Below are 46,450 nucleotides of genomic sequence, written 5' to 3' on the forward strand. Positions count from 1 at the left end.
GGGGGCAGAAAACTCCGGGCGCAGCTACGCTGCGCCTTTCAACCACTCGACGATAAACTCAGCGATTGCCTCAGGCTGGTTAATATCCAGGCATTTAACCCCTGTAACAGGCCGATCGCTGGCTACGGCAATGACAAACTTATCCAGCATATCCTCCAGCGGCCTGCCTATATCTTCACGATACAGAATGATCTTACTCACTGATTCGTGTTTAAACCCTTCCACTAAAATCACATCTACCTTGTCACGATCAAATCGGCTGGCCAGATAGTGCAGATCAAGCGGCAATTGCTCCGGTGTTTCTGTCATTAGTGCCCAGCGACGATCGCTGGCGACCAATGTTTGATCGGCGCCTGCTTTACGTAATTCATAACTGTCTTTGCCTGGCGTATCTACATCCATATCATGATGCGTATGTTTAATCAGTCCTACTCGGATTTCCCGCTGTCTCAATAACGGTATTAGCTGCTTAAGCAGGGTAGTTTTACCTGTACCGCTATAGGCAGCAATGCCCAGCAAAGGAGGGTGGGGGTTATTCATGGGGGAATCCTTTTTCCTGCTGCCAGCGCAGGCAGTCTTCTCGCGTATTAAGGTTGTGGAATGCGGCTTGCTGACCAGTGAACGTTACCTGGCGCGCGCCTGCTGCATCCAGAAACAGCATTAGCTTGCGATCCCCTCTAGCCAGATAGCCTGCTAACTGGGGCGCCAGGCTGGTGTGCAACAGTGCCAGCGTTGGATGTGCCCGCTCCCCATCGCTGGCATAGGCGGCCAGTGCCGGGCCTTTTTGCTGCCAGAGCTGTTCGACCAACGTGGTGGGAAAATCGGGCACATCGCAGGGAACAAATACTACCCATTCAGTGGCGGCGTATCTCAGCCCGGCCAATATACCGGCCAGAGGACCGGAAAAATCAGTGGTCAGATCGCCGATCGCCGGCAGGCCGCTTTCCTGATAACGGGCCTGATTGCGGTTGGCGCTGATGGCAATCGAGCCTACCTGCGGTTGTAATCGGGCAAGCACGTGCTGATACAACGGTATTCCGGCAACCTGAACCAAGCCTTTATCTTCCCCACCCATTCGCGTGGCGCGTCCCCCGGCCAGAATAATGCCGGTAATGTCCTCGTGCATATTTTTCATCCTGCATTGTGGCTAACGTCCTGATTGTAGCGCTAAAGCCGGTGCGGCATCAGGATTTACCTTTATTGACAAGCTGCTTCTTTCACTGCGTTGGTAAGCCTGTTACTTTGTGTGCTTATTCATTCTATTGGACGGTATTGCGATGAAAACGCACCGCGTAAACGAGCTGATTGAGCTGTTACACCCGGCCTGGCAGGAAGATCCTGATCTCAACCTGATTCAGTTTTTGCAAAAGTTGGCGCAAGAAGCCGGTTTTCAGGGGGATTTGGCTGAACTGAGTGATGATATTCTTATCTACCATCTGAAAATGCGCGGCAGCGCCAGCACGGAACAGATCCCAGGGCTGAAAAAGGATTACGAAGAAGACTTTAAAACGGCCTTGCTGCGCGCCCGTGGCGTTATAAAGGATTAGCATTTGTGCGGTACGGTGAACCAGTGCTCGTGAAATTTGTCATTAATGCTACTATTTCTCATTCCCGGCACAGTGCTGTCACCCAATGAAACTGAATGTTGTTATGAACAACTCCGCTTTTAATTTTCAAACCCTGTCGCCCGACCTGATTATGGACGCGCTGGAAGGGGTTGGCCTGCGTGTAGATTCCGGGCTAACGGCGCTGAACAGCTATGAAAACCGCGTCTACCAGTTTATGGACGAAGATCGTAAGCGCTACGTGGTGAAGTTTTACCGGCCCGAACGTTGGAGTGCGGCGCAAATTATTGAAGAACACCAGTTCGCCGGGGATCTTGCTCAGGCGGAGATCCCTGCAGTTGCGCCACTGGCCCTGCAGGGCAATACGCTACATACGCACAGCGGTTTCTTTTTTACCGTATTTCCCAGCGTTGGCGGGCGGCAGTATGAGATAGACAACCTCGATCAACTGGAGTGGGTTGGCCGTTTCCTGGGGCGTATTCATCAGGTGGGCAGTGAAAGCCTGTTTGTGGAGCGTCCTACAATGGGGATTGAAGAATATCTCACCGCGCCGCGTGAAGTGCTGGCTGGCTGCGAACTGTTGCCCAATGCACAGCGCGACAGCTTCCTGACTGCGACGGACGCTCTGATTGAGGCGATAAAACACCATTGGCATCTGGACTGGCAGCCGCGGCGTTTGCACGGTGACTGCCACCCGGGCAATATCCTGTGGCGTGATGGCCCACTGTTTGTTGATCTTGACGATGCGCGCAATGGGCCGGCGGTACAGGATCTGTGGATGCTGTTGCACGGTGAGCGCCGTGATCGCCTGATGCAGCTGGATGTTTTGCTGGAGGCTTACTCAGAGTTTGCCGAGTTTGATCAGAGTGAGTTGGCGTTGATCGAACCTTTGCGTGCCATGCGAATGGTGTACTACCTGGCATGGGTAGCTCGCCGTTGGCAGGATCCCGCATTTCCTAAAAGTTTTCCGTGGATGGCGGAGTCTGATTTCTGGTTATCTCAGACCGCGGCATTCACTGAACAGGTTAAGCTGTTGCAGGAACCTCCTCTGCAGCTGATGCCAATGTATTGAAGCTTTAACACAATGGAGAGTTTAGTCTTATGAAGAAAATATGGTTGGCGCTCGTTGGCATGGTAATGGCATTCAGTGCCTCGGCTGCGCAGTTTAGCGATGGTTCTCAGTATGTAACCCTGGACAAACCGGTGACCGGTGAACCTCAGGTGCTGGAGTTCTTTTCCTTCTATTGCCCGCACTGCTATCAGTTCGAGCAGGTTTACCACGTTTCCGAGAACGTGAAAAAAGCGCTGCCTGCAGGCACCAAAATGACCAAATACCACGTTGAGTTTCTGGGGCCGCTGGGTAAACAGCTGACTCAGGCCTGGGCGGTTGCGATGGCGCTGGGTGTGGAAGATAAAGTGAGCCCACTGATGTTTGAAGCCGTACAAAAAACTCAGACCGTGCAAACCCCTGATGATATCCGTAACGTGTTTGTCAAAGCCGGCGTGAGTGCGGAAGACTATGATGCGGCCTGGAACAGCTTTGTGGTGAAATCCCTGGTGGTTCAACAGGAGAAAGCTGCGGAAGATCTGCAGCTGCGCGGTGTTCCGGCAGTATTTGTGAACGGTAAGTTTATGGTTAAAAATGATGGCCTGGACACCAGCTCGATGGATGCCTACGTGAAGCAATTCGCCGACGTGGTTAAATTCCTCAGCCAGCAGAAATAACTGAGATTGAAAGTGAAGAACGCCGGCTGAGCCGGCGTTTTTTTTAACTGTATTGCCGCTTTAACTTATCCAACAGCCTGTCTTTTTCCTGCCATAGCGTATTCAGCCACAGTTGGAAACGCCGTTTAAAGAGCTTGTCGTTAAAGTAATCGCCATGCAGGGTTTCATCGATCGGCAGCAGCTCGATTCTCACCACAATGCGCTTTAATCGGCCGCACAGCATATCCCTAAAAGGCCGTTCGCTATTCTCCGGATAAAGCAGGGTGACATTTAACACTTTATCGAACTGCCTGCCTAATGCACTGAGCGTAAAAGCAATACCGGCGGCCTTTGGGGCCAGTAAATTGCGATAGGGGGAGCGGGTTTTAATTTTCTTGGCTTCAGTAAAGCGGGAACCCTCCACAAAATTGACGATAGTGGTCGGACGTTTTCGGAATTTCTCGCAGGAGCGGCGTGTGGCTTCGATATCCCTGCCGCGTTTTTCCGGGTGCTTGAGCAAATAGGCGCGCGAATAGCGTTTCATAAATGGCATATCCAGTGCCCAACAGGCGAGGCCGACAAAAGGCACCCAGGCTAACTGTTGCTTGAGAAAGTATTTATTCATGGGAATATGGTTACGGAGCAGCACGCACAGCACGACAATATCCGACCAGCTTTCGTGATTGCTGATAAGCAGATACCAGTTTTTACGGTCCAGCCCTTCCAGCCCCTCAATATCCCAACGTAGCTGCCAGTTAATGCGCAATAACAGCGACAATCCCTGACACCAGCACCACATCATAAAATCGGCAAAGGCGGAGGTCTGTCGCCAGATGACAGGATAGGGGATCAATAGCTTAACGATACCGGCCAATGTGATGGGGATCGAACACAGCATGGTCACCAAAATGGCGAGCAGTGCCGAAAATATAAAAATAACAGGGGATAGCAGTCTAAGCATGATTATGGGCTGATGGTCGGTGGGAACAGCGTTACATGCCGATATGCATGAACAAAAAAATATTTTAACAGAAATTATGGGGGGAAAGCGCTCACTAACAGCAACAGTTGTTATAGATGAATAAATAATCATTTGCTGCGTTTTCGTGCAACTTGCTCATCTTGTGCTAGGGTAATTGAGTTGCCAAATTTGATTAATAGTGCGATTAAAATCGAGCGCAAGTTATATCCACAAATTGTGTAAAAGTCGATAAATACCCTTCTTCAAAATAACACCATTTAACACGGTGATTTCAATAGGAATTTTATTTTCAATTATAACGATAAATGCATTGTTATAATCTGTTGTCTTTTCTATGCACAAAGTTATCCACAGGTAGGATCTTGCGGATCGCTTCGCATAATCACATCATTTTCATCCGTAATGCACGCTAAGGTTCGTCTCAGGCGGCCAGCTATGGCATGCTTACTGCTATGTCCGATCACGATAAAGAAACGCTATGGCCCAGATTGCAGAAAACCCATTAATCCTGGTTGACGGTTCCTCTTACCTCTACCGTGCTTATCACGCCTTCCCTCCGCTGACCAATTCCGCGGGCGAACCGACCGGAGCAATGTACGGCGTACTGAATATGCTGCGCAGCCTGCTGTTGCAGTATCAGCCAAGCCATGTTGCGGTGGTGTTTGATGCCAAAGGAAAAACCTTCCGCGATGAGCTGTTCGCAGAGTACAAATCACATCGGCCACCGATGCCGGACGATCTGCGCGCTCAAATCGAGCCACTGCACAAAATGGTCAAGGCCATGGGCCTTCCGCTTTTGGTCACGCCTGGCGTAGAAGCGGATGACGTTATCGGCACGCTGGCTCTGGAAGCCGAAAAGGCCGGCCATGCGGTGTTGATCAGCACGGGCGATAAAGATATGGCGCAGTTGGTCACACCGAACGTGACGCTGATCAACACCATGAATAACACCATTCTTGGTCCGCAAGAAGTGTGCGATAAGTACGGCATTCCGCCGGCGCTGATTATCGACTTCCTGGCGCTGATGGGCGACTCCTCGGATAACATCCCAGGTGTGCCAGGTGTGGGTGAGAAAACCGCGCAGGCGCTGTTACAGGGGCTTGGTGGGCTGGATGCACTCTATGCCAACCTGGACAACATCGCCACGCTCAGCTTCCGTGGCGCCAAGACCATGGCAGCCAAGTTGGAACAGAACAAAGAGGTGGCGTACCTCTCCTATAAGCTGGCGACGATTAAAACCGATGTCGAGCTGGATCTTTCCTGCGCAGAACTCGAAGTCTCTCCGCTGGACGTTGACGCACTGCAACAGTTGTTCAAACAGTACGAATTCAAACGTTGGCTGGCGGATGTTGAAGCCGGCATCTGGCTGGAAGGCAAAAAAGGCACCGGCGCGAAAGCGGTCAGTGCGTCGAAACCTGCCGGCGTAGTGGCAGACACCCCAAAAGTGGCTGCGGAAGCGACGCTGTCGCAAGAAGGCTACGTCACCATATTGGATGAGAAGACCTTCGCTGATTGGCTCAAAAAGCTGAAAAACGCCGAAGTATTTGCCTTCGATACCGAAACCGACGGTCTGGATACCCTAACCGCCAACCTGATCGGCCTGTCCTTTGCCGTTGCGCCGGGCGAAGCCGCTTATTTGCCGGTGGCGCATGACTATCTCGATGCGCCGGCGCAGTTGGATCGCGCTTATGTGCTGGAAACGCTGAAACCGTTGCTGGAAGACGAGAAGGCGCTGAAGGTTGGTCAGAACCTGAAGTTTGATATGGGTTTGTTGGCGCGTTACGACATCACCCTGCGCGGCATTGCCTTCGACACCATGCTGGAATCTTATGTGTTGGACAGCGTGGGCGGTCGCCACGACATGGACAGTTTGTCCGATCGCTATCTCGGCCATAAAACCGTTACCTTTGAAGAGATCGCCGGTAAGGGCAAAAAGCAGCTCACCTTCAACCAGATTGCGCTGGAGCAGGCGGCGCCTTACGCGGCCGAAGATGCCGATGTCACGCTGCAGTTGCATTTGGCGATGTGGCCGCAGTTGAAAGAAAGCGCCGAGCTGTTGACGGTGTTCAATGAGATTGAAATGCCGCTGGTGCCGGTACTGTCGCATATCGAGCGCACCGGGGTGCTGATTGACCAAAGTATTTTGGCCACCCACTCGATCGAGTTGACCAAGCGTCTGGCCGAACTGGAAATTCAGGCGCACGAACTGGCGGAAGAGCCGTTCAATCTGGCGTCGACCAAACAACTGCAGGCGATCCTGTACGAAAAGCAAAAGCTGCCGGTCCTGAAGAAAACCCCTGGTGGCGCACCATCGACCAACGAAGAAGTGTTGGCCGAGCTGGCGCTGGATTATCCGTTGCCGAAGGTGATTCTGGAATACCGTGGGTTGGCGAAGCTGAAAACCACCTACACCGATAAGCTGCCGTTGATGATTAACCCGTTTAGCGGGCGGGTGCACACTTCCTACCATCAGGCGGTGACGGCCACCGGACGCCTCTCCTCCAGCGATCCTAACCTGCAGAATATTCCGGTGCGTAACGACGAAGGACGCCGCATCCGGCAGGCATTTATTGCCCCTGAAGGCTACCGCATCGTCGCGGCCGACTATTCGCAGATTGAACTGCGCATCATGGCCCACCTGTCGCAGGATGAGGGGCTGCTGAAGGCATTTGCCGAGGGTAAAGACATCCACCGCGCTACGGCAGCCGAAGTGTTTGGCGTGCCGTTGGACAAGGTGACCGGCGAACAGCGCCGCAGCGCCAAAGCGATCAACTTTGGCCTGATTTACGGCATGAGCGCATTCGGCCTGGCGCGTCAGTTGGGGATCCCGCGCGGCGAAGCGCAGCGCTATATGGATCTTTATTTCGAGCGTTATCCGGGCGTGCTGGAGTATATGGAGCGCACACGCCAACAGGCTGCCGAACAGGGTTATGTCAGTACATTGGATGGTCGTCGCCTGTATCTGCCGGACGTCAGTTCCAGTAATGGTATGCGTCGCAAGGCCGCCGAACGTGCGGCGATCAACGCTCCGATGCAGGGGACGGCAGCCGATATCATCAAGCGCGCGATGATTGAGGTGGATGCCTGGTTGCAAGGTCAGGATGAGCCATTGGTGCGCATGATCATGCAGGTGCACGATGAACTGGTGTTCGAGATACATGAGTCAGTGATTGAAGCGTCCAGCCAACGCATCCGCGAGTTGATGGAAAACAGCATGACGTTGGCGGTACCGCTGAAAGTGGACGTCGGCGTGGGCGCCAACTGGGATGAAGCCCATTGATAATGCGGCCGCTTACCCGTTAATCATCATCGCTGATGAGCTAACTGGTGATAACCTAAGCACTTTTCGTAATTTAGCTACAAGATACGGCGATTGTTTCCCCAACCTCGCCGTTATTACGCGCTAAGTTGTGTAAGTAAACTACAAAAAATTCTTTTGCACTGCGAAAAAATCATGTAGAGTTACAGGCGTAGGGTACAGAGGTAAGATGTTCTATCTTTCAGACCTTTTACTTCACGTAATCGGATTTGGCTGAATATTTAGCCGCCCCAGTCAGTATTGACTGGGGCGTTTTTTATTGTAAAAACAACGCCAAACCATAGTTTTTTCTTATTCATCCCCCCGTTTTTCTGCCTGACGATCTTCTGTTATTGCCCGCTAACTCTGCCGTTGCCAATAAGTCATCATAAGAATTTATGATGGTTTTTTGTCAAAACTGTAATTAGATAACGAAAACGCCAAAGGCTTTGAAAATTGGGCATAAAAAAACCGATGTGTTTCCACATCGGCTATCTCGGCACCTGCGGCAGATTACTCGCCGGCGGCGTCGTCTTCCGGCAGAACTTCCGGCGGGATCTCGTTAAACCAGGTATTCAGCTTCTGGCTCAGCTTGTCGACACCGATTTTTTTCGGTGAGGAGAAGGCTTCTACCTGGATATCGCCCATAAATGGCACTACCGCTTCACGCACCATATTGAGCTGCGCTTTACGCGCGCCGGAGGCCAGTTTGTCCGCTTTGGTCAGCAGAACCAGCACCGGCGTGCCGACATCCACCGCCCATTGAATCATCTGCTGGTCGAGATCTTTCAGAGGGTGGCGGATATCCATCAGCACCACCAGGCCTTTCAGGCAGTTGCGCATCTGCAGGTATTCACCCAGCGCCCGCTGCCACTTGCGTTTCATCTCTTCGGGAACTTCGGCGTAGCCATAACCCGGAAGGTCGACCAGGCGAATGCCTTCTTCCACTTCAAACAGGTTGATGAGCTGGGTACGGCCCGGCGTTTTACTGGTACGTGCCAGGCTTTTCTGATTGGTCAGGGTATTTAACGCGCTGGATTTACCGGCATTGGAACGACCGGCGAACGCAACTTCAATACCTTCATCCCCCGGCAGATGGCGAATATCGGGCGCACTGGTGACGAAATGGGTCACATGATAATTGTAATTCTTGCTGGTCAAAATTTTTCGTCTCCGCGAGGATGGCTAACTGGTTGGCGATTATAACTGCATCAGCGGCAAAAATGGTGTGTTTCTCTGTTTTTAAGCGCCGGGCCAGCAGGGCGTGGCAGTCACGCCGCATTGAGCGTGTGAGACATTTGCCATTCGAATAGTGGGCAATGTCGCTTTATTCGAAAGTGATTTTTGTTCTTTTTATTAAAAAACAAAAAGTTAACATTTTTTTGTGTTATTGAGGGTTGGCATTCCACGGCAGATACCTTGAGCGTCACCTTTGATCGCGTAAAGTAGATCGCAGCACAAGGCTGTGCAGGAGTAAGGAACATCCGGGAAGGGTGACAAACCTCAGGGAGCGCACGGGAAGTGCAATGAGTGACAGGATGACCCCAGCAGGAACGCCTTGTTTGCACCTGAATGTGTGAACAGCATAAGGATGGTGAAGTTATTGCAATCTGGATGCCCGCAGGAAGCGCGCTCAGGGAGAGCGGATGCGAACGGATTGCGCCATGGACGATTTCCCTTTCAGGATGAAGGACGTAGTAGCAGGGAATGCGTTTATAGCAGAGGGAAAAACCAGGATGTTGAGTGTGCGCACGGAGCGCGTGGCAGGAATATCCTTCGAAAGAGGGTGAGAAATAGGCGGCAGGTTTAACCTGCCGCCTTTTTTCTTTGTCCGCTTTCTGCTAGATTCCGCCGCAATCGTATAGCATCTCTATACTGAATCTACATACCTAAGAGCGTACGCTATGAACCAACCATCAAAAGCACCTCGCGCCCCACGCAGCAGCGCGGCGACGTCGAAATCGAAAAAGAAAAGCCGTGTGGAGCTCGATCAGGAAGCCCGTGAGCGCAAGCGCCTGAAAAAACGCCGTGGTCTCGCTTCCGGTTCTCGCACTCAGGTTGAGTCCGCTAATCAGAAAAACAAGGCCGAAGCGCAGGTCAAAGATCCGCGTATTGGCAGCAAAGTACCGGTAGCGCTGGTGGCTGAAGCTAAACCAAAAGCCAAACCGCAGCCTAAGCCGAAGGCCGCAGCCAAACCGCGCCTGTCGCCGGAAGAAGAGCTGGCGAAGTTGGAAAATGACGAGCGTTTGGATGCATTGCTGGATCGTATCGACGACGGTGCGACGCTGAACGCAGAAGACCAGGCTTACGTTGACCAGACGCTGGATCGCATCGATGCGCTGATGGAGCAATTGGGCATTGAGCTGGGCGACGACGAAGACGATGAAAAAGAAGAAAAGCAGGAAGACATCCTGAAACTGCTGAAAAGCGGTAACCCGAAAGACGTATTTTAACGTGCCATGTGGCCGATCCTGGCAATAGCCCTACTCTTGATGTGTTATCTGCTGTGGTTATTCGGTAAACTATGGCGGCTGTCTAAACGCAAAACGCGTTTTCGCAGCGCTTCCGCGGCCAGACAGCGTAGACAACTGCCCATTTCCCGGCCCGGTAGGAAAAAATATCGGAAGGAGTGAGCATGTCAGAGCAGGCAATCGTCTGGGATCTGGCCCTGATCCAGAAATATAACTATTCAGGGCCGCGTTACACCTCATACCCCACGGCGCTGGAGTTTAACCAGGGCTACGACGAAGCGGCGTTTCAAAGCGCCGCGGCGCGTTATCCTGAACGTCCGTTGTCACTGTACGTACATATTCCGTTCTGCCATAAACTCTGTTATTTCTGCGGCTGCAACAAGCTGGTGACGCGTCAGACCCACAAGGCTGATGAGTACCTGGCGGTACTGGCGCGTGAAATCGCCGAGCGCGCTCCGCTGTTTGCCGGGCGCAAGGTTGGCCAGATGCACTGGGGCGGTGGTACGCCTACCTACCTAAGTAAGTCGCAAATCAGCAGACTGACGGCGATGCTGCGGCAACACTTTGATTTCTTGCCGGATGCGGAAATGTCGATCGAGGTTGATCCGCGTGAAATTGAACTGGATGTACTCGATCATTTACGCAGCGAAGGTTTCAACCGCCTGAGCATGGGGGTGCAGGACTTCAATAAAGAGGTTCAGCGGCTGGTTAATCGTGAGCAGGATGAAGAATTTATCTTTGCCCTGATCGCCCGCGCCAAGGCACTGGGATTTAACTCCACCAATATCGATCTTATTTACGGGCTGCCAAAACAGACGCCGGAGAGTTTTGCTTTCACCCTGGAGCGGGTGGCGGAGCTAAGCCCGGATCGCCTCAGCGTGTTCAACTATGCGCATTTGCCGAGCCTGTTCGCCGCACAGCGCAAGATCAAGGATGCCGACTTGCCGAGTGCGCAGCAGAAACTGGATATCCTGCAGCAGACCATCGCTTCTCTGACTGAGGCCGGTTACCAATTTATCGGCATGGATCACTTTGCTCGCCCGGAGGATGAGCTGGCGGTAGCCCAGCGCGAAGGCAAGCTGCACCGCAATTTCCAGGGTTATACCACTCAGGGCGACAGCGATCTGCTGGGGTTGGGTGTTTCCGCCATCAGCATGTTAGGTGACAGCTATGCGCAGAACCAGAAAGAGCTGAAGGCCTATTACAGCAACGTTGAGGCGCAGGGCAATGCGCTGTGGCGTGGCTTGGCGATGACGGAAGACGATTGCCTGCGGCGTGAAGTTATCAAAACGCTGATCTGCAACTTCAAATTGGGCTATCGCGCGATAGAACAGCAGTACGCTATCGACTTCGCCGCTTACTTTGCCGAAGACCTGCAGTTGTTGGCGCCGTTTGAACGTGATGGACTGGTGGAGCGTGATGAGCGGGGAATTCGCGTAACCCCGCGCGGCCGTTTGCTGATCCGCAATATTTGCATGTGCTTTGATCTCTATCTGCGTCAGCAGGCGCGCACTCAGCAGTTCTCGCGGGTGATTTGATGCATAAAAAAACGGCCGCTGATGCGGCCGCTTTTTCAACTGAAGAAATTAATCAGTGCTGCGCACAGCACCGCAGCAACGGCTGCCTGCGGCGTGTGGCTGGCGGAAGAGCCAAGCTCTGCGCCTTGGGAAATAAATACGATGAATGAGTCCAACATCCTGAGCCTCCAGAGTGTGCGACCCGATCATACTGCGACCATGCAGGCTGTAAAGCCTGAAATAGCCGTTTTTTTGTGCGCTTGATTGTATTTTTTATAATCAATGACGCAAGCTATTCCATTCCCAACTCTTTCAATTTCCGCGTTAAGGTATTGCGGCCCCAGCCAAGCAGCCGGGCGGCTTCTTGCTTATGTCCCTGGGTGTGGCGCAGCGCGGTCGTGAGCAGCGTACGCTCCATCTCCGGTTGTGCTTCCGACAACAGGTTTTGATGACCGGAACGCAGGGCGCGATCGGCCCACTGCGCCAGCAGCGTAGCCCAGCTGTCCGGCAGGCTGTGGCCGGCGGTTTCCGGTACGGAGGTTTCAAACAGCTCGCTCGGCAGATCCTGAATTAACACTTCCTGTCCGGCGGCCATCACGGTTAACCAGCGACAGGTATTTTCCAACTGACGCACATTCCCTGGCCATGGCAGGCGGGTCAGCGCGGTTTCGGTTTCCGGATGCAGATTCTTCGCTTCAACGCCAAGCTCTTTTGCCGCTACCTGCAGGAAGTAGCGTGCCAGGCGTGGGATATCCTCGCGGCGCTCGCGCAGCGGCGGCAGGTGCACGCGGATCACGTTCAGGCGGTGGAACAAGTCCTCGCGGAATTTGCCTTCCTGTACCCGCAGCTCCAGGTTTTGGTGCGTGGCGGCGATGATACGCACGTCCACCTTCACCGGCGCATAACCGCCGACCCGGTAGAATTGACCGTCTGCCAGCACGCGCAGCAAGCGCGTCTGCACGTCCAGCGGCATATCGCCGATTTCGTCCAGGAACAGCGTGCCGCCGTCTGCCTGTTCAAAACGCCCCTGACGGATCTGATTGGCGCCGGTGAACGCGCCTTTCTCGTGGCCGAACAGTTCGGATTCGATCAGGTCTTTGGGGATTGCCGCCATGTTCAGCGCGATAAAAGGCGATTTGGCGCGCGGGCTGTGGCGATGCAAGGCATGGGCCACCAACTCTTTGCCAGTCCCCGATTCGCCGTTGATCAGCACGCTGATCGACGAGCGCGACAGGCGGCCGATGATGCGAAACACATCCTGCATCGCCGGCGCTTCGCCGATGATGTCCGCCGCCGGATCGTTGGCCGGCTGGCTACGCGCCGGCTGCTGTTGTTCCTGATAATGGCTGATGGCGCGTTCGACCAGCGCCACCGCTTCGTCGATATCAAACGGCTTGGGCAGGTAATCGAACGCCCCTTGCTGATAGGCGCTGACGGCGGCGTCCAGATCCGAGTGCGCGGTCATTATGATGACCGGCAGCATAGGATGGCGCTGTTTGATCTGCTTGAGTAACGCTAAACCATCCATACCCGGCATGCGGATGTCAGACAGCAACACGTCGGGAGTTTGCGTGGCCAATGCTTCCAGCACTGCATTGCCACTGTCGAAGGTGGCGCAGCTCACACCCGCTCCAGTGAGCGCGCGTTCAAGCACCCAGCGGATGGAGCTATCGTCATCGACGATCCAGACTATCCCTCGTTGCATAGAAAACCTCACTGGCGAATAGGCAGGTAAACCGAGAATTCGGTATGTCCTGGCCAACTGTTAAATTCAATTTTTCCGCAATGCTGATCGATAAGATTACGGGCGATGGATAAACCCAGGCCGGTGCCGCCTTCGCGGCCGCTGACCATCGGGTAGAACAGGGTGTCCTGCAACTGCGCCGGTACGCCGGGGCCGTCATCTTCGATATCGATACGTGCCGCCAATCGGTAGCGAGTGCCGTGCAGAGTGATCTGGAACGCGGTGCGGGTGCGCAGTGTAATAGTGCCACCTTCAGCGCCCAGAGCCTGCAGGGCATTGCGGGTAATGTTCAGCAGCACCTGTTCTATCTGATCCGGATCGTGCGCCATTTCCGGCAGGCTGGGGTCATAGTCGCGCACCAGCGTCACGTTGTCCGGTTTCTCCAGCGACACCAGTTGGCATACCCGTTCCGCCACCTGATGAATGCTCTGGGTAATGTGCTGGCCGGGCCGCTGAGGCCCCAGCAGGCGATCGACCAGGTTGCGCAGGCGATCGGCCTGTTCAATGATCACTTTGGTGTATTCGGTCAGCGCCGGATCGGGGAGTGCCTTGGCCAGCAACTGTGCAGCGCCGCGCAGGCCGCCAAGCGGATTTTTGATTTCATGCGCCAGGCCGCGGACCAGATCGCGGGCCGCCACCTGCTGGGCGTGTTGCAATTGTTCCTGGCTCAGACGGCGTTGGTTATCCATTGGCGCCAGCTCGACCAGGATATAGCCTTCAGGCAGCGCCTGAGCGGTCAGGGAGAGGATATGCGCACGGCCGTCAACCACCAGGGTCACTTCACTATCGGTAAAGCCCTGGCCAGCTCGTAGGCTCTCGCGCATCAGATCGACATTCAGCGAGAAATAGCCGAGCAGCTCGGGTAACGGTGTACCGAAAAGTTTACGGGAACTTTGCGCCAGCAGTTGTTGTGCTGCCGGATTGGCGTAATGAACCGCCAGATCATCATCCAACAGCAGGATGCTGTTGATGAGAGAATTGAGGATCTGCCCAGCATCGGGCAGCTTGCCAGTTGCCATACAGCAGACTCCTGCACCTTTTTAGTGCATCTATGCTACTCCATCCGTGATGCGAGCGGTATGGAATAGTGTTGCAGAAAATACGGTGGAGAAAAAAACCCATCCGAAGATGGGCTGAAAGTTTCCACGGCAACAAAAAAACGACAAATAAAATTTGGTGCGCCATCCGCAGATGGCGCGGTAAAGGCTTAAACGCTGTAGTACAGTTCGAACTCAACCGGGTGTGGCGTCATGCGAACGCGGTCCATTTCTTCTTTACGCAGGTCGATGTAAGCGTCGATTGCGTCGTCGGTGAATACGCCGCCACGGGTCAGGAACTCGCGGTCTTCGCTCAGTGCAGCCAGCGCTTCGTCCAGAGAGCCTGCAACTTTTGGAATTTCAGCTTCTTCTTCCGGTGGCAGGTCATACAGGTTTTTGTCCATGGCATCGCCAGGGTGGATTTTGTTAATCACGCCATCCAGGCCTGCCATCAGCAGAGCCGCGAAGCACAGGTATGGGTTAGCCGCTGGATCCGGGAAACGGGCTTCGATACGGCGCGCTTTCGGGCTGGCAACCACTGGGATACGGATGGAAGCGGAACGGTTACGGGCTGAGTAAGCCAGCATGACCGGCGCTTCGTAGCCTGGGACCAGACGCTTGTAAGAGTTGGTGGTCGGGTTGGCCAGGGCATTGATCGCTTTAGCGTGCTTGATGATACCGCCGATGTAGAACAGGGCAGTTTCAGACAGGCCGCCGTATTTGTCGCCAGCGAACAGGTTAGTGCCGTTCTTGGACAGTGACATGTGGCAGTGCATACCTGAGCCGTTATCACCGTACATAGGTTTCGGCATGAAGGTCGCGGTTTTGCCAAATGCGTGAGCCACGTTGTGAACCACGTATTTGTAGATTTGGATTTCGTCGGCTTTCTTGGTCATGGTGTTGAAGCGGGTTGCCACTTCGTTCTGACCTGCGGTTGCCACTTCGTGGTGGTGCGCTTCGACCACCAGACCCATTTCTTCCATGGTCAGGCACATGGTAGAACGGATGTCCTGTGAAGAGTCGACCGGAGGAACCGGGAAGTAACCGCCTTTTACTGCCGGACGGTGGCCTTTGTTGCCGCCATCGTATTTGGTGCCGGAGTTCCATGCGCCTTCGATATCGTCGATAGCCACGTGGGAACCACGGATGCTGCTGCCGAAACGAATATCGTCGAACAGGAAGAACTCAGGCTCTGGCCCGAACAGCACGGTATCCGCGATGCCGGAAGAGCGCAGGAAGTCTTCTGCACGCTTGGAGATGGAACGCGGGTCACGGTCGTAGCCCTGCATGGTGCCTGGCTCGAGAATGTCGCAGCGAATAATCAGGGTGGATTCTTCGAAGAACGGATCCAGCACCGCAGTGCTGGCGTCTGGCATCAGCACCATGTCAGATTCGTTGATGCCTTTCCAGCCGCCGATCGAGGAGCCGTCAAACATTTTACCTTCTTCGAAGAAGTCGGCATTCACCTGATGAGCAGGGATGGTGACGTGTTGCTCTTTACCCTTGGTGTCAGTGAAACGCAGGTCTACGAATTTCACTTCATGCTCATTCAGCATCGTCAAAACGTGTTCAGCGGACATACTTAACTCTCCCGGATTTATTATTGTCGTCGTCGTGGAACGAATCTGTGGAACTGGCTGTTTTTGCCTTGAATAGACTAAAGCGAAAACTGTGCCAACTTTGCAAAAGCGCTTTAATCGCCTTCCTGCGCGGGTTTTGCACAGAATCAGTATGCACCATCAGTGACGCATTGCACCTATATGGTGCAAATAACGCAGTGTGGGGCACTGTAATGGTGCAAAAGTGCACCAGCTGCTGCTTTTTGCACCGTGAAAGGGATCACAAACTGACCTGTACACAGTTGTTTATAAGAGACTGTTGTGATCTTGTTTAGTACCTCGCTTAATACGTGTACAATAGCGCGCTATTTCTAATGCCTGAGGCAAAGCTGTGATCGAAAATTTGCGTAACATCGCCATTATTGCCCACGTTGACCATGGTAAAACCACCCTGGTTGATAAGCTGCTGCAACAATCCGGTACTTTCGGAGAGCGTGTAGAAGCCACCGAACGCGTAATGGACTCCAACGATTTGGAGAAAGAGCGTGGGATTACCATCCTCGCAAAAAACACCGCCATTAATTGGAAAGACTACCGCATCAACATCGTGGATACCCCAGGACACGCCGACTTCGGCGGCGAGGTTGAGCGTGTGATGTCAATGGTTGACTCGGTGCTGCTGGTTGTGGATGCAATGGATGGCCCAATGCCGCAAACCCGCTTCGTGACCAAAAAAGCCTTCGCTAATGGTCTGAAGCCGATCGTGGTAATCAACAAGGTTGACCGTCCGGGCGCACGTCCTGACTGGGTTGTCGATCAGGTCTTCGACCTGTTCGTTAACCTCGACGCGACCGATGAGCAACTCGACTTCCCAATCATCTATGCTTCTGCATTGATGGGTATCGCGGGCACCGACCACAACGAGATGGCGGAAGACATGACCCCGCTGTATCAGGCGATCGTAGACCACGTGTCTGCGCCGCAGGTTGAGCTCGAAGCGCCGTTCCAGATGCAGATCTCTCAGCTGGACTACAACAACTACGTTGGCGTTATCGGTATCGGCCGTATCAAGCGCGGTAAGGTTAAACCTAACCAGCAGATCACTATCATTGATAGCGAAGGCAAAACCCGTAACGGTAAAGTCGCTAAGGTTCTGACCCACATGGGCCTGGAACGTATCGAAGCTGCCGTGGCTGAAGCTGGCGACATCATCGCTATCACCGGTCTGGGCGAGTTGAACATCTCTGACACCATCTGCGACACCAACGCCGTTGAAGCGCTGCCGGCGCTGTCTGTTGATGAACCGACCGTAACCATGTACTTCAACGTCAACACCTCTCCGTTCTGTGGTAAAGAAGGCAAGTACGTGACTTCACGTCAGATCCTCGACCGTCTGAACAAAGAGCTGGTGCACAACGTGGCACTGCGCGTTGAAGAAACCGAAGATGCTGACGCATTCCGCGTATCGGGCCGTGGTGAACTTCACCTGTCGGTTCTGATCGAAAACATGCGTCGTGAAGGTTTCGAGCTGGCGGTTTCCCGTCCTAAAGTTATCAACCGTAAAATCGATGGCCGCATGCAAGAGCCATTCGAGAACGTGACGCTGGATATCGAAGAACAGCACCAGGGTTCAGTCATGCAAGCCATGGGTGAGCGCAAAGGTGACGTTAAGGACATGATCCCAGACGGCAAAGGTCGTATTCGCCTGGATTACCTGATCCCTGCGCGTGGCCTGATCGGCTTCCGTACCGAGTTCATGACCATGACTTCCGGTACCGGTCTGCTGTACTCCACCTTCAGCCACTACGACGATGTACGCCAGGGCGAAATCGGCCAGCGTCAGAACGGCGTGCTGATCTCCAACGGCCAGGGTAAAGCGGTAGCGTTCGCCCTGTTCGGCCTGCAAGATCGCGGCAAGCTGTTCCTGGGCCACGGTGCGGAAGTGTATGAAGGCCAGATCATCGGTATTCACTCACGTTCCAACGACCTGACCGTAAACTGCCTGACCGGTAAGAAGCTGACCAACATGCGTGCTTCCGGTACTGACGAAGCCACTACTCTGGTTCCGGCTATCAAGATGTCTCTGGAGCAAGCTCTGGAATTCATCGATGATGACGAACTGGTAGAAGTAACGCCAACGTCCGTACGTATTCGTAAACGTCACCTGACGGAAAACGATCGTAAGCGTGCAAGCCGCGGTCCTAAAGACGCTTAATCGCTGACTTAGTCTGCAATGCTTAGGGCGCGTTCTGCGCCCTGAGTTTTTTCCTCTGCCTTTCCCCATTTCTGCCGTGCGCTATGCGCTTTTCCGTCGGCTCTCTGTTCAGCCCCCCCTTTTCCCGCTACAGTGAAATCTCACCGGCCCATCAGGAGAGGACTATGTTGTATATCTTTGATTTAGGTAATGTGATTGTCGATATCGATTTCAAACGTGTACTGGGTGTATGGAGCAATTTGAGTGGCACGCCGCTGGCGGTATTGTCCGAGCGTTTCACCCTGGGTGAGTTGTTCCAGCAGCATGAGCGCGGTGAAATCAGCGACGAAGATTTTGCCGAACGGCTAAGTGATGAAATGGGTATCGCCCTCAGTTTTGAGCAGTTCGCTACCGGCTGGCAGGCGGTGTTTGTCGCCCTGCGTCCGGAGGTGATCGATATCATGAAGCGCCTGCGCAGCGAAGGTCACCGGGTGGTGGTGTTGTCGAACACCAATCGTCTGCACTGCAACTATTGGCCGCAGCATTATCCGGAAGTGGCCGAGGCCGCCGATCATCTGTATCTGTCTCAGGACATCGGCATGCGCAAACCGGACGCCAACATCTATCTGCACGTACTCAACGCCGAAAATACGCCGCCGGAAGCCGCAGTGTTCTTCGACGATCATCCGGATAACGTCGCCGCCGCACAGGCGCTGGGAATCAAAACGGTGCACGTGACCGACCGTAACGTGGTGCCGGCTTATTTTGCCCAATGACCGCGAAGGGTTAAGCTTAAGGCGTACAAACTGACATCAAGGAGTGACCATGTCGTTTTTCCGCCGTAAAAAGTTGTCTTCTGCGATCAAACCCAGCGTCACCTTCGGGCGGCTGCTGTTCCAACGCGTCGATAACGATGGCCTGACCATGCTGGCGGGCCATCTGGCCTATGTTTCCCTGCTGTCGCTGGTGCCGCTGATTACCGTGGTGTTCGCGCTGTTTGCCGCGTTCCCGATGTTTTCCGACATCAGCGTCCAGTTGAAAAGTTTTATCTTCTCTAATTTCATGCCTGCCGCCGGCAACGTGATCCAAAGTTATCTGGAGCAGTTTGTCGCCAACTCCAACAAAATGACCGCCGTCGGTACCTGCGGGCTGATTGTCACCGCGCTGCTGCTGATCTCCTCGGTGGACAGCGTGCTGAATACTATCTGGCGCAGCAAGAACAAACGGCCAATCGTATTCTCGTTTGCGGTGTATTGGATGGTGCTGACTCTGGGGCCGTTGTTGGTAGGTGCCAGCATGGCTATCAGCTCCTATCTGCTGTCGCTCAATTGGCTGGCGCAGACCGGTGTTAACAGCCTGGTGGATCAGGTACTGCGAATTTTCCCGTTAATTCTGTCGTGGGTATCGTTCTGGCTGTTGTATTGCATCGTGCCAACGGTGCGTGTGCCACCCAAAGATGCGCTGATCGGCGCGCTGGTGGCCGGGGTATTGTTTGAGCTCGGCAAGAAGGGCTTTGCGCTGTATATCACCATGTTCCCGTCTTATCAGCTGATATACGGCGTGCTGGCGGTGATCCCGATTTTATTCCTGTGGGTCTACTGGAGCTGGTGTATCGTGTTACTCGGCGCTGAAATCACCGTTACCCTCGGAGAATACCGTGACTACCGCCGGCAAAAGACGGAGCAACAGGATCAGACACAAGAAGGGCAGTTATGATTGCGTTAATACAACGGGTGTTAAACGCCAGCGTCACGGTCAAGGGAGAGACGGTAGGCAAGATTGGCCCCGGTTTGTTAGTGTTATTGGGCGTGGAGCAGGACGATAACGAGCAAAAAGCCGTGCGCCTGTGTGAACGCGTGCTGGGGTATCGCATCTTTGGCGACGAGAACGACAAGATGAATCTCAATGTCCAGCAGGCGGGAGGCAGTCTGTTGGTGGTTTCGCAGTTCACGCTGGTGGCCGATACCCAAAAAGGCATGCGCCCGAGTTTCTCACGTGGTGCAGTACCGCAGGAGGCCGATCGGTTGTATCAATATTTTGTTGGTCAGTGCCGCGAACGCGGTGTAGAAACACAGACCGGGGAGTTCGCCGCCGACATGCAAGTGGCGCTGGTGAACGACGGGCCGGTGACGTTTTGGCTTCAAGTCTAAGTATTTTGAGAGAGAAGGCGTCTATGTATCACCTACGAGTACCCGTAACAGAACAAGAGCTGAAGGATTATTACCAGTTTCGTTGGGAAATGCTGCGCAAGCCATTGCACCAACCGGTGGGTTCGGAAAAGGATGCCTACGACGCCATGGCGCACCATCAGATGGTGGTGGATGAGGGCGGTAAAATTGTCGCTATCGGGCGGCTGTATATCAATGCCGACAACGAGGCGGCGATCCGCTTTATGGCGGTAGACCCTACGGTACAGGACAAAGGCCTCGGCACGCTGGTGGCGATGACGCTGGAATCCGTGGCACGTCAGGAAGGGGTAAAGCGGGTGGTGTGTAGCGCCCGTGAGGATGCGGTGGAGTTCTTTGCCAAGCTGGGTTTCGTCAATCAGGGCGAGATCACCGCGCCGCAAACTACCCCGATCCGCCACTTCCTGATGATTAAGCCGGTGGCCACGCTGGACGATATTCTGCATCGCCCCGATTGGTGCGGCCAGCTGCAGCAGGCCTGGTACGATCATATCCCGCTCAGCGAGAAAATGGGGGTGCGCATCAGCCAGTATACCGGCCAGCGTTTCGTCACCACCATGCCGGAGATTGGCAATCAGAACCCGCATCATACGCTGTTTGCCGGCAGCCTGTTCTCTCTGGCCACGCTGACCGCCTGGGGGCTTATCTGGCTGCTGCTGCGTGAGCGCCATCTGGGCGGCACCATTATTCTGGCAGATGCGCATATCCGCTACAGCAAACCTATCACCGGCAGACCGCGCGCGGTGGCGGATCTCAGCTCGCTGAGCGGCGATCTGGCACGTCTGGCGCGGGGCCGCCGCGCACGGGTGCAAGCGGAGGTGCATCTGTTCGGTGACGACGATAAAGGCGCGATATTTGAAGGCACTTATATGGTGCTGCCGGCCGAGTCGGACGCGCCCCTGGAGCAGGGCGGCTCTGAGGCGATAGAAAGCTGAGTTATCGGCCCTCTTCCCTGGGAAGAGGGCGTGAAAGCCTAGGGTAACTGTTGGTCGACCGTACGGCCATCGCCGGCGGTGGCCTGCAGTTCGCCCTTAAGTGAAGATTTAAACGGGCCATCGCTGTTCAGCAACCCTTTCAACTGCAACTGCAGATTTCCGTCACCTTCCAGCGGAACCGACTGCCATCCCCATTGCTGCAAAGTATTCACCGGCACCGAGCGGCCGTTCAACGACAGCGTAAAGGGTTTGCCCGGCAGTTGTTCGACCGTGGCTTTGGCTTCCAGTAATCCTTTTGGCATAAAGGCGCTTAGGTCGGTGACGTTGATCTGCCCGTCGTTAGCGTTTAGCGCCAGCGATGGGCGTCTAACGTCAATCTTGTTGAAGGTGGCTTCGCTGCCGTTCAGGTTCAGCGTGCCGGACCAAATGCCCCACTGGTGGTCACGCGCCAACAGCAGATTACCGCCGTAGCCGTCCAGCGCGGTGATCTGGAACGGGAAGTCCGGATTAATATCGATGATCAGGTTGCGATTGGTGGTCAGCTTGTTGACGTAAACCTCCGCCAGCCAGTGCGGCAGCGGTTTCAGCCACAGTGCGCGCCAATCTGAAGGTAAAGTGTATTCCAGTGCGGCGACGGCCACTTCGTCCAGTTGCAGGCGATTGTTGGCGCGCAGCCAGTTGCCGGAGGTGCGCAACAATCCGCCTTCCCAGCGGCTGGTGAACTGCTGAATGGCGATACCGGCCGGTGAAAGCCGCATATTCATGATCGGGTCGATCAGGTGGAAACCCCCGTTGATCAGATCGCTGGCGTTGAAGTTCAGCGAACCGTCCTCGCTGCGCCAGTCGCCCTGCTGGACGGTGATGTTCTGCAGCGACAGATCGAGATCGTTGAACGCCCACTCCTTGCCTTCCAGTCGCGCGTCGATCAGATCAAAACGTTTGAGAGTGACCGGTGGCAGGGCGGTAAAGCGTTGCCAGAATTCGGCCAGCGTCAGCGGAGTTTGCATGCGCACACCGCTCAGCCGCAGGCGTTCCACCTGCCAACTGCCGTCGGCGGCGCGGCTGGCAACCCCGGTCAGGTCACCCTGAGCCAGATCGGCACCGAAGTTGTTGAGCTTCAGCTGGTTCTGTTTAAGTTCACCCTGTACCAGCACCTGCGAAGCCGGGATACCGTTCAGCGTCATCGAGCCGGCGCTGAACTGGAACTGATTGTTTTCTCCCAGCGGATGGCCGGCTTTGGGTTGCCAGGGCGTAATGCCGGCATTGACCTGCTGCGCATTGAGCTGCCAGGTTTCATCGCTGGACTGCAGCGCCATATTGCTTAACTGCAACACATCGGCCTGCACCGGCAGTGTCGCGGCTTGCGGCTGAACGGTAAGCGTGCCGTCGCGCAGCGTTACGCTGTGAAAATAGCGCGGTTCAGTGATTTGGCGCAGGCTCAGGCCGAGATCTACCCGTTTGGCGACCAACGCCTGCGGCTGGTTATTTTTGGCCAGTTGGACGTCTTCCAGGCTGATTTGGCCCGGCTGATTCCATGAGTGCGAGATTTTTGCCACCGACAGGCGATATTCGCTGTTGTCGCTGATCCAACGGCTAAGCCAGCCCGCCGCCCAGCCGGTTTGCCCCACGACGTATAACAGCACAATGGCAAGCACTACCAGCAGCAGCAACGTCAGCAACAGTTTTCCGATAAATTTCATCGTCTACATCCGCGTCGGTCAAAAAAGATACCCTGTTTATGCCGCAATTGGCCGGGCATCTCAAGTGCAATGGTCTGATAGGCAATAAAAAACGGCCGCAAGCGGCCGTTTGAGGTTGATGACAACGTTGCCTTTGAGCCCGAGATACCCGGGCCTATGGCACCGAGGGGCGCTCCGGCGGCAAGCCGCTACGACCCCTTCGGCACGCTCTCCCTAATAACAGGCTTTGTCAGCAGTCTGAAACGGCCGCAAGCGGCCGTTTGTGGCAGGCAGCGCGGCGGATTATGGCTTCTCGTGTTCGTGCGGGAACACCAGGTTGAGCACGATGGCGGTGATGCCGCCGGCGGCAATGCCTGAGGAGAGCAGGGTTTTCAGCCAATCCGGTGCGAACTGCAGGATCAGCGGTTGCTGAGAAACGCCCATACCGACGGCCAGCGACAGCGCCATGATCATGATCGCGCGGCGGTTCAGCCTTTCGCGTGACACGATACGCACGCCGGAGGCGGCGATGGTGCCGAACATCACCAGGGTAGCGCCGCCAAGCACCGGCTCAGGAATATGTTGCACGAAATTGGCCACTGCCGGGAACAAGCCCAGCGCGATCAGCATCAGCGCCACCACAAAACCGACGTAACGGCTGGCAACTCCGGTCAGTTGGATCACGCCGTTGTTCTGACCAAAACAGGAGTTGGGGAAGGTGTTGAACACCGCCGACAGCATCGAGTTCAGGCCGTTGGCCAGCACGCCGCCCTTCAGGCGCTTCATATACAGCGGGCCGCTGACCGGCTGTTCCGACACGTCTGAGGTAGCGGTGATGTCGCCGATGGTTTCCAGCGAGGTGACCATAAAGATCAGCATCAGCGGCAGCAGCAGGCTCCAGTCAAAGCCCAGGCCGTAATACAGCGGGATCGGCAGGGTGACTGTCGCCGTTTGCGGAGCCGGTTGGCTTGCAGGCAGCATGTCCATCGCCCAGGCCAGCAGGTAGCCGACCGCCATGGCGATCACCAGCGAGGCGACGCGCAGGTACGGGTTGCGCTGACGGTTAAGCAGAATAATCACCGCCAATACCGCGCCGGCCAGCAGCAGATTTTTCGGTGCGCCGAAGCTGCCTCCGCTCATCGCGGCATAACCGCCGCCGATGGAGGTCAGCCCAACCTGAATCAGCGACAACCCGATAATCATCACCACAATGCCGGAGACCAGCGGGGTGATGATGCGTCGCGCCAGGTGCAGCACGCGGGAGAGCAAGATCTCGGTGCAGGAAGCGACCATCAGCGTGCCGAATAGCGCGGCCATCATGGTGGGGACGTCGGCACCGCCGTTCTTCAGCGCCAGCCCGCCCATAATCAGTGGCGAAACAAAGTTGAAACTGGTGCCCTGAATCGACAGCAGGCCGGAACCGATGGGTCCCCAGGTTTTAATTTGCAGAATGGAGGCCAGACCGGAGGCAAACAGCGACATGCTGATAATGTGCTGAGTATCCTGTGCCGGCAGACCGAGCGCCTGACAGATCAACAGAGCCGGGGTGATGACCGCCACGAACATCGCCAGCAGATGCTGACCGGCGGCAAACAGCGTTTGCGGCAGCGGCGGCCGGTCTTCCAGGCGATAAATCAGTTCGCTGGTGTGGGGCGTTACGGCGGCTTTTTGCACGGCATCAAGCTCGGTGGATGGCATGGTCATGATGTGACATTTCCAGAAACGGCAAAGCAGGCATTTTAATGATCCACCCCGCAAAAGCAAACGGTTGCGCCCTAATGTTACGTCGGGGTTATCAATGCTTATGTCGTATTTTTGTTCATTTTTTCTTGTCTTCTCAGCATTTTTTACTTCTAATCCCACCCTCATCAAGTTTTAAAAACTAAGCGGTTTTCTATAACTTATTATTTCTTATTGGATCTTTTCCGTTACAGGGAGTACCCGGATGTTTCATCTTGATACTTATGGCACGTTAGTCGCGGCAACGCTGGTTTTGCTCCTTGGGGGCAAATGCGTCACAAGCATTCCGCTGTTGCGAAAATACACTATTCCCGCACCTGTCGCCGGTGGTTTGCTGGTGGCGCTCTTGTTGTTAGCCCTGAAAAAGTTCGCTAACTGGGAAATCAGCTTCGATATGTCGCTGAAAGACCCGTTGATGCTGGCCTTCTTCGCCACCATCGGCCTGAATGCCAACCTGGCGCGGCTGCGCGCGGGTGGCAGAGCGCTAATGGTGTTCCTGTTTGTGGTGCTGGGCCTGCTGCTGGTGCAGAACGCCATTGGCATCGGCATGGCGAAAATACTGGGTCTGGATCCGCTGATGGGTCTGATCGCCGGTTCAATTACGCTATCCGGCGGTCATGGTACCGGCGCAGCCTGGAGCAAGCTGTTTATCGAGCGCTATGGGTTTGAAAACGCGACCGAAGTGGCGATGGCCTGTGCGACTTTCGGCCTGGTGCTGGGCGGCCTGATCGGTGGTCCGGTGGCGCGTTACCTGGTGAAACACTCCTCTACGCCGGAGGGCACACCGGAAGATAGCGTGCAACCGAGCGGTTTTGAAAAGCCGGAAAGCGGTCGACTGATCACGTCCTTGGTGATGATAGAAACTATCGCGATGATCGCCATCTGCTTGAGCCTGGGGCAGTTTATTGCCGGCCTGTTGAATGGCACGGTGTTTGAATTGCCAAACTTTGTTTGCGTGCTGTTTGTTGGCGTGATCCTCAGCAATACGCTGGCGTTCAGCGGTTTTTACACCGTGTTCGAACGGGCGGTGTCGGTGCTGGGGAACGTCAGCCTGTCACTGTTTCTGGCCATGGCGCTGATGAGCCTGCGCCTGTGGGAGCTGGCGTCGCTGGCGCTGCCGATGCTGGCCATTCTGGCTGTGCAGACACTGGTGATGGCGCTCTACGCGATTTTCGTCACTTACCGGGTGATGGGCAAAAACTACGATGCGGCGGTACTGGCTGCGGGTCACTGTGGTTTTGGCATGGGCGCTACGCCAACGGCGATCGCCAATATGCAGGCGATTACCGATCGCTTCGGTCCCTCGCATCTGGCGTTTCTGGTGGTGCCGATGGTGGGTGCGTTCTTTATCGATATCGCCAACGCGATCGTGATTAAGCTGTATCTGCTGTTGCCGGTGTTCCCGGCGGTGGGCTGAATAACGTTCGAGAGGTAAAGCAAGGGCGCCATTGGCGCCTTTGTCTATGGCTGAGGGTCAGGCGTTGGAGTAGCGCGCTTTCTCCGGTAGCCAGCGTTCAATCAGGGCGCGGGCATGTTCCGGGTACTGCTGATGAATATGACGGGCGACGCGTTGCACTTCCGGTATCATTGCCTGGTCGCGCAGCAAGTCGGCCACCTTGAACTCCGCGCTGCCGGTCTGGCGCGTCCCAAGCAGCTCGCCTGGGCCACGAATTTCCAGATCGCGCTGGGCAATCACGAAGCCATCGTTACTGTCGCGCAGTACCTGCAGACGTTTCTGCGCAGTTTTACTCAGCGGGGTTTTGTACAACAGCACGCAATGCGATGCCACAGCGCCACGGCCAACGCGGCCGCGCAACTGATGCAGTTGCGCCAATCCAAGCCGCTCCGGGTTTTCGATGATCATCAGGCTGGCGTTCGGTACGTCGACGCCCACTTCGATCACTGTGGTTGCCACCAACAGCTGTAACTCACCCTGTTTAAAGGCCTGCATTACCGCCTGCTTTTCCTGTGCTTTCATGCGGCCGTGAACCAGAGCGACTTTCAGTTCGGGCAGCGCAGTCTTCAACTCTTCCCAGGTGGCTTCTGCCGCCTGCGCTTCCAGCAACTCCGACTCTTCGATCAGCGTACAGACCCAGTACGCCTGCCGGCCTTCTTCCATACAGGCGCTTTTTACCCGCTGGATAATATCGGCGCGCCGGGTGTCAGGAATGGCGACGGTGGTGACCGGCGTCCTGCCTGGCGGCAGTTCGTCGATCACCGAGGTATCGAGATCGGCATAGGCGGTCATTGCCAGCGTGCGTGGGATTGGCGTGGCGGTCATGATCAACTGGTGGGCATGGAAGCCTTGCTCCTCGCCCTTTTCCCACAGAGCCAGCCGTTGGTGCACGCCAAACCGGTGCTGTTCGTCGATGATCACCAGCGCCAGGCCGGAAAACTGTACCTGTTCCTGGAAGATGGCGTGCGTACCGACCACCATCGACACTTTTCCGCTGGCGATCGCTTCCTGCTGAGCAATGCGTGCCTTGCCTTTTTGCTTGCCGGCCAGCCAGCCGACTTCAAGCCCCAGCGGTTCAAACCACTGGCGGAAGTTATTGGCGTGTTGTTCGGCCAGCAGTTCGGTGGGCGCCATCAATGCCACCTGTTTGCCGTGGGCGATGGCGCGTAGCGCCGCCAGCGCTGCTACCAGCGTTTTGCCTGAGCCGACATCACCTTGTACCAACCGCATCATCGGGAAGCCTTTTTGCATATCGGCTTCGATATCGGCCACCACGCGCTCTTGCGCGCCGGTCGGCGAGAACGGCAATTCGGCGAGAAATTGTTGTTTCAGACGGTCATCCGGCATCAGCGGCAGCGCCTGATAACTCTGCGCGCCGGCGCGTACCGCCAGCATGCTGAGGTTATGCGCCAGCAGCTCTTCCAGGATCAGGCGTTTTTGCGCCGGATGCTTGCCCTGTTCCAAATCTTCCAGCTGGATATCCGGCGGCGGGCGGTGCAGGGTGTGCAGTGCCTGCGGCAGGCTCATCAGCCCGCCACTGAGTTCCGGTGGCAGCAGTTCGGCGATGGCGCAGGTGTCCAGCAGCTCCAGCGCCTGATCGGTCAGCTTGCGCAGTGTGGCCTGCCTGATGCCTTCGGTGGTCGGATAAACCGGCGTCAGTGATTCTTGCAGCTCAACCTCGCTGCTTTCCCCCTGAATGCGGTATTCCGGGTGGATGATTTCTGCGCCGAGGTTACCGCGTTTGATCTCACCGTAAGCGGTCACGCGTCGGCCTGCGGCCAGGCTGTTTTTCATCGCTGCGTTGAAGTTAAAGAAACGCATGGTGAGCAAGCCGGTACCGTCGCTGATTTGGCAGGTCAGCATACGCCGATGGCCAAAACTGATATCGCTACGCAGCACTTCGCCTTCCACCGTGGCAAAAATGCCCGGCAGCAGATCGTTGATCGGATAGAGACGGGTGCGGTCTTCATAACGCAGCGGGAGGTGCAGCAGCAGGTCCTGAATGGTTTCCAGGCCAATTTTGGCCAGCTTGCCCGCCTGGCTGGCTCCAACCCCGGAAAGCGTGGTGAGAGGGACGGCGTCCAGCAGGCGGCCTTTCATCGGCGTACCGTTGCCTGCATGGTTGCCCACCATTCGGCGTCGGCGACCACCTGGCCCTGTTGGTCAATCTGCGGACGCGGCAGCCCTTTGCGCTTGGCGACGTTGGCCAGCACCGGGTAACCGCCCTCGAACAGCAGGCGTTGTTGTTCTTCTTCGTCCAGCGCGCTGTGGGTGCGCAGGTACATACCGGCGTTGTGGCGTTGGCGCTGCGCTTCGTACAAGATCAAGGCGGAGGCGACCGACACGTTGAGGGATTGCACCATGCCGATCATCGGAATGATGATGTCCTGGTCGGCCAAGGCCAGCGCTTCTTCGGTGATACCGGTTTTTTCCTGGCCCAGCAGCACGCAGGTTGGGCGGGTGTAATCCACCTCGCGGAAATCAACCGCGCGGGCGGAAAGGTGGGTCGCCAGAATCTGCATACCTTGATCTTTCAGGTGGGTCACTGCGTCAGAGATGGTGCGGTGGGTTTTTACGTTGACCCAGCTGTTGCTGCCGGCAGCGGAGGAAACCAGGGTGCGCATGCGTGAGGTCGGCCACACGGCATGCACCTGGTGCACGCCGACGGCGTCGGCGGTGCGGATAATGGCGGAGACGTTATGCGGTTTGTGTACCTGTTCCAGGCAGACCGTCAGATCCGGCTGCCGGGTTGCCAGCATTTCACAAATCCGCGCATAGCGTTCAGGGCTCATAGGCGCTAATTTCGGTTACGGTTAACTTTAATCACATCCGGCATGATACGGATTTTACGCATAATATTTGCCAGATGGATGCGATCGCGGGTGGTCAGGCGAATAAAGGCGCTATAAACCCGGCCGTCTTTCTCTTCGGTATTCAGGCTCTGAATATTGGACTCGGCCGCGTTGATGGCCGCCGTCAGGTTGGCCAGCGCGCCCTGATGGTTAAACATGTCCACTTTGATCTCGGCGATGAACTCCTGCTCGATGTCCTTATCCCACTCTACCGCCATGAATTTCTCAGGCTCTTTCTGGTAGCCGCGGATATTTCGGCAGGATTCATGGTGGATCACCAGCCCTTTGCCCGGGCTGACGTGGGCAATGATCGGGTCGCCCGGAATAGGTCGGCAGCACTTGGCGAAGGTGATCAGCACGCCGTCTGCGCCCTTGATCGCCAGGTTACGAACCCCGGAGGAGGTGCCCAGGTTGGATTGGTCACCCTGCAGGTTTTTCGCCACCACCACGCTCATGGCGTTGCCGAGGCCGATTTCAGCCAGCAGATCGTCCAGGGTCGCCAGTTTCATGCGATCCAGCTCGTGCTGGATATTTTCCGGTGGAATTTCTGCCAGTTTGCGGCTACCGCCCAACGCATGGTTCAGCAAGCGGCGGCCGAGGCCGACCGAGTCATCGCGCTTGAGGTTTTTCAGCATCTGGCGGATTTTGGCGCGCGCTTTCGAGCTGACGACAAAGTTCAGCCAGGCGGCGTTTGGTCGGGCACCCGGTGCGGTGATGATTTCCACCGTCTGACCGCTGCTCAGCGACTGCGACAGCGGATAGGGCTGTCGATCGACGCGGGCGCCAACGCAGGCATGACCGATATCGGTATGCACTGCATAGGCGAAGTCGACCGGCGTTGCGCCCGCAGGCAGTTCAACGATGCGGCCTTCCGGGGTGAAAACGTAAATCTCATCCGGGAACAGATCGGATTTCACGCTCTCGATAAATTCAAATGAACTGCCGGCGCTTTGCTGCAACTCCAGCAAGCTTTGCATCCAGCGCTGGGCGCGGATTTGTGCGGTGGTGCCGGTTTCGCCCTGTTCTTTTTCTTTATAAGCCCAGTGCGCGGCCACCCCCATTTCTGCCATCTGATCCATATCTTCGGTACGGATCTGCACTTCAACCGGCACGCCGTGAGGGCCGATCAGGGATGTGTGCAGCGATTGGTAGCCGTTGGCCTTGGGAATGGCGATATAGTCTTTGACCCTGCCCGGGCGCGGTTTATACAGGCTGTGGGCCTGGCCCAGCACGCGGTAACAGGTATCGACTTCCTTCACGATCACCCGAAACGCGTAGATGTCCATAATCGAATGGAACCGCTGTTCTTTCAGGTGCATCTTGAGGTAGATGGAATACAGATGCTTTTCTCGCCCACTGACGCGGCAAGGAATGCCGGCTTCGTTCAATCGGCCTTCGATCTCGGAGAGAATCTTTTGGATCATCTCCTTACGGTTACCGCGAGCGGCTTTCACCACTTCTTTGATTACACGGTAGCGGTTCGGGTACAACGCCTCAAAACCCAGCTCTTCCAGCTCGGTCTTCAGGTGGTGAATACCCAGGCGATGGGCCAAGGGGCTGTAGATTTCCAGGGTTTCACGCGCGATACGCCGACGTTTGTCAGGACGCAGCGAACCCAGGGTACGCATATTGTGCGTGCGGTCGGCCAGCTTGATCAGCACGACGCGGATATCCTGCACCATCGCCATGATCATTTTGCGGAAGTTTTCCGCCTGGGCTTCTTTCTTATCCTGGAACTTCAGCTTGTCGAGCTTGGATACGCCTTCAACCAGTTCAGCGACGCTCTTGCCGAACAGTTGTTCCATATCCTGGTAGGTGGCCGGGGTGTCTTCGATGACGTCATGCAGCAGCGCTGCCATCAGCGTCTCATGATCGAGACGCATTTCCGCCAGAATGCAGGCCACGGCGACCGGGTGAGTAATGTAGGGCTCACCGCTGGAGCGTGTCTGTCCCTCGTGAGCATCACGTGCAACGAGGTATGCCTGTTTGAGGCGCTTAATCTGCTCCTCAGGCAGGTAACGTTGAATCAGCAGATTCAGGCTTTCAAACAGGTACAAGGCAGACTCGCAGTCTAATTAACGACGACCTTCAGCAATTGCGGTAACCGCTTGAATTTCTGCGGCTTCCTGCTCTTGCTGCTCCTGACGATCACGAACATCGAGGATCTGGCTGGTGATCAGGCCTTCTTCGATTTCGCGCAGAGCGATAACGGTGTACTTGTCGTTTTCTTCCGGAACAAGTGCATCTTTACCGCCAGTCTGGATTTGACGTGCCCGACGAGCAGCGACCAACACCAGGTCAAAACGGTTACCAATTTTCTCTACAGCGTCTTGAACAGTTACGCGTGCCATATTTGTGCTACTCCACAGGTGACGAAAAGACTGGGCATAATACTGAAACTGTCTTCAGTCTGCCAATAGTTTGCTGATTAAAGCGTCATGCCGCAGTAATTGCCGGCCTAAACGCAGGCGCTCGGCGCGAATAATGGTTTTCAGATCGGACAGGGCCAGATCGAAATCATCGTTCACGATTAAATAATCATACTCCGCGTAGTGCGTCATCTCCGCTACGGCTTGCGCCATGCGTTTGGCGATCACGTCTTCGGAGTCTTGCCCGCGGCCACGCAAGCGACGGCCAAGTTCATCTTTCGACGGCGGCAAAATAAAGATGCTGCGCGCCTGCGGCATTTTAGCGCGGATCTGCTGCGCACCCTGCCAATCGATATCCAGGAAGACGTCTACGCCGGTCGACAGCACCTGCTCAATGGCGGCGCGTGAGGTCCCGTAATAGTTGCCGAACACTTCGGCATGCTCAAGAAACGCATCCTGCTCAATCATCCGGCGGAATTCATCTTTTGAGACGAAGAAATAATGTTCGCCGTGATGTTCACCCGGGCGGCTGTCGCGCGTGGTGTGCGAAACCGAAACCTGCGTGTCGTACAGCGGTTGCGTCTTTAACAAAGCCTGAATCAGACTTGATTTCCCTGCGCCACTGGGGGCAGAGACAATAAAAAGCGTGCCTTGAGCCATGATGATGTTCGTTGATAGCGGTTGATGTGCCAATAACAGCGGATGTGTATTTTCTCCGCACAGTATACACGGCTAACGCGCCGGGTGCAGCGTTAGCTCGCATTTTGCCCGCCGCTTTGTGCTGAAAAAACCGCTAAACGGCGGATTTGCGCAGCGGATCGGTAAATTTCCGCGATTTCATGTAACGCAGTCACCCTTTCTCGAGCCGCTAGGCAGTTCGGAAAACTGCCCGTTGCCGAGGCGCCGCTACCCGGTTTTACTGCCGGTTATCAGGGAGGTGCGCTATGCGAAAATGTGGAATACGGGTCGGGATGACGCTGTTGGTCGGGGTAATGTTCTGCGGTGCGCTGCGGGCAGAAAGTTGTCCGGCGTGGCGACCGGAGCGGCTGCAACTGGAGATAACCACGTTAAAAAACCAGCTTGAACGCTGGGATGTGGCTTATTACCAACAGGGCGACAGTTTGATTGAGGATGAGGTCTACGACAGCCTGCGGCAAAAGCTGCAGTTGTGGCACCGTTGCGCCGGGCTGGAAAGGGTCGAGGAGCCCAGCCCGCTTTTACCGGCGGGCAAGACGCCTCACCCGGTGGCGCACACCGGGCTGCATAAATTGGCGGATCCTGCAGCCGTGGGCCAATGGTTGCGAGGCCGCAGCGATGTCTGGGTTCAGCCAAAGGTGGACGGCGTCGCTATTACTTTGGTGTATCGCGATGGGGAACTGGCGGCAGCGGTCAGCCGGGGAAACGGGCTACAGGGGGAAAACTGGCTGGAAAAGGTGCGGGCTATTCCGGCGATACCGGCGGCGGTGAAGGGCGCGCCGGCGACGTTGATTCTGCAGGGCGAACTCTTTCTGATGGTGAACGGTCATCAGCAAAAGATTCATGGCGGCATCAATGCCCGATCCACGGTAGCCGGTGCGCTGATGAAAAACCGGCTTTCGCCGGTCTTGCAACAGATAGGTCTGTTTGTCTGGGCATGGCCGGATGGCCCGCAGGAAATGACTCAGCGTTTGCAGCAGCTTGCCGCAATGGGATTCCCTCTCGCGTTGGCTTATTCACAGCCCGTGAGTTCACTGGACGACGTGCGGCAATGGCGTGAGCGTTGGTATCGCGAAGCATTGCCCTTCGTCACGGATGGCGTGGTGATTCATCAGGCGCGCTCACCGCAAGGGCGCTACTGGCAGGCAAAGCCCGGCGATTGGGCGGTTGCCTGGAAGTATCCGCCGGTGCAGCAGGTCGCCAGGGTCAATGATGTCGAGTTCAGTGTAGGCCGTACCGGAAAGATTGCCGCGGTGCTGAAACTTGATCCTATCAGGATGGATGATAAGTGGGTCGCGCGGGTTAACCTGGGATCGCTGTCCCGCTGGCGGCAGTGGGCGGTTGTGCCAGGTGACCAGGTGGCTATTAGCCTGATGGGGCACGGGATCCCGCGTCTGGATAAAGTGGCCTGGCGGACCACAGAAAGAATCGAGCCCAGTGCGCCGGCTGCCGATCGCTACCATGCTTTGAGTTGTTTTACCTGGCTGCCGGAGTGTCGCCAGCAGTTTCTGGCGCGGCTGGTGTGGTTGGGTGGTCCACAGGGACTCGGCCTGCACGGCGTCAGTGAATCCACCTGGCAGGTGCTGATTGATCAGGGGCTGGTGCGGCACTTGCTGGATTGGCTGGTTTTGACGCCGGAGCAACTGATGTCAGCGCCCGGCATCGGTGATAAACGCGGACGAAGCATCCACCGGCAATTTCAGCAGGCGCGACAGCAACCGTTTGCTCGCTGGCTGATAGCCTTAGGCGTGCCGCTGAGCCTGCAACAAACGCCGGCGTTGAAAAGCTGGCATCAGATACGGCAACTCCCCGTAGGAGAGTGGCGAAAAATGACCGGGATAGGCGCGAAAAAGGCCGAGCAAATCATCGGTTTTTTGCAGCATCCGCCATTTCTGACGCTGGTCAGCACGCTGGAGGCACAGGAAATAACAGGTTTTGTCGGAACCCGGTGAAGTGCTGTTACTCCGTCGATCTCTCGACAAGTGAGTTTGCGTCTGTGGTCTGTGGATGCGTGATCGGCGGGGGTGAGGCATGACGCAGGAAAATAAAAACGATGCCTGCGGAAATCGCCGTCATTAACGCCAGAATATACAGCAGGTTATGAAATGCGGCTTCGTAGCTCTGTTTCAAGGCCGCAGTATCGACATTCAGCAGTGCCGCCGCTTGTTGCAGGTCGCCCATTGCCAGCCGATGGGCGCCGGCGGCCGCATTGGCCAGCGGAGAGCCCGGTAGATGCTGTTCAACCAGGGTGGCCAGCAACGCACCCACCACGGCGAGTGCGATACCTTCGCCCGCCACGCGGACGGTGCTAAAAATGCCGGTAGCCATGCCTGCGCGATCCTTCGGCACCACGCTGACTGCCAGGCCGTCCATTAATCCCCAGGGCAAGCTGATGCCGCAGCCAATGGTCAACAGCGGCAGAATCAATAGCACGAAGGGCTTCCCCGGCGCATATTGCGCCAGCCATAGCAGGCCGAAGGCGCAGATCAGTAAACCCAGGCTGGAAATGATACCGGCGGAAAACCGGTGCGCCAACATGCCTGCCAGCACAGGCAATACCAGCATTGGCGCCGAGAGTGCGAACATAACGATACCCGCCTCCAGGGTGCCGTAACCTTCGATGCCAATAAAGCGCAGCGGGAGTAAAACCAGCAGCACCACGTAGGAATAGGCCGGGGCGGCCGCCAGAAACTGTACGCCGACAAAGCGCGGATAGCGGAATAAAGACAGATCAAGCATCGGCCTGCGCACGTGATTCTCGATCGCGACAAAGGCAATCATGAAAAGCAGCGCGCCGCTGAACAGAGCGATGACTTCACGGCTGCCCCAACCGCTGTCGGGGGCTTGCAGTACGGCATAAGTCAATAATGTCAGAGCCAGCGTAAAGGTGGCCGCGCCGGGCCAGTCGAGTTTGGCCGCTGCGGGATCGCGCGACTCATGCATATAGCGTATACCGGCGAACAGGGCGATGGCGCTGAACAGCGACACGCTGATAAAAATCGCGCGCCAATCAAAATGCTGTACCAAAAAACCGGCCAGCAGCGGGCCAAATGCCAGGCCGATGCCAAAGGTGGTTCCCAACAGGCTGAAGGCTTTGGCGCGTTCTGCGCCATCGAATACCTGAGCCAGGCCGGCGGTTCCTCCGGCAAACGCCGCTGCGGCGGCAACACCCTGTAGCGCACGTATTAAATCAAAGGCGATGATGTCCTGCACCATCAGCATAACCATCGAGCTTAGGGTAAGCACCGCCAGGCCGCTGATGAACACGCGTTTGCGGCCAAAGCGATCGGCGAGCGCGCCGGCAATCATCAGGCTGCAGCCAAAGGTCAGCATAAAGGCGTTGGTGACCCAACTGAGGGCGACTACGCTGCCGCCAAGGCTGGCGGCGATAGCGGGTAAAGAGACTGCCGGGCCGGTAAAGTTAATCGGCATAATCAACCCCGCCAGGCAGACGGAGAACAGGATAATCCAGCGTTGCGGATCGGGAGCGGGGTCTGGAAGACGGTAAGGATGGTTCATGATGAGCTCCAGCGGCAGTATTGTCGGTTGGGATGGATGATAAAGTGGATTTAATTGGCTAAAAATGGGGCTATATTCCACTCTTTAAGGACAATAACGCTCTAATTGGAGATCCTATGGACAGCCTCAGTGGCCTATTGGCCTTTGTGCGCGCTGCCGAGCTACGCAGTTTTGTCGCCGCAGGTGAGCGGCTGGGCGTGTCCGCCTCTGCCGTCGGAAAAAGCGTGGCCAGGCTTGAGGAGTCGTTGGGCGTCAGGCTGTTTAACCGCAGCACCCGGCGTATCAATCTCACCGATGAGGGGACATTGTTTTTTGAACGCTGCCAACGCATCGTCAGCGAAATTGAAAATGCCGAAGCCGAAATGGCGAGGATCTCCGACGCGCCGCGCGGCAAGCTGCGCGTGAGTATGCCGGCTATCGGCTATCGAATGTTGGTCCCTCTGCTTGCTGATTTCAGCGCGCTTTATCCCGAGGTTGAGCTGGACGTGGACTTCAATGACCGGATGGTGGATCTGATCGCCGAGGGAATCGACGTGGCGGTTCGCAGCGGTGAGTTGGCGGATTCCCGGCTGATGGCCCGGCGGCTGGGGCCGTTCCGGTTGATACTGGCGGGTGCGCCTGAGTATTTACAGCGTCGGGGCGTGCCGCAGGGGCCGGAAGATTTGCTCGAGCATGCCTGCCTGCGCTACCGCTACCCGGGGGGTCAGCAACTGCAGGAGTGGAGGTTGTTTTCTGATGGAGAGCCGGTTTCCCAACGAATCCCGGTGACGCTGAGCTGCAACAGCATTGAAGCCCTGATCCACGCCACCCAGGAAGGATTGGGCATCGCTTACCTGCCGGATTTTACGCTATGTTCGGCCATTAACGCCGGGCAACTGGTGGCGGTGTTGGATCAACATACGCAGGAGCAGGGATTTTTCTCAGCTCTGTGGCCGTCAAGCCGGCATATGCTGCCCAAGGTGAGGGTCTTTGTAGACTACCTGGCGCAGCATATGTTGCCTCTGAGATGAGCCGTATTAATGGTCTGGATGCTGGTAGTTGAATACCGGTAGCCCCAGGCGAAAGCGCAGGGCGATCAAGCGGGCGCTCAGGCCGGCGACCAGCGTGATGATGACGACCAGGTTATGCGGCAGGCTGAAGTGTTGCAGGCCGATGTACAGCCAGGCGGCGGCGAAGGAAATACCGGCATAGATTTCCTTCTGGAAAACCAGAGGGATGCGGTTGCAAAGCATATCGCGCAGCACGCCACCGAACACGCCGGTGATGACAGCCGCAATGGCGGCGATGATAGGGCCGTGGCCCATATCCAGAGCGACCTGCGCCCCGATGATTGAAAATACAATCAGGCCAACGGCGTCCAGCACCAGGAACAGGCGACGCAAGTGGCGCATCAGCGGCGCTACCCAGGTAGTGACAATCGCGGCAATGGCGACAATCACGATATATTCAGGATGCTTGACCCACCCCAACGGAAAGTGCCCGAGCAGCATATCGCGCACCGAGCCACCGCCAATAGCTGTGGCCGAAGCGATAATAATCACGCCAAACATATCCATCTGGCGGCGGCCGGCAGCCAGCGCGCCGGTCATGGCTTCGGCGGTGATGCCGATAATATAAAGAATGCTCAGTAACATAAGGTATTCACAGGGTGGGCGGGAGTGAGTGTAAGGCCGAAAGGGTAATCGCCGACGGTGCATATCGCTACTGAGTTTTTCTAACCAATGCCTATTCGGATTACTTTAATTAATCTGGCAGTGGTTTATCTGACTTGTTGTTGGCCTTTTTTAACCTTTCAATGACCATACAGGTATTAGATATTTCGTGTTAGTTTCTAGAGCTGACTATGCTTTTTGCATTCTATCTTTACGCTGCGCATCGGCGGTGTATTTCAGGCTGATGACGGGTGTGCCCACCGAGGAATATGAATATAAAATGAAAAATACTCCCATGCTGGCGGCGGCCTTGGTTACCGCCCTGTTGTTGAGCGGCTGTGTTGCAACGGCCCAAAATGCCACGCAGCAAAAGCCGAGGGTTTGCGGCACCGGCGATCCGATGGTCCAAACCACGCTTTATTTCGGTTTGAACCGCCCAACCGGACCGGTGATTACCGCAGCAGAGTGGCAGGGTTTTGTCGATCGGCAGGTGACGCCGCGCTTTAAAGACGGCCTGTCGGTGTTTGATGCCAAAGGGCAGTGGCTGGGCAATGATGGCAAGCTGGCGCGCGAGAACAGCAAGGCATTGATGCTGATTCATGCGCCGGGCAAGGACAGTGAAACCGACATCGAGGCGCTGCGCAGCAGCTATAAGCAGCAGTTTGCGCAGGATTCGGTGATGCGCGTTGATGCGCCGGTGTGCGTCGCGTTCTGAGGTGATCCCGGCCGGGGCCGGGATATTGCTTACAGCACCAACCCTGCGATGGCTGCCGAGAGCAGGCTGACCAGCGTTGAACCATAGACCAGCTTCAGGCCAAAGCGGGATACCACGTTGCCTTGTCGTTCATTCAGCCCTTTGATCGCCCCGGCGACGATGCCGATAGAGGCAAAGTTGGCAAAGGAGACCAGGAACACGGACAGAATACCCAGGCCGCGCGGCGACAGTTCCGCCGCAATTTTCTTCAACTCGATCATCGCCACGAATTCATTGGCCACCAACTTGGTCGCCATGATGCTGCCGGCCCGCAACGCATCCTGCGCCGGGATGCCGATCAACCAGGCCAGCGGATAAAACACGTAGCCCAGAATTTGCTGGAAGCTGATGCCGAACACGGCGGAGAACAGAGCATTTACCGCAGAGATCAGCGCAATAAAACCAATCAGCATCGCGGCGATAATCATCGCAATCTTGAAGCCCGCCAGAATGTATTCGCCCAGCATTTCAAAGAAGCTCTGATCTTCATGCAGTTTGTTCAGTTTCAGCTCAGGCTCATCGTCCAGTTGATAAGGGTTGATGATCGACAGAATGATAAAGGTGCTGAACATATTGAGGATCAGCGCCGCAACCACGTATTGCGCATCGATCATCGACATGTAGGCGCCAACGATGGACATGGAGACCGTCGACATGGCGGTTGCGGCCATGGTGTACATGCGGCGCGGCGAAATATCGCCGATGATTCCCTTATAGGCGATGAAGTTTTCCGACTGACCGAGTACCAGCGTGCTGACGGCGTTGAAAGACTCCAGCTTGCCCATGCCGTTAACCTTGGACAGCAGGGTGCCGACCAGGCGGATAATCAGCGGCAGAATACGAAAGTGCTGCAAAATACCGATTAGCGCGGAAATAAAGATAATCGGGCACAAAACGCCCAGGAAAATGAACGCCAGCCCGTCCTTGCTCATGCCACCGAAAACAAAGTCGGAGCCTTGCGCTGCGTAGGTCAGCAGCGTTTCAAAGAAGCCGGCGACGTGCCTGATTACGCTGAGGCCACTTTCTGAATGCAGGAAGAAATAGGCGAGTGCACCTTCAATGACCAACAGCTGAATAATATAGCGCAGGCGGATTCTCTTGCGATCGTTGCTGACCAGCAACGCCAGGGCGATGATCACCACCAGGGCGAAAATAAATTGCAGAATTTGCGGCATAAAGGGTCCGTACGGCTTGCGGGCATGAAAAAAACACATTTAGCCACAGCTTAGCCCGCCTTTCATTACCTTACGTGATAATTAGAACAAAATACTTCGGGCGGCTGGTATGGGTTATGGATTGTCATTCTCTGGGTGATCGTCGCAGTTTTTCGTAAAAGCCTCGCTTTTACGGCGAAGATGCCTGTAAACCCATCGCCGATGGAGCGGGCCGGCTGGAATCTGTCCCGCATAATCTGAACGTCATCCCGCTTAACTATTGATTTTTTCCGCGCTGAGAGAGAAAAAGAGTTCACTATTTCGCCGCAAAAGACGGCCTACTTTCTCAGGATGAGGATGCGGATATGAAGACACAGGCAATGTTGCGGGCGTTGGCAAATGGCATTAACCCCGAGACGGGGGAGTTGCTGGGTACGGCGTCAATGACCGGCTCGCCGGAGGCGATTCGGCTACTGTTTGCATTGGCCGAGGAGTTTCAGGTTGAGCCGGAGCGCCAGAAGAAAGTAAAGCTGTCACCGGAAGAGCGGCAGCAGAAAAATATTGCCGAGGGACGGCCGGCGAAATCGCATTTCCCTTGGGCAGAGGAGGAAAAACAGCGGCTGCAGGAGAGCTATGCAGAGGGCGGAACGCTTGAGGCATTGAGCAGCGAATTTGAACGCACCACTTGGGCCATCGCCGTTCAACTGCAAAAAATGGGGCTAATTACCGAACAGCAGGCGGCCAGGTATATATAGGGTTAGTTCATAAAAAAACCCGCATAGCGCGGGTTTTGGTTAGTGAAGAAAATATCACTCGATGTTCTGGATCTGCTCGCGCATTTGCTCGATCAGCACTTTCAGTTCGATAGCGGAAGTGGTGACTTCGGCATTAATCGACTTGGAGGCCAGCGTGTTCGATTCGCGGTTAAACTCCTGCATCATAAAGTCGAGGCGGCGGCCCACGGCTTCTTTCTTCTTCAGGATGTTATGCGTTTCTTTTACGTGGGCTTCCAGACGGTCCAGCTCTTCGGCAACGTCAATACGTTGCGCCATCAACACCAGCTCCTGTTCCAGGCGAGTGTTTTCCAACTGCACCTGAGCTTCTTCCAGCTTGCTGACCAGGCGCTCACGCTGCCATTGCAGGATGTTTGGCATCTGGGCGCGCACTTTGATCACTTCGGCGCTGACGCCGTCGAGGCGCTGTTCGATCAGGGCTTTCAGCGCGGTGCCTTCGCTTTCGCGAGCGGTGATGAAATCATCCAATGCGCTGTCCAGAGCCTGCATCAGCTGTGCGCTGATGGCGTCCAGATCCTGCTCCTGAGCAGACATCACGCCCGGCCAACGCAAGACGTCGATAGGATCGATTTCCCCTTCGTCGCTCTGCATTTTTACCCAGTTGGCGGCTTCAACCAGCTGTTTAGCCAGTTTTTCGTTCAGGATCAGCGAGCTTTGCGCGCTCGGGTCCAGCTCGAAGCGCAGGTTGCATTCCACTTTGCCACGGGTCAGACGGCCACGGATACGTTCGCGGATCACCGGCTCCAGGCTGCGGAATTGTTCCGGTAAACGGATGTAGGTTTCTAGATAGCGTTGGTTAACGGAACGCAGCTCCCAAGCTGCGCTGCCCCATTCACCCTTGATTTCACTCCGTGCGTAGGCGGTCATGCTGCGGATCATTGATGCGTACCCGTAATAGGAAAAGATGGAACGATTATAACGTTGGACCTCCGGGCAGGATAGGCATTACGTCACGAAGCCCGTATAATGCGCAGCCAATCGTAGATTAGAAGCCGGAGAGAACCCATGCGTCCTGCAGGCAGAGCACCACAACAAGTTCGCCCACTGACATTGACCCGTCACTATACCAAACACGCTGAAGGTTCAGTGCTGGTTGAGTTTGGCGATACCAAAGTTTTGTGCACCGCCACGGTAGAAGAGGGCGTTCCGCGCTTCTTGAAAGGTCAGGGCCAGGGTTGGATCACCGCCGAATACGGCATGCTGCCGCGCTCCACCCACAGCCGTAACGCTCGCGAGGCCGCAAAAGGCAAGCAGGGCGGCCGTACGCTGGAAATTCAGCGCCTGATCGCCCGTTCGCTGCGTGCGGCGGTCGATCTGAAAAAACTGGGTGAGTTCACCATTACCCTGGATTGCGACGTACTGCAGGCTGATGGCGGCACCCGTACCGCCTCCATTTCCGGTGCCTGCGTTGCGCTGGCTGATGCGCTTAATGCATTGGTTGCTGCGGGCAAACTGAAGGCCAACCCAATGAAAGGGCTGGTGGCTGCAGTGTCTGTCGGTATCGTCAAGGGCGAAGCGCTGTGCGATCTGGAGTACGTCGAAGACTCTGCGGCAGAAACCGATATGAACGTGGTGATGATGGAAGACGGCCGCATGATCGAGGTGCAGGGCACCGCCGAGGGCGAACCCTTCAGCCACGACGAGCTGTTGGCGCTATTGGCGCTGGCTCGAGGGGGCATCGAAACCATCTTCCAGGCGCAGAAAGCGGCGCTGGCAGAGTAATTTTTAAGGCGACTGAAGAGTCGCCTTTTTTACGCCCGACTATCGGGTGGCAGTAATAACAGATCTAACAGACCCAGACGAGGAGAAGCAGTAATGAAAGCCTATCAGCGCCAGTTTATCGAGTTCGCGCTTAACAAGCAGGTATTGAAATTCGGTGAGTTCACTCTGAAATCCGGCCGTACCAGCCCGTATTTCTTTAATGCCGGCCTGTTTAATACCGGGCGTGATCTCGCGTTGTTAGGACGCTTCTACGCCGAAGCGCTGATGGACTCCGGCATCGATTTTGATCTGCTGTTTGGCCCGGCATACAAAGGTATCCCGATCGCCACCACCACGGCGGTAGCGCTGGCGGAACACCATGAACGCGACGTACCTTACTGCTTTAACCGTAAAGAAGCCAAAACCCACGGCGAAGGCGGCACTTTGGTGGGCAGCCCGCTGCAGGGCCGAGTGATGCTGGTGGACGATGTGATCACCGCCGGCACCGCAATCCGTGAGTCGATGGAAATCATCGGTGCCAGCGGTGCGACGTTGGCTGGGGTGTTGATCTCCCTGGACCGTCAGGAACGCGGGCGTGCGGAGATTTCGGCTATTCAGGAAGTCGAGCGCGACTATCACTGTAAGGTGATTTCCATTGTGACGCTGAAAGATCTGATTGCTTATCTGGAAGAGAAACCGGAAATGGCGGCGAGTCTGGCGGCGGTGCGCGCCTATCGTGAACAGTACGGAGTTTAACGCGCTATTCACGTTGTCAGGCGCGCCAAAACGCGCCTGACAACGGTTTATTGCAGCTGTGCCGCCAGCAGCGGCCAGCGGCCGTCGAAGTCTTGCGTAGGACGGTAACGGAACTCGGAGCGCACGTAGCGTGACAGCATACCTTCGCAGAATGCCAGCAGTTGGCTGGCCAGCAGTGTTTCATCCACGACAAAGCCTTTGCCTTCCCGCAGTTTGCGCTCTTTCAGTACCTGCCGCAGCTGCGCCTCTATACGTTCAAACAGCTGGCTGATCCTTCCCTGCAAGCGGTCCTGCTCAAACATCAGCGCATGGCCGGTCATGATGCGCGTCAGGCCAGGGTTACGTTCGGCAAACCCCAAGATCAGCAACAGGATCAGGCGCAGGCGGTTAAAGGTTTCTTTTTCGTCCTGCAGGATCAGGTTGATGCGCGTTATCAGGCTGTCTTCAATAAATTCGATCAGACTGTCGAACATCCGTGTTTTGCTGGGAAAATGCCGATACAACGCAGCTTCGGAGACACCGACGTTAGCGGCCAGTTTCGCAGTGGTGATACGCTGGCTGCCGTCGCTGGATTCCAGCATTTGGGCTAACGCCTGCAGTATTTCCTCGCGCCTGTTCCTTTTGGTATTTTCTTTTTCTGCCATGTCTGATTAGACCCTTGCTAAAACTGCTTAGACTTTCGGAAACCCGCGCACCGGCCATTGCAGAGAGATCTCTGTGCGGCTTATGTGATAGCTTTTTTACGATGCTGGGGTCAGCGGCCTTAACGACCTGTGTTCTCCGCGCGACCTGGTGTGCGCTGTAATCGTTGCCGGACAAACCTTGCCATAGAAATGTCCTTCTCTCTGGGCGGCAAGGTTTCGGACGACATTTCCCTGCCGACCATCAAGTCTTGGGCTGCGCTTAGTGGCGACCCGAGTGGCCAAAGCCACCTGCGCCACGTTCGCTGCTGTCGAACTCTTCTACCAGATTGAACTCAGCTTGCACAACAGGCACAAAGACCATTTGCGCGATACGTTCGCCGGGTTCAATGGTGAAGGATTTTTGGCCGCGGTTCCAGACGGAAACCATCAACTGACCCTGGTAGTCGGAGTCGATCAGGCCAACCAGGTTGCCCAATACCACGCCGTGCTTATGGCCCAAACCTGAGCGTGGCAAGATCACCGCCGCCAGATCGGTATCGGCAATGTGAATAGCCAGACCGGTAGGCAGCAGCGTGGTTTCACCTGGAGCCAGTTCAACCGCGCTGTCCAGACAGGCACGCAGATCGAGGCCGGCTGAACCTGGGGTGGCGTAGGTCGGTAAAGGGAAATCCTGTCCGATACGCGGGTCGAGGATTTTAACGTCGATTTTTTTCATCATAACGGCTGACTATCTCGTCTATTAAACGTTGGCCAAGGAGTGCCTTATCGCTCAGCGCCAGGCGCTTTTCTCCATTCTGCCAAAAAAGGTGCAAGGCATTGGTGTCACTGTTAAACCCATGCTCTGCAAGCGATACATCATTAGCGCAAATTAAATCCAGTTTCTTACGCGCCAGTTTTTGTCGCGCGTATTCTTCCACATTCTGGGTTTCGGCGGCAAACCCCACGACAAAGGGGCGATTTTTAGTCATTGCGGCGACGCCGGCAACGATGTCGGGGTTTTTTACCATTTTGAGGATGATTTCATCACCCTGTTTTTTTATTTTTTCACCGGCGATCTGCCCGGCACGGTAATCGGCTACGGCAGCACAGGAAATGAAAATGTCCTGCTGGGCGGCGCGCTGCTGCACTGCGTGTTCCATTTCCAGCGCACTGATGACGTCTACCCGGGTTACCCACGGCGGCGTCGGCTGGTTGACCGGCCCGGCAATCAAGGTGACCTGCGCACCGCGTGCGGCGGCGGCTTGGGCGATAGAGAAGCCCATTTTACCGGAACTGTGATTGCTGATGAAACGCACCGGGTCCAGCGCTTCACGCGTTGGGCCGGCGGTGATCATAATCTTTAAATGTTGCAAATCTTGTGAAGCGGAGAAATAACCGTTCGCCAGATCGACGATGTTCAAGGGATCGAGCATGCGGCCAGGGCCAACATCACCACAAGCCTGGCTGCCGCTGTCCGGGCCCCACAGCAACATGCCGCGTGCCTGCAGCGTTTGCAGATTGGCCTGGGTGGCTGCGGCGCGATACATCTGCTGGTTCATGGCGGGCGCTGCGGTTATCGGCGCGTCGGTCGCCAGGCAAAGGGTCGTCAGCAGATCGTTGGCCATGCCGGCGGCGACGCGTGCCAGCAGATCGGCGGTAGCGGGGGCCAGGATCACTAAATCCGCCCATTTGCCGAGCTCTATGTGACCCATCGCGGCTTCGGCTGCGGGATCCAGCAGATCGTCGGAGACAGGGTAGCCGGAAACCGCCTGCAGCGTCAGCGGCGTGATGAACGCTTTCGCCGCGCCGGTCATTACCACTCGCACTTCCGCGCCTCTGTCACGCAGGCGGCGCACCAGTTCTGGGCATTTGTACGCAGCGATACCGCCACTGATGCCAAGCACAATATGTTTGCCGGAAAGTCCCGTCATCATGATTGTCCGATTGAAAACCGAAAGATGCGCCATTTTAGCATAACCGCCAGACAGGTGAGCGATTCCGCTGTCTCTGCAGCTTGTTACATTGCGCTTTGCGCAGTACTTCGCAATGTTATCAAACACCTGTCGTTCCCCTTTGTTCCGCATGGCATGCTTGGACGCTTTCGGGGGGTGATGATGAGCAGTCAGGTAATGACCTTGTGGCCGGGAGCGCTTGCGCCCCGGGAAAAGTTACTGCGGTACGGCGCGGCGGCGCTGTCCGATGCGGAGTTGCTGGCGATTTTTCTGCGTACCGGCTTTCCCGGCCTGCATGTCATGCAACTGGCGGAGCAGTTGTTGGGGCAGTTTGGCTCGCTGTATCATCTGATGTCGGCAGACCATCAGGTTTTCTGCAGCCACAAAGGATTGGGTAATTCGAGCTATGCGCAGCTTCAGGCGATTTCAGAATTGGCGTTTCGCTTCTTTTCCGGCCATCTGGCGCAGGAAAACGCCATGCTCAATCCCAAAATAACGCAGCATTATCTGCAAAGCTTACTGGCTCACCGTGAGCGGGAGGTGTTTTTGGTATTGTTTTTAGACAATCAGCACCGCGTTATTCGCCATCAGGAGATGTTTGCTGGTACCATCAGCAGCGTCGTCGTGCACCCGAGAGAAATTGTGCGTGAAGCGTTGAAGGCTAATGCGGCCGCCATTATTCTGGCGCATAATCATCCTTCGGGTAAGGCTGAACCCAGTCACGCTGACCGTTTGATAACAGAGCATGTGGTTAATGCCTGCCTGTTATTGGAGATCCGAGTGCTCGATCATTTGGTGATAGGTCGGGGTGAATGCGTCTCTTTTGCCGAGCGCGGATGGCTTTAAGCGATTTTTTCGCGATCCTTCGGGGATCTTTAGCTGTTCGGGACTTGAGCACTTACGCCTCAGAGCGTATACTACGCCACCTTTGAGAATCTTGGGTTTGGCGTAAGAGCCTATCTCAGCAGGTTTCTAACCTGATGTGTGGTTTCTGACCTGATGACGGGAGTCTCCTCAGTATGGAGTTTGCTGAGATGGGCTCTAAAAGCCTGACGAGGCGGCCATACCCTATACGAAGCTCGAGCTGATTTGATTTTTGGAGAATAGACATGTCCCGAGTCTGCCAAGTTACTGGCAAGCGCCCGGTGAGCGGTAACAACCGTTCCCACGCAATGAACGCGACCAAACGCCGTTTTCTGCCGAACCTGCACTCACACCGTTTTTGGGTTGAGGCTGAGAAGCGCTTTGTAACGCTGCGTGTATCTGCTAAAGGTATGCGTGTTATCGATAAGAAGGGTATTGAGACGGTCTTGGCCGATCTGCGTACCCGTGGTGAGAAGTATTAAGGAACTGCATCATGGCTAAAGGTGTTCGCGAGAAGATCAAGCTGGTTTCTTCTGCTGGTACTGGTCACTTCTATACCACCACGAAGAACAAGCGTACTAAGCCGGAAAAATTGGAACTGAAGAAATTCGATCCAGTTGTCCGTCAACACGTACTGTACAAAGAAGCTAAAATTAAATAATTTTAGTGGATTAATAAAAACCCAGCTTAGGCTGGG

General features: G+C 55.6%; 44 protein-coding genes. 22 read left to right on the forward strand and 22 right to left on the reverse strand.

Annotation, left to right across the window (positions count from 1 at the left end; translation table 11 throughout):
* Positions 1 to 24: 24 nt before the first annotated feature.
* Together mobB and mobA are read right to left on the reverse strand one after the other, a co-directional pair.
* Positions 25 to 540, reverse strand: coding sequence for a molybdopterin-guanine dinucleotide biosynthesis protein MobB (gene mobB, locus SPL01S_RS22295; RefSeq protein WP_063202903.1), 516 nt, complete (start codon positions 538 to 540; stop codon positions 25 to 27).
* Positions 533 to 1,126, reverse strand: a complete 594-nt coding sequence (gene mobA / locus SPL01S_RS22300) for a molybdenum cofactor guanylyltransferase MobA (RefSeq protein ID WP_062869086.1) — start codon at positions 1,124 to 1,126, stop codon at positions 533 to 535. Before mobA ends, mobB begins: the two co-directional genes overlap by 8 nt.
* A gap of 151 nt (positions 1,127 to 1,277) precedes the next feature.
* Here mobA and SPL01S_RS22305 point away from each other — a divergent pair, with 151 nt between their 5' ends.
* From SPL01S_RS22305 to dsbA, 3 genes are all read left to right on the forward strand, one after another.
* On the forward strand, positions 1,278 to 1,547 hold the full coding sequence (locus tag SPL01S_RS22305; protein WP_063202905.1) for a YihD family protein: 270 nt from the start codon (positions 1,278 to 1,280) through the stop codon (positions 1,545 to 1,547).
* Between the two features lie 103 nt (positions 1,548 to 1,650).
* A complete protein-coding gene (locus tag SPL01S_RS22310; RefSeq protein ID WP_063202907.1) occupies positions 1,651 to 2,637 on the forward strand; it encodes a serine/threonine protein kinase in 987 nt (328 codons plus the stop codon).
* A gap of 29 nt (positions 2,638 to 2,666) precedes the next feature.
* Positions 2,667 to 3,290, forward strand: a complete 624-nt coding sequence (dsbA, locus tag SPL01S_RS22315) for a thiol:disulfide interchange protein DsbA (RefSeq protein ID WP_004953465.1) — start codon at positions 2,667 to 2,669, stop codon at positions 3,288 to 3,290.
* Positions 3,291 to 3,333: 43 nt separating this feature from the next.
* Here dsbA and yihG read toward each other — a convergent pair whose 3' ends face one another.
* Positions 3,334 to 4,230, reverse strand: a complete 897-nt coding sequence (gene yihG / locus SPL01S_RS22320; protein WP_006328973.1) for a 1-acylglycerol-3-phosphate O-acyltransferase, YihG family — start codon at positions 4,228 to 4,230, stop codon at positions 3,334 to 3,336.
* 499 nt (positions 4,231 to 4,729) lie between these two features.
* Here yihG and polA point away from each other — a divergent pair, with 499 nt between their 5' ends.
* Both polA and spfP read left to right on the forward strand, forming a co-directional pair.
* The gene (gene polA / locus SPL01S_RS22325) at positions 4,730 to 7,531 is read left to right on the forward strand and encodes a DNA polymerase I (protein ID WP_063202909.1); all 2,802 of its coding nucleotides are present in this window, start codon (positions 4,730 to 4,732) and stop codon (positions 7,529 to 7,531) included.
* A gap of 208 nt (positions 7,532 to 7,739) precedes the next feature.
* The gene (spfP, locus tag SPL01S_RS25885) at positions 7,740 to 7,787 is read left to right on the forward strand and encodes a small protein SpfP (protein WP_071892919.1); all 48 of its coding nucleotides are present in this window, start codon (positions 7,740 to 7,742) and stop codon (positions 7,785 to 7,787) included.
* Positions 7,788 to 8,062: 275 nt separating this feature from the next.
* On the opposite strand, the gene yihA is transcribed toward spfP, so the two are convergent.
* On the reverse strand, positions 8,063 to 8,710 hold the full coding sequence (gene yihA / locus SPL01S_RS22330) for a ribosome biogenesis GTP-binding protein YihA/YsxC (RefSeq protein ID WP_004953443.1): 648 nt from the start codon (positions 8,708 to 8,710) through the stop codon (positions 8,063 to 8,065).
* Positions 8,711 to 9,453: 743 nt separating this feature from the next.
* Between yihA and yihI the strand changes: the two genes are divergently transcribed.
* Positions 9,454 to 10,002 (forward strand): Der GTPase-activating protein YihI, encoded by a 549-nt coding sequence (gene yihI, locus SPL01S_RS22340; RefSeq protein ID WP_020440002.1) that lies wholly within the window; start codon positions 9,454 to 9,456, stop codon positions 10,000 to 10,002.
* A gap of 182 nt (positions 10,003 to 10,184) precedes the next feature.
* A complete protein-coding gene (gene hemN / locus SPL01S_RS22345) occupies positions 10,185 to 11,558 on the forward strand; it encodes an oxygen-independent coproporphyrinogen III oxidase (RefSeq protein ID WP_063202911.1) in 1,374 nt (457 codons plus the stop codon).
* Between the two features lie 35 nt (positions 11,559 to 11,593).
* On the opposite strand, the gene SPL01S_RS25360 is transcribed toward hemN, so the two are convergent.
* The 4 genes from SPL01S_RS25360 to glnA form a co-directional block, all read right to left on the reverse strand.
* Entirely contained in the window at positions 11,594 to 11,716 is a 123-nt protein-coding gene (locus SPL01S_RS25360; protein ID WP_006320185.1) for a YshB family small membrane protein, read from the reverse strand.
* A 113-nt stretch (positions 11,717 to 11,829) separates the two neighbouring features.
* Positions 11,830 to 13,242 (reverse strand): nitrogen regulation protein NR(I), encoded by a 1,413-nt coding sequence (gene glnG, locus SPL01S_RS22350; RefSeq protein WP_062869081.1) that lies wholly within the window; start codon positions 13,240 to 13,242, stop codon positions 11,830 to 11,832.
* 8 nt (positions 13,243 to 13,250) lie between these two features.
* Entirely contained in the window at positions 13,251 to 14,300 is a 1,050-nt protein-coding gene (glnL, locus tag SPL01S_RS22355) for a nitrogen regulation protein NR(II) (RefSeq protein ID WP_004953431.1), read from the reverse strand.
* Between the two features lie 188 nt (positions 14,301 to 14,488).
* Positions 14,489 to 15,898, reverse strand: a complete 1,410-nt coding sequence (gene glnA / locus SPL01S_RS22360) for a glutamate--ammonia ligase (RefSeq protein ID WP_013815047.1) — start codon at positions 15,896 to 15,898, stop codon at positions 14,489 to 14,491.
* Positions 15,899 to 16,268: 370 nt separating this feature from the next.
* Between glnA and typA the strand changes: the two genes are divergently transcribed.
* The 5 genes from typA to fabY all read left to right on the forward strand — a co-directional run bounded on the left by typA (position 16,269) and on the right by fabY (position 21,192).
* Positions 16,269 to 18,092 (forward strand): ribosome-dependent GTPase TypA, encoded by a 1,824-nt coding sequence (gene typA, locus SPL01S_RS22365; protein WP_006328953.1) that lies wholly within the window; start codon positions 16,269 to 16,271, stop codon positions 18,090 to 18,092.
* Between the two features lie 164 nt (positions 18,093 to 18,256).
* A complete protein-coding gene (yihX, locus tag SPL01S_RS22370; RefSeq protein WP_004953418.1) occupies positions 18,257 to 18,847 on the forward strand; it encodes a glucose-1-phosphatase in 591 nt (196 codons plus the stop codon).
* A gap of 49 nt (positions 18,848 to 18,896) precedes the next feature.
* Complete coding sequence (locus tag SPL01S_RS22375) at positions 18,897 to 19,787, forward strand: virulence factor BrkB family protein (protein ID WP_063202913.1); 891 nt, start codon at positions 18,897 to 18,899, stop codon at positions 19,785 to 19,787.
* Positions 19,784 to 20,221 carry a D-aminoacyl-tRNA deacylase gene (gene dtd, locus SPL01S_RS22380; protein WP_004953406.1) on the forward strand — a complete coding sequence of 146 codons (438 nt, stop codon included), beginning with the start codon at positions 19,784 to 19,786 and terminating at the stop codon, positions 20,219 to 20,221. The genes SPL01S_RS22375 and dtd overlap by 4 nt, the downstream gene beginning before the upstream one ends.
* A 23-nt stretch (positions 20,222 to 20,244) precedes the next feature.
* Complete coding sequence (gene fabY / locus SPL01S_RS22385) at positions 20,245 to 21,192, forward strand: fatty acid biosynthesis protein FabY (protein ID WP_063202915.1); 948 nt, start codon at positions 20,245 to 20,247, stop codon at positions 21,190 to 21,192.
* 38 nt (positions 21,193 to 21,230) lie between these two features.
* Here fabY and SPL01S_RS22390 read toward each other — a convergent pair whose 3' ends face one another.
* Both SPL01S_RS22390 and SPL01S_RS22395 read right to left on the reverse strand, forming a co-directional pair.
* The gene (locus SPL01S_RS22390) at positions 21,231 to 22,892 is read right to left on the reverse strand and encodes an AsmA family protein (RefSeq protein WP_063202917.1); all 1,662 of its coding nucleotides are present in this window, start codon (positions 22,890 to 22,892) and stop codon (positions 21,231 to 21,233) included.
* Positions 22,893 to 23,174: 282 nt separating this feature from the next.
* Positions 23,175 to 24,575 carry a nucleobase:cation symporter-2 family protein gene (locus SPL01S_RS22395; protein WP_063202919.1) on the reverse strand — a complete coding sequence of 467 codons (1,401 nt, stop codon included), beginning with the start codon at positions 24,573 to 24,575 and terminating at the stop codon, positions 23,175 to 23,177.
* Positions 24,576 to 24,816: 241 nt separating this feature from the next.
* On the opposite strand from SPL01S_RS22395, the gene gltS reads away from it, so the two are divergent.
* Complete coding sequence (gltS, locus tag SPL01S_RS22400) at positions 24,817 to 26,028, forward strand: sodium/glutamate symporter (protein ID WP_004953394.1); 1,212 nt, start codon at positions 24,817 to 24,819, stop codon at positions 26,026 to 26,028.
* A 57-nt stretch (positions 26,029 to 26,085) separates the two neighbouring features.
* Here the strand turns inward: gltS and recG are convergent, their stop codons facing one another.
* The 5 genes from recG to gmk are packed head-to-tail and all read right to left on the reverse strand — an operon-like array spanning position 26,086 to position 31,948.
* A complete protein-coding gene (recG, locus tag SPL01S_RS22405) occupies positions 26,086 to 28,167 on the reverse strand; it encodes an ATP-dependent DNA helicase RecG (RefSeq protein WP_063202921.1) in 2,082 nt (693 codons plus the stop codon).
* Positions 28,164 to 28,859: a tRNA (guanosine(18)-2'-O)-methyltransferase TrmH gene (gene trmH, locus SPL01S_RS22410; RefSeq protein WP_013815038.1), complete on the reverse strand. Its 696-nt coding sequence runs from the start codon at positions 28,857 to 28,859 to the stop codon at positions 28,164 to 28,166. The genes recG and trmH overlap by 4 nt, the downstream gene beginning before the upstream one ends.
* A 5-nt stretch (positions 28,860 to 28,864) precedes the next feature.
* Complete coding sequence (gene spoT / locus SPL01S_RS22415) at positions 28,865 to 30,976, reverse strand: bifunctional GTP diphosphokinase/guanosine-3',5'-bis pyrophosphate 3'-pyrophosphohydrolase (RefSeq protein ID WP_006320163.1); 2,112 nt, start codon at positions 30,974 to 30,976, stop codon at positions 28,865 to 28,867.
* Positions 30,977 to 30,994: 18 nt separating this feature from the next.
* Positions 30,995 to 31,270: a DNA-directed RNA polymerase subunit omega gene (gene rpoZ, locus SPL01S_RS22420; RefSeq protein ID WP_004953385.1), complete on the reverse strand. Its 276-nt coding sequence runs from the start codon at positions 31,268 to 31,270 to the stop codon at positions 30,995 to 30,997.
* Between the two features lie 54 nt (positions 31,271 to 31,324).
* Positions 31,325 to 31,948 (reverse strand): guanylate kinase, encoded by a 624-nt coding sequence (gene gmk, locus SPL01S_RS22425; protein ID WP_004953384.1) that lies wholly within the window; start codon positions 31,946 to 31,948, stop codon positions 31,325 to 31,327.
* 284 nt (positions 31,949 to 32,232) lie between these two features.
* Here gmk and ligB point away from each other — a divergent pair, with 284 nt between their 5' ends.
* Positions 32,233 to 33,936 (forward strand): NAD-dependent DNA ligase LigB, encoded by a 1,704-nt coding sequence (gene ligB / locus SPL01S_RS22430; RefSeq protein ID WP_232246039.1) that lies wholly within the window; start codon positions 32,233 to 32,235, stop codon positions 33,934 to 33,936.
* Between the two features lie 7 nt (positions 33,937 to 33,943).
* Here ligB and SPL01S_RS22435 read toward each other — a convergent pair whose 3' ends face one another.
* A complete protein-coding gene (locus tag SPL01S_RS22435; protein ID WP_063202925.1) occupies positions 33,944 to 35,503 on the reverse strand; it encodes an MFS transporter in 1,560 nt (519 codons plus the stop codon).
* 116 nt (positions 35,504 to 35,619) lie between these two features.
* On the opposite strand from SPL01S_RS22435, the gene SPL01S_RS22440 reads away from it, so the two are divergent.
* Positions 35,620 to 36,513: a LysR family transcriptional regulator gene (locus tag SPL01S_RS22440; RefSeq protein WP_063202928.1), complete on the forward strand. Its 894-nt coding sequence runs from the start codon at positions 35,620 to 35,622 to the stop codon at positions 36,511 to 36,513.
* Between the two features lie 6 nt (positions 36,514 to 36,519).
* Here the strand turns inward: SPL01S_RS22440 and SPL01S_RS22445 are convergent, their stop codons facing one another.
* A complete protein-coding gene (locus SPL01S_RS22445; protein ID WP_006320142.1) occupies positions 36,520 to 37,137 on the reverse strand; it encodes a trimeric intracellular cation channel family protein in 618 nt (205 codons plus the stop codon).
* A 298-nt stretch (positions 37,138 to 37,435) separates the two neighbouring features.
* Here SPL01S_RS22445 and SPL01S_RS22450 point away from each other — a divergent pair, with 298 nt between their 5' ends.
* Entirely contained in the window at positions 37,436 to 37,870 is a 435-nt protein-coding gene (locus tag SPL01S_RS22450) for a DUF3574 domain-containing protein (protein ID WP_063202936.1), read from the forward strand.
* Between the two features lie 29 nt (positions 37,871 to 37,899).
* On the opposite strand, the gene SPL01S_RS22455 is transcribed toward SPL01S_RS22450, so the two are convergent.
* Positions 37,900 to 39,084: a NupC/NupG family nucleoside CNT transporter gene (locus SPL01S_RS22455; protein ID WP_063202930.1), complete on the reverse strand. Its 1,185-nt coding sequence runs from the start codon at positions 39,082 to 39,084 to the stop codon at positions 37,900 to 37,902.
* Positions 39,085 to 39,428: 344 nt separating this feature from the next.
* Here SPL01S_RS22455 and SPL01S_RS22460 point away from each other — a divergent pair, with 344 nt between their 5' ends.
* Positions 39,429 to 39,818, forward strand: coding sequence for a hypothetical protein (locus tag SPL01S_RS22460; RefSeq protein ID WP_063202932.1), 390 nt, complete (start codon positions 39,429 to 39,431; stop codon positions 39,816 to 39,818).
* A gap of 54 nt (positions 39,819 to 39,872) precedes the next feature.
* Here SPL01S_RS22460 and SPL01S_RS22465 read toward each other — a convergent pair whose 3' ends face one another.
* On the reverse strand, positions 39,873 to 40,736 hold the full coding sequence (locus tag SPL01S_RS22465) for a YicC/YloC family endoribonuclease (RefSeq protein ID WP_006328929.1): 864 nt from the start codon (positions 40,734 to 40,736) through the stop codon (positions 39,873 to 39,875).
* A gap of 126 nt (positions 40,737 to 40,862) precedes the next feature.
* Between SPL01S_RS22465 and rph the strand changes: the two genes are divergently transcribed.
* Entirely contained in the window at positions 40,863 to 41,579 is a 717-nt protein-coding gene (gene rph, locus SPL01S_RS22470; protein ID WP_004953365.1) for a ribonuclease PH, read from the forward strand.
* 93 nt (positions 41,580 to 41,672) lie between these two features.
* Entirely contained in the window at positions 41,673 to 42,314 is a 642-nt protein-coding gene (gene pyrE / locus SPL01S_RS22475; RefSeq protein ID WP_004953362.1) for an orotate phosphoribosyltransferase, read from the forward strand.
* 47 nt (positions 42,315 to 42,361) lie between these two features.
* Here the strand turns inward: pyrE and slmA are convergent, their stop codons facing one another.
* The 3 genes from slmA to coaBC all read right to left on the reverse strand — a co-directional run bounded on the left by slmA (position 42,362) and on the right by coaBC (position 44,871).
* Entirely contained in the window at positions 42,362 to 42,958 is a 597-nt protein-coding gene (gene slmA / locus SPL01S_RS22480; RefSeq protein ID WP_004953358.1) for a nucleoid occlusion factor SlmA, read from the reverse strand.
* 259 nt (positions 42,959 to 43,217) lie between these two features.
* On the reverse strand, positions 43,218 to 43,676 hold the full coding sequence (gene dut, locus SPL01S_RS22485; protein ID WP_043912776.1) for a dUTP diphosphatase: 459 nt from the start codon (positions 43,674 to 43,676) through the stop codon (positions 43,218 to 43,220).
* Complete coding sequence (coaBC, locus tag SPL01S_RS22490) at positions 43,654 to 44,871, reverse strand: bifunctional phosphopantothenoylcysteine decarboxylase/phosphopantothenate--cysteine ligase CoaBC (protein ID WP_063202934.1); 1,218 nt, start codon at positions 44,869 to 44,871, stop codon at positions 43,654 to 43,656. The genes dut and coaBC overlap by 23 nt, the downstream gene beginning before the upstream one ends.
* A gap of 180 nt (positions 44,872 to 45,051) precedes the next feature.
* On the opposite strand from coaBC, the gene radC reads away from it, so the two are divergent.
* The 3 genes from radC (at position 45,052) to rpmG (ending at position 46,414) form a co-directional block, all read left to right on the forward strand.
* Entirely contained in the window at positions 45,052 to 45,735 is a 684-nt protein-coding gene (gene radC / locus SPL01S_RS22495) for a RadC family protein (protein ID WP_062869072.1), read from the forward strand.
* Between the two features lie 263 nt (positions 45,736 to 45,998).
* Positions 45,999 to 46,235 (forward strand): 50S ribosomal protein L28, encoded by a 237-nt coding sequence (rpmB, locus tag SPL01S_RS22500; protein WP_004953342.1) that lies wholly within the window; start codon positions 45,999 to 46,001, stop codon positions 46,233 to 46,235.
* A gap of 11 nt (positions 46,236 to 46,246) precedes the next feature.
* Positions 46,247 to 46,414 (forward strand): 50S ribosomal protein L33, encoded by a 168-nt coding sequence (gene rpmG / locus SPL01S_RS22505; protein ID WP_002208990.1) that lies wholly within the window; start codon positions 46,247 to 46,249, stop codon positions 46,412 to 46,414.
* The last annotated feature ends 36 nt before the right edge of the window (positions 46,415 to 46,450 follow it).

The organism is Serratia plymuthica NBRC 102599 (assembly GCF_001590925.1).
GTDB classification, from domain to species: Bacteria; Pseudomonadota; Gammaproteobacteria; order Enterobacterales; family Enterobacteriaceae; genus Serratia; species Serratia plymuthica.

Bases quoted from the DNA above. Each gene is read 5' to 3' on its own strand.
- mobB (WP_063202903.1), bottom strand. From the start codon at position 540: ATGAATAACCCCCACCCTCCTTTGCTGGGCATTGCTGCCTATAGCGGT.
- mobA (WP_062869086.1), bottom strand. From the start codon at position 1,126: ATGCACGAGGACATTACCGGCATTATTCTGGCCGGGGGACGCGCCACG.
- SPL01S_RS22305 (WP_063202905.1), top strand. From the start codon at position 1,278: ATGAAAACGCACCGCGTAAACGAGCTGATTGAGCTGTTACACCCGGCC.
- SPL01S_RS22310 (WP_063202907.1), top strand. From the start codon at position 1,651: ATGAACAACTCCGCTTTTAATTTTCAAACCCTGTCGCCCGACCTGATT.
- dsbA (WP_004953465.1), top strand. From the start codon at position 2,667: ATGAAGAAAATATGGTTGGCGCTCGTTGGCATGGTAATGGCATTCAGT.
- yihG (WP_006328973.1), bottom strand. From the start codon at position 4,230: ATGCTTAGACTGCTATCCCCTGTTATTTTTATATTTTCGGCACTGCTC.
- polA (WP_063202909.1), top strand. From the start codon at position 4,730: ATGGCCCAGATTGCAGAAAACCCATTAATCCTGGTTGACGGTTCCTCT.
- yihI (WP_020440002.1), top strand. From the start codon at position 9,454: ATGAACCAACCATCAAAAGCACCTCGCGCCCCACGCAGCAGCGCGGCG.
- hemN (WP_063202911.1), top strand. From the start codon at position 10,185: ATGTCAGAGCAGGCAATCGTCTGGGATCTGGCCCTGATCCAGAAATAT.
- SPL01S_RS25360 (WP_006320185.1), bottom strand. From the start codon at position 11,716: ATGTTGGACTCATTCATCGTATTTATTTCCCAAGGCGCAGAGCTTGGC.
- glnG (WP_062869081.1), bottom strand. From the start codon at position 13,242: ATGCAACGAGGGATAGTCTGGATCGTCGATGACGATAGCTCCATCCGC.
- glnL (WP_004953431.1), bottom strand. From the start codon at position 14,300: ATGGCAACTGGCAAGCTGCCCGATGCTGGGCAGATCCTCAATTCTCTC.
- glnA (WP_013815047.1), bottom strand. From the start codon at position 15,898: ATGTCCGCTGAACACGTTTTGACGATGCTGAATGAGCATGAAGTGAAA.
- yihX (WP_004953418.1), top strand. From the start codon at position 18,257: ATGTTGTATATCTTTGATTTAGGTAATGTGATTGTCGATATCGATTTC.
- SPL01S_RS22375 (WP_063202913.1), top strand. From the start codon at position 18,897: ATGTCGTTTTTCCGCCGTAAAAAGTTGTCTTCTGCGATCAAACCCAGC.
- dtd (WP_004953406.1), top strand. From the start codon at position 19,784: ATGATTGCGTTAATACAACGGGTGTTAAACGCCAGCGTCACGGTCAAG.
- fabY (WP_063202915.1), top strand. From the start codon at position 20,245: ATGTATCACCTACGAGTACCCGTAACAGAACAAGAGCTGAAGGATTAT.
- SPL01S_RS22390 (WP_063202917.1), bottom strand. From the start codon at position 22,892: ATGAAATTTATCGGAAAACTGTTGCTGACGTTGCTGCTGCTGGTAGTG.
- SPL01S_RS22395 (WP_063202919.1), bottom strand. From the start codon at position 24,575: ATGACCATGCCATCCACCGAGCTTGATGCCGTGCAAAAAGCCGCCGTA.
- gltS (WP_004953394.1), top strand. From the start codon at position 24,817: ATGTTTCATCTTGATACTTATGGCACGTTAGTCGCGGCAACGCTGGTT.
- recG (WP_063202921.1), bottom strand. From the start codon at position 28,167: ATGAAAGGCCGCCTGCTGGACGCCGTCCCTCTCACCACGCTTTCCGGG.
- trmH (WP_013815038.1), bottom strand. From the start codon at position 28,859: ATGAGCCCTGAACGCTATGCGCGGATTTGTGAAATGCTGGCAACCCGG.
- rpoZ (WP_004953385.1), bottom strand. From the start codon at position 31,270: ATGGCACGCGTAACTGTTCAAGACGCTGTAGAGAAAATTGGTAACCGT.
- gmk (WP_004953384.1), bottom strand. From the start codon at position 31,948: ATGGCTCAAGGCACGCTTTTTATTGTCTCTGCCCCCAGTGGCGCAGGG.
- ligB (WP_232246039.1), top strand. From the start codon at position 32,233: ATGCGAAAATGTGGAATACGGGTCGGGATGACGCTGTTGGTCGGGGTA.
- SPL01S_RS22435 (WP_063202925.1), bottom strand. From the start codon at position 35,503: ATGAACCATCCTTACCGTCTTCCAGACCCCGCTCCCGATCCGCAACGC.
- SPL01S_RS22440 (WP_063202928.1), top strand. From the start codon at position 35,620: ATGGACAGCCTCAGTGGCCTATTGGCCTTTGTGCGCGCTGCCGAGCTA.
- SPL01S_RS22445 (WP_006320142.1), bottom strand. From the start codon at position 37,137: ATGTTACTGAGCATTCTTTATATTATCGGCATCACCGCCGAAGCCATG.
- SPL01S_RS22450 (WP_063202936.1), top strand. From the start codon at position 37,436: ATGAAAAATACTCCCATGCTGGCGGCGGCCTTGGTTACCGCCCTGTTG.
- SPL01S_RS22455 (WP_063202930.1), bottom strand. From the start codon at position 39,084: ATGCCGCAAATTCTGCAATTTATTTTCGCCCTGGTGGTGATCATCGCC.
- SPL01S_RS22460 (WP_063202932.1), top strand. From the start codon at position 39,429: ATGAAGACACAGGCAATGTTGCGGGCGTTGGCAAATGGCATTAACCCC.
- SPL01S_RS22465 (WP_006328929.1), bottom strand. From the start codon at position 40,736: ATGATCCGCAGCATGACCGCCTACGCACGGAGTGAAATCAAGGGTGAA.
- rph (WP_004953365.1), top strand. From the start codon at position 40,863: ATGCGTCCTGCAGGCAGAGCACCACAACAAGTTCGCCCACTGACATTG.
- pyrE (WP_004953362.1), top strand. From the start codon at position 41,673: ATGAAAGCCTATCAGCGCCAGTTTATCGAGTTCGCGCTTAACAAGCAG.
- slmA (WP_004953358.1), bottom strand. From the start codon at position 42,958: ATGGCAGAAAAAGAAAATACCAAAAGGAACAGGCGCGAGGAAATACTG.
- dut (WP_043912776.1), bottom strand. From the start codon at position 43,676: ATGATGAAAAAAATCGACGTTAAAATCCTCGACCCGCGTATCGGACAG.
- coaBC (WP_063202934.1), bottom strand. From the start codon at position 44,871: ATGATGACGGGACTTTCCGGCAAACATATTGTGCTTGGCATCAGTGGC.
- radC (WP_062869072.1), top strand. From the start codon at position 45,052: ATGAGCAGTCAGGTAATGACCTTGTGGCCGGGAGCGCTTGCGCCCCGG.
- rpmB (WP_004953342.1), top strand. From the start codon at position 45,999: ATGTCCCGAGTCTGCCAAGTTACTGGCAAGCGCCCGGTGAGCGGTAAC.
- rpmG (WP_002208990.1), top strand. From the start codon at position 46,247: ATGGCTAAAGGTGTTCGCGAGAAGATCAAGCTGGTTTCTTCTGCTGGT.